The sequence below is a fragment of the Streptomyces sp. PR69 genome (genome assembly GCF_026420845.1).
Classification (GTDB): Bacteria; Actinomycetota; Actinomycetes; order Streptomycetales; family Streptomycetaceae; genus Streptomyces.
In genome coordinates this window covers 168,155-225,196 of sequence record NZ_JAOWCB010000009.1, presented here as the reverse complement: position 1 = coordinate 225,196, position 57,042 = coordinate 168,155, and the positions used below count along the sequence as shown (strand labels likewise).

The 57,042-nt window shown below is 73.5% G+C and carries 47 protein-coding genes, 1 pseudogene and 1 riboswitch (2 of these 49 only partly in view); of the genes and pseudogenes, 30 read left to right on the top strand and 18 right to left on the bottom strand.

Going from position 1 to position 57,042, the window contains the following annotated elements; all coding sequences use genetic code 11:
- On the top strand, positions 1-277 hold the 3' end of the coding sequence (locus OF819_RS12170; RefSeq protein WP_267243464.1) for an acyl-CoA synthetase. The gene continues 1,373 nt to the left of window position 1, outside the view; 277 of the gene's 1,650 nt are visible here — the last part of the coding sequence; its start codon lies beyond the left edge, outside the window; its stop codon occupies positions 275-277.
- A gap of 84 nt (positions 278-361) precedes the next feature.
- Positions 362-1,663, top strand: a complete 1,302-nt coding sequence (paaK, locus tag OF819_RS12165; protein WP_267243463.1) for a phenylacetate--CoA ligase PaaK — start codon at positions 362-364, stop codon at positions 1,661-1,663.
- Positions 1,664-1,941: 278 nt separating this feature from the next.
- Here the strand turns inward: paaK and OF819_RS12160 are convergent, their stop codons facing one another.
- A complete protein-coding gene (locus tag OF819_RS12160) occupies positions 1,942-3,498 on the bottom strand; it encodes an acyl-CoA synthetase (RefSeq protein ID WP_267243462.1) in 1,557 nt (518 codons plus the stop codon).
- Positions 3,499-3,500: 2 nt separating this feature from the next.
- Positions 3,501-4,604, bottom strand: coding sequence for an NAD(P)H-dependent flavin oxidoreductase (locus OF819_RS12155; RefSeq protein WP_267243461.1), 1,104 nt, complete (start codon positions 4,602-4,604; stop codon positions 3,501-3,503).
- Positions 4,605-4,792: 188 nt separating this feature from the next.
- Here OF819_RS12155 and OF819_RS12150 point away from each other — a divergent pair, with 188 nt between their 5' ends.
- Entirely contained in the window at positions 4,793-6,625 is a 1,833-nt protein-coding gene (locus tag OF819_RS12150; RefSeq protein WP_267243460.1) for a serine hydrolase domain-containing protein, read from the top strand.
- Between the two features lie 138 nt (positions 6,626-6,763).
- On the opposite strand, the gene OF819_RS12145 is transcribed toward OF819_RS12150, so the two are convergent.
- From OF819_RS12145 to OF819_RS12120, 6 genes are all read right to left on the bottom strand, one after another.
- Positions 6,764-8,332 (bottom strand): phytoene desaturase family protein, encoded by a 1,569-nt coding sequence (locus OF819_RS12145; protein ID WP_267243459.1) that lies wholly within the window; start codon positions 8,330-8,332, stop codon positions 6,764-6,766.
- 89 nt (positions 8,333-8,421) lie between these two features.
- A complete protein-coding gene (locus tag OF819_RS12140) occupies positions 8,422-10,680 on the bottom strand; it encodes a serine/threonine-protein kinase (RefSeq protein ID WP_267243458.1) in 2,259 nt (752 codons plus the stop codon).
- The gene (locus tag OF819_RS12135; protein ID WP_416370515.1) at positions 10,662-11,639 is read right to left on the bottom strand and encodes an oxygenase MpaB family protein; all 978 of its coding nucleotides are present in this window, start codon (positions 11,637-11,639) and stop codon (positions 10,662-10,664) included. Before OF819_RS12135 ends, OF819_RS12140 begins: the two co-directional genes overlap by 19 nt.
- Positions 11,640-11,675: 36 nt before the next feature.
- Positions 11,676-12,875 carry an acyl-CoA dehydrogenase family protein gene (locus tag OF819_RS12130; protein ID WP_267243457.1) on the bottom strand — a complete coding sequence of 400 codons (1,200 nt, stop codon included), beginning with the start codon at positions 12,873-12,875 and terminating at the stop codon, positions 11,676-11,678.
- Between the two features lie 87 nt (positions 12,876-12,962).
- Positions 12,963-15,146 (bottom strand): SpoIIE family protein phosphatase, encoded by a 2,184-nt coding sequence (locus OF819_RS12125; RefSeq protein WP_416370514.1) that lies wholly within the window; start codon positions 15,144-15,146, stop codon positions 12,963-12,965.
- A complete protein-coding gene (locus OF819_RS12120) occupies positions 15,047-16,987 on the bottom strand; it encodes a phosphodiester glycosidase family protein (RefSeq protein ID WP_416370519.1) in 1,941 nt (646 codons plus the stop codon). The genes OF819_RS12125 and OF819_RS12120 overlap by 100 nt, the downstream gene beginning before the upstream one ends.
- Positions 16,988-17,681: 694 nt before the next feature.
- Between OF819_RS12120 and OF819_RS12115 the strand changes: the two are divergent.
- The 11 genes and pseudogenes from OF819_RS12115 to OF819_RS12065 all read left to right on the top strand — a co-directional run.
- A pseudogene (locus OF819_RS12115) lies at positions 17,682-18,313 on the top strand (cation diffusion facilitator family transporter); the annotation flags it as partial.
- A 103-nt stretch (positions 18,314-18,416) separates the two neighbouring features.
- Positions 18,417-18,758 (top strand): plasmid stabilization protein, encoded by a 342-nt coding sequence (locus OF819_RS12110; RefSeq protein WP_267243456.1) that lies wholly within the window; start codon positions 18,417-18,419, stop codon positions 18,756-18,758.
- Between the two features lie 84 nt (positions 18,759-18,842).
- On the top strand, positions 18,843-19,835 hold the full coding sequence (gene dhaK / locus OF819_RS12105; protein ID WP_267243455.1) for a dihydroxyacetone kinase subunit DhaK: 993 nt from the start codon (positions 18,843-18,845) through the stop codon (positions 19,833-19,835).
- A gap of 62 nt (positions 19,836-19,897) precedes the next feature.
- Positions 19,898-20,524 carry a dihydroxyacetone kinase subunit DhaL gene (gene dhaL / locus OF819_RS12100; protein ID WP_267243454.1) on the top strand — a complete coding sequence of 209 codons (627 nt, stop codon included), beginning with the start codon at positions 19,898-19,900 and terminating at the stop codon, positions 20,522-20,524.
- Complete coding sequence (locus tag OF819_RS12095) at positions 20,521-20,928, top strand: PTS-dependent dihydroxyacetone kinase phosphotransferase subunit DhaM (RefSeq protein WP_267243453.1); 408 nt, start codon at positions 20,521-20,523, stop codon at positions 20,926-20,928. Before dhaL ends, OF819_RS12095 begins: the two co-directional genes overlap by 4 nt.
- Before the next feature lie 154 nt (positions 20,929-21,082).
- Positions 21,083-21,276: riboswitch (cobalamin riboswitch) on the top strand.
- Positions 21,277-21,306: 30 nt separating this feature from the next.
- The gene (locus OF819_RS12090; RefSeq protein ID WP_267243452.1) at positions 21,307-22,020 is read left to right on the top strand and encodes an energy-coupling factor ABC transporter permease; all 714 of its coding nucleotides are present in this window, start codon (positions 21,307-21,309) and stop codon (positions 22,018-22,020) included.
- Complete coding sequence (locus OF819_RS12085) at positions 22,017-22,394, top strand: energy-coupling factor ABC transporter substrate-binding protein (protein WP_267243451.1); 378 nt, start codon at positions 22,017-22,019, stop codon at positions 22,392-22,394. The genes OF819_RS12090 and OF819_RS12085 overlap by 4 nt, the downstream gene beginning before the upstream one ends.
- A 9-nt stretch (positions 22,395-22,403) precedes the next feature.
- Entirely contained in the window at positions 22,404-23,153 is a 750-nt protein-coding gene (gene cbiQ / locus OF819_RS12080; RefSeq protein ID WP_267243450.1) for a cobalt ECF transporter T component CbiQ, read from the top strand.
- The gene (locus OF819_RS12075) at positions 23,150-24,007 is read left to right on the top strand and encodes an energy-coupling factor ABC transporter ATP-binding protein (protein ID WP_267243449.1); all 858 of its coding nucleotides are present in this window, start codon (positions 23,150-23,152) and stop codon (positions 24,005-24,007) included. Before cbiQ ends, OF819_RS12075 begins: the two co-directional genes overlap by 4 nt.
- A 189-nt stretch (positions 24,008-24,196) precedes the next feature.
- Positions 24,197-24,979 carry a glucosamine-6-phosphate deaminase gene (gene nagB, locus OF819_RS12070; protein WP_267243448.1) on the top strand — a complete coding sequence of 261 codons (783 nt, stop codon included), beginning with the start codon at positions 24,197-24,199 and terminating at the stop codon, positions 24,977-24,979.
- A 216-nt stretch (positions 24,980-25,195) separates the two neighbouring features.
- Positions 25,196-26,068, top strand: coding sequence for a peptidoglycan-binding protein (locus tag OF819_RS12065; protein WP_267243447.1), 873 nt, complete (start codon positions 25,196-25,198; stop codon positions 26,066-26,068).
- Between the two features lie 24 nt (positions 26,069-26,092).
- On the opposite strand, the gene OF819_RS12060 is transcribed toward OF819_RS12065, so the two are convergent.
- The gene (locus OF819_RS12060; RefSeq protein ID WP_267243446.1) at positions 26,093-27,637 is read right to left on the bottom strand and encodes a hypothetical protein; all 1,545 of its coding nucleotides are present in this window, start codon (positions 27,635-27,637) and stop codon (positions 26,093-26,095) included.
- A gap of 3 nt (positions 27,638-27,640) precedes the next feature.
- On the bottom strand, positions 27,641-29,659 hold the full coding sequence (locus tag OF819_RS12055; protein ID WP_267243445.1) for a hypothetical protein: 2,019 nt from the start codon (positions 29,657-29,659) through the stop codon (positions 27,641-27,643).
- Between the two features lie 192 nt (positions 29,660-29,851).
- Between OF819_RS12055 and OF819_RS12050 the strand changes: the two genes are divergently transcribed.
- The gene (locus OF819_RS12050; protein WP_416370513.1) at positions 29,852-30,127 is read left to right on the top strand and encodes a hypothetical protein; all 276 of its coding nucleotides are present in this window, start codon (positions 29,852-29,854) and stop codon (positions 30,125-30,127) included.
- A gap of 53 nt (positions 30,128-30,180) precedes the next feature.
- On the opposite strand, the gene OF819_RS12045 is transcribed toward OF819_RS12050, so the two are convergent.
- Positions 30,181-31,065, bottom strand: a complete 885-nt coding sequence (locus OF819_RS12045) for an ABC transporter substrate-binding protein (protein WP_267243444.1) — start codon at positions 31,063-31,065, stop codon at positions 30,181-30,183.
- A gap of 287 nt (positions 31,066-31,352) precedes the next feature.
- On the opposite strand from OF819_RS12045, the gene OF819_RS12040 reads away from it, so the two are divergent.
- Positions 31,353-32,015, top strand: a complete 663-nt coding sequence (locus tag OF819_RS12040) for a DUF4142 domain-containing protein (protein ID WP_267243443.1) — start codon at positions 31,353-31,355, stop codon at positions 32,013-32,015.
- A 177-nt stretch (positions 32,016-32,192) separates the two neighbouring features.
- Here the strand turns inward: OF819_RS12040 and OF819_RS12035 are convergent, their stop codons facing one another.
- Positions 32,193-32,723, bottom strand: a complete 531-nt coding sequence (locus tag OF819_RS12035; protein ID WP_267243442.1) for a MarR family winged helix-turn-helix transcriptional regulator — start codon at positions 32,721-32,723, stop codon at positions 32,193-32,195.
- 197 nt (positions 32,724-32,920) lie between these two features.
- Between OF819_RS12035 and OF819_RS12030 the strand changes: the two genes are divergently transcribed.
- From OF819_RS12030 to OF819_RS12015, 4 genes are all read left to right on the top strand, one after another.
- Positions 32,921-33,922: a methyltransferase gene (locus OF819_RS12030; RefSeq protein ID WP_267243490.1), complete on the top strand. Its 1,002-nt coding sequence runs from the start codon at positions 32,921-32,923 to the stop codon at positions 33,920-33,922.
- A gap of 87 nt (positions 33,923-34,009) precedes the next feature.
- A complete protein-coding gene (locus OF819_RS12025) occupies positions 34,010-36,364 on the top strand; it encodes an FHA domain-containing protein (protein ID WP_267243441.1) in 2,355 nt (784 codons plus the stop codon).
- 70 nt (positions 36,365-36,434) lie between these two features.
- Positions 36,435-37,052, top strand: coding sequence for a hypothetical protein (locus OF819_RS12020; RefSeq protein WP_267243440.1), 618 nt, complete (start codon positions 36,435-36,437; stop codon positions 37,050-37,052).
- 5 nt (positions 37,053-37,057) lie between these two features.
- Positions 37,058-38,065, top strand: a complete 1,008-nt coding sequence (locus OF819_RS12015) for a serine/threonine-protein kinase (protein WP_267243489.1) — start codon at positions 37,058-37,060, stop codon at positions 38,063-38,065.
- Between the two features lie 154 nt (positions 38,066-38,219).
- Here the strand turns inward: OF819_RS12015 and OF819_RS12010 are convergent, their stop codons facing one another.
- A complete protein-coding gene (locus OF819_RS12010) occupies positions 38,220-39,500 on the bottom strand; it encodes a streptophobe family protein (protein ID WP_267243439.1) in 1,281 nt (426 codons plus the stop codon).
- 178 nt (positions 39,501-39,678) lie between these two features.
- On the opposite strand from OF819_RS12010, the gene OF819_RS12005 reads away from it, so the two are divergent.
- On the top strand, positions 39,679-40,989 hold the full coding sequence (locus OF819_RS12005) for a DUF6777 domain-containing protein (protein ID WP_416370512.1): 1,311 nt from the start codon (positions 39,679-39,681) through the stop codon (positions 40,987-40,989).
- Positions 40,990-41,362: 373 nt separating this feature from the next.
- Here OF819_RS12005 and OF819_RS12000 read toward each other — a convergent pair whose 3' ends face one another.
- From OF819_RS12000 to OF819_RS11990, 3 genes are all read right to left on the bottom strand, one after another.
- Positions 41,363-42,931, bottom strand: a complete 1,569-nt coding sequence (locus OF819_RS12000) for an FAD-dependent oxidoreductase (protein WP_267243437.1) — start codon at positions 42,929-42,931, stop codon at positions 41,363-41,365.
- A gap of 68 nt (positions 42,932-42,999) precedes the next feature.
- Positions 43,000-43,884 carry a universal stress protein gene (locus OF819_RS11995; protein WP_267243436.1) on the bottom strand — a complete coding sequence of 295 codons (885 nt, stop codon included), beginning with the start codon at positions 43,882-43,884 and terminating at the stop codon, positions 43,000-43,002.
- A gap of 75 nt (positions 43,885-43,959) precedes the next feature.
- Positions 43,960-45,321, bottom strand: coding sequence for a BTAD domain-containing putative transcriptional regulator (locus OF819_RS11990; RefSeq protein WP_267243435.1), 1,362 nt, complete (start codon positions 45,319-45,321; stop codon positions 43,960-43,962).
- Between the two features lie 151 nt (positions 45,322-45,472).
- Here OF819_RS11990 and OF819_RS11985 point away from each other — a divergent pair, with 151 nt between their 5' ends.
- The 3 genes from OF819_RS11985 to OF819_RS11975 all read left to right on the top strand — a co-directional run bounded on the left by OF819_RS11985 (position 45,473) and on the right by OF819_RS11975 (position 48,236).
- Positions 45,473-46,015 (top strand): hypothetical protein, encoded by a 543-nt coding sequence (locus OF819_RS11985; protein ID WP_267243434.1) that lies wholly within the window; start codon positions 45,473-45,475, stop codon positions 46,013-46,015.
- A gap of 398 nt (positions 46,016-46,413) precedes the next feature.
- Positions 46,414-47,538 carry a sensor histidine kinase gene (locus tag OF819_RS11980; protein ID WP_267243433.1) on the top strand — a complete coding sequence of 375 codons (1,125 nt, stop codon included), beginning with the start codon at positions 46,414-46,416 and terminating at the stop codon, positions 47,536-47,538.
- Positions 47,535-48,236 (top strand): LuxR C-terminal-related transcriptional regulator, encoded by a 702-nt coding sequence (locus OF819_RS11975; protein WP_267243432.1) that lies wholly within the window; start codon positions 47,535-47,537, stop codon positions 48,234-48,236. Before OF819_RS11980 ends, OF819_RS11975 begins: the two co-directional genes overlap by 4 nt.
- Before the next feature lie 70 nt (positions 48,237-48,306).
- Here OF819_RS11975 and OF819_RS11970 read toward each other — a convergent pair whose 3' ends face one another.
- Positions 48,307-48,768, bottom strand: a complete 462-nt coding sequence (locus tag OF819_RS11970; RefSeq protein WP_267243431.1) for a cyclic nucleotide-binding domain-containing protein — start codon at positions 48,766-48,768, stop codon at positions 48,307-48,309.
- A gap of 434 nt (positions 48,769-49,202) precedes the next feature.
- On the opposite strand from OF819_RS11970, the gene melC1 reads away from it, so the two are divergent.
- Positions 49,203-49,622 (top strand): apotyrosinase chaperone MelC1, encoded by a 420-nt coding sequence (gene melC1, locus OF819_RS11965; protein ID WP_267243488.1) that lies wholly within the window; start codon positions 49,203-49,205, stop codon positions 49,620-49,622.
- A 109-nt stretch (positions 49,623-49,731) separates the two neighbouring features.
- A complete protein-coding gene (gene melC2 / locus OF819_RS11960; protein ID WP_267243430.1) occupies positions 49,732-50,562 on the top strand; it encodes a tyrosinase MelC2 in 831 nt (276 codons plus the stop codon).
- Between the two features lie 80 nt (positions 50,563-50,642).
- Here the strand turns inward: melC2 and OF819_RS11955 are convergent, their stop codons facing one another.
- A complete protein-coding gene (locus OF819_RS11955; RefSeq protein WP_267243429.1) occupies positions 50,643-51,503 on the bottom strand; it encodes a caspase family protein in 861 nt (286 codons plus the stop codon).
- A gap of 175 nt (positions 51,504-51,678) precedes the next feature.
- On the opposite strand from OF819_RS11955, the gene OF819_RS11950 reads away from it, so the two are divergent.
- The 4 genes from OF819_RS11950 to OF819_RS11935 form a co-directional block, all read left to right on the top strand.
- Complete coding sequence (locus OF819_RS11950) at positions 51,679-52,575, top strand: DNA/RNA non-specific endonuclease (RefSeq protein WP_267243428.1); 897 nt, start codon at positions 51,679-51,681, stop codon at positions 52,573-52,575.
- A gap of 59 nt (positions 52,576-52,634) precedes the next feature.
- Positions 52,635-53,600, top strand: a complete 966-nt coding sequence (locus tag OF819_RS11945) for a hypothetical protein (protein ID WP_267243427.1) — start codon at positions 52,635-52,637, stop codon at positions 53,598-53,600.
- A gap of 126 nt (positions 53,601-53,726) precedes the next feature.
- Positions 53,727-54,863, top strand: coding sequence for a hypothetical protein (locus tag OF819_RS11940; RefSeq protein WP_267243426.1), 1,137 nt, complete (start codon positions 53,727-53,729; stop codon positions 54,861-54,863).
- Positions 54,844-57,042, top strand: the 5' portion of a protein-coding gene (locus tag OF819_RS11935; protein WP_267243425.1) for an ATP-binding protein. It continues 711 nt past the right edge of the window; the window shows 2,199 of its 2,910 coding nt (coding positions 1-2,199); it begins with the start codon at positions 54,844-54,846; the stop codon falls past the right edge of the window. The genes OF819_RS11940 and OF819_RS11935 overlap by 20 nt, the downstream gene beginning before the upstream one ends.

The window sequence follows — 57,042 nt, the reverse complement described above, 5'->3', positions numbered from 1 at the left end:
CGTGTACGACGCACTGGTGGCGGGCGTCCCGGACGCACGGTGGGGCAGTCAGGTGGCGGCGGTGGTGCAGCCGCGCGCCGGAGCGGCCGAGCCGAGTCTCACGGCGCTCCAGGCGCACTGCCGGGCCCGGCTGGCGGGGTACAAGATCCCCCGCCGGCTGGTGATCGCCCCGGAGATCCAGCGCTCGCCGAGCGGCAAGGCGGACTACCGCTGGGCACGCGCGGTGGTGACGGCGGCGGCGGAGGAATCGGCAAAGGCCCCGCCGTCCGCGCCTTGACGCACCGGGCTCTGGGCTGCGTTACTGACCCCGCCGGCTCAACCGAATGATCGGTCGTCAGGCGTGCGGCGGGAGGAGCCACGGATGACGGACCTGCTGGACGCGGCGGAACGGCTCGGCCGCGAAGAGCTTCAAGAGCTGCAGCTGACCCGGCTGCGGTCCGCCCTGCGCCATGCGTACGACCGCGTGCCCTTCTACCGGACAGCCTTCGACCGGGCGGGCGTACGCCCCGAGGACTGCCGCACCCTCGCCGATCTCGCGCGCTTCCCCTTCACCGCCAAGACGGACCTGCGGGACAACTACCCCTTCGGAATGTTCGCGGTGGACCGGTCCGAGGTGCGCCGCATCCATGCCTCCAGCGGGACGACCGGCCGGCCCACCGTGGTCGGCTACACCGAGCGTGATCTGGACGTCTGGGCGGATGTGGTGGCCCGCTCGATCCGCGCGGCGGGCGGCAGGCCGGGCGACACGGTCCATGTGGCCTACGGCTATGGGCTGTTCACCGGCGGTCTGGGCGCCCACTACGGGGCCGAGCGGCTCGGCTGCACCGTCGTGCCCGCGTCCGGCGGCATGACGGCCCGGCAGGTGCGGCTGATCCAGGACTTCCGCCCCGGGATCATCATGGTGACGCCTTCGTACATGCTCACCCTCCTCGACGAGTTCGAGCGCCAGGGCGTCGATCCGCGCTCCACCTCCCTGAGGGTGGGTCTCTTCGGCGCGGAGCCGTGGACCGAGCAGATGCGGGCCGAGATCGAGGAGCGGTTCGCGATCGACGCCGTCGACATCTACGGACTGTCGGAGGTGATCGGTCCGGGTGTGGCGCAGGAGTGCGTGGAGACGAAAGACGGACTCCACATCTGGGAGGACCACTTCTATCCGGAGATCGTGGATCCGGCGACCGGCGAGGTGCTGCCGGACGGCGAGCCGGGCGAGCTGGTGTTCACCTCGCTCACCAAGGAGGCCATGCCGGTGATCCGCTACCGGACACGTGATCTGACCCGGCTGCTGCCGGGCACGGCCCGGGCCTTCCGGCGGATGGAGAAGGTCACCGGGCGCAGCGACGACATGGTGATCCTGCGCGGGGTGAACCTCTTCCCCACCCAGATCGAGGAGATCGTGCTCCGCACCCCGTATGCGGCCCCGCACTTCCAGCTCCGCCTCACCCGCGAAGGCCGCCTCGACGCACTGACAGTCCGCGCGGAGGCGCGGGCCGGGGCCGGCCCCGAGCAGCGGGCGGCCGCCGAGAGGGCCATCGCCCGGGCCGTGAAGGACGGGATCGGGGTGGCGGTGGGGGTCGAGGTGGTGGACCCGGAGACGCTGGAGCGGTCGGCAGGAAAGATCAAGCGGATTGTGGATCTGCGGGAGGCGGGGCGTTCCGCGTCTTGACGCCCTGGGGCTGGTGCGCCGGCGGTTGGCGGATCGCCCGGGTGCGGGGGCGTCAGCGGTCCGGGGTTGCGCCTGCGGCGGGCGTTCTCCCCTCCCCCGCCCCTTCCCGAAACCGGGGCTGAAGCCCCAGACCCCGGTACGGCCTTCGGCCGTGTCCTCAAGCGCCGAACAGGCTTGATTTGGCTGCGCCAAATCCCAGCCACGCCGGCGATTGAGGCGCGGGGGTCTGGGGGCGGAGCCCCCGGGAAACGGGGTCTGGGGCGCAGCCCCGGTTGCGGTCAGGTGTCGTGGGGTTCCCAGTACGGGTCCCTCAGGCGGCGCTTGTAGAGCTTGCCGTTGGGGTCGCGCGGCATGGTGGGGATGAAGTCAAGGCTCCTGGGGCGCTTGTAGCGGGCGAGCCTGGCCGCGCAGTGGGCGAGGATGTCGTCGGCGAGCGCGGCGTCCGGCGTGTGGCCGTCGGCGGCTTCGACGACCGCCTTGACCTCTTCTCCCCAGTCGGCGTGCGGGATGCCGAAGGCCGCCGCGTCGGCGACCGCGGGATGGGTGAGCAGGGCGGACTCGATCTCGGCGGGGTAGATGTTCACTCCGCCGGAGATAATCATGTCGATCTTGCGGTCGCGGAGGAAGAGATAGCCGTCCTCGTCCAGGAAGCCGAGGTCTCCCACGGTGAAGTAGTCGCCGATGCGGCTGTCGCGGGTCTTCGCCGTGTCCTTGTGGTAGCTGAAGCCTCCGGTGGTCATCTTCATATAGACGGTGCCGAGTTCGCCGGGCGGCAGCCGGTTGCCTTCGTCGTCGAAGACCGCGATGTCGCTGATCGGCCAGGCCCTACCGACGGTGCCCGGCTTCTTCAGCCAGTCCTCGGCGGTGGCGAACGCGCCGCCGCCCTCGCTGGCGGCGTAGTACTCCTCGACGCACCTCCCCCACCACTCGATCATCGCCCGTTTGACGTGGTCGGGGCAGGGCGCGGCGCCGTGGACGGCGTGGCGCATGGAGGTGACGTCATAGCGGCTCTTGATCTCGTCCGGCAGGGCGAGCAGCCGGTGGAACTGGGTGGGCACCATATGGGTGTGGGTGCAGCCGTGGGCGTCGATCAGCCGCAGCATCTCCTCCGGCGTCCATTTGTCCATCATCACGAGCGGATGGCCGATGTGCAGGGACGCGCTGGCGAACTGGAGCACGGCGGTGTGGTACATCGGCGAGCAGACGAGATGGACATTGCCGTCGAACGGCCGGATGCCGAAGATGCCCAGGAAGCCGCCGAGATGGCTCTCCTCGGGGAGTCTGCCGGTCAGCGGCCGGCGGATGCCCCGCGGCCGGCCGGTGGTGCCGGAGGTGTAGTTCATCACCCAGCCGAGCGAGCGGTCGTCCGGGGGCGTGGCCGGCTGCCCGTCGAGGAGGGCGGTGTACGGGCGGAAGCCGGACGCCTCGCCGACGGCGTAGCGGGCGGTCCGCGGCAGCTCCGCCTCGTCGGCGGCGGCCCGCGCGGCGTCGGCGAACCGCTCATGGGCGATCAGCGCCCTGGCCCCGGAGTCGGCGGCGATCCAGGCGATCTCGGGGCCGGTCAGATGGTGGTTGACGGGGACCAGATAGAGCCCCGCCTGGGTGGCGGCGAGTGCGGCGGTGAGGAACTCGACGCCGTTGGGCAGGACGACCGCGAAGGCATCGCCCTGGCGGAGCCCTGCCGCGCGCAGTCCGTGCACCAGCCGGTTGGCGGCGGCGTGCAGCCGTCCTGCGGTCCACCGCGCGCCGTCCGGGGCGATCAGCATCGTGCGGTCGGGGTCGGCCGTCGCCTGCGCCCAGAAGCCGCTGGGCGTATCGCCTGTCGGGGGTGTCATGGTCAGCTCCTTCCGGCGATGCGGTTGATGCGGTCCACGGCCCGTTCGAAGCCCCGGGTGAGGTCGTCGAAGACCTCCTGGACGCTGCGTTCGGACGTCATCCGGCCCACGATCTGCCCGACGGGCGTGCCCAGCAGCGGACCGGTCTCGTACTTCTGGATGCGGGAGAGCGCCTCGGCGACCAGCAGGCCCTGCAGCGGCATCGGAAGGGCGCCGGGGCCGCCGGGGTCGTCCCAGGCGTCGGTCCACGCGGTGCGGAGCTGGCGTGCGGGCTTGCCCGTCAGGGCACGGGAGCGGACGGTGTCGCCGGAGCCCGCCGCGAGCAGTTTGCGGGTGAGGGCGCGGGAGTGCAGTTCCGCCTCGGTCGTGGTGAGCCAGATCGAGCCGAGCCAGACGCCCTGCGCGCCGAGCGCGAGCCCGGCGGCGATCTGCGCGCCGCTGCCGATGCCGCCCGCGGCGAGCACGGGCAGCGGGTGGACGGCGTCGACGACGTCGGGGGTCAGCACCATGGTCGCGATCTCGCCGGTGTGGCCGCCGGCTTCATAGCCCTGGGCCACCACGATGTCGATGCCCGCCTCTGCGTGGCGGCGGGCGTGCTTGGCGCTGCCCGCGAGGGCCGCGGTGAGCACCCCGCGGCCGCGGGCGCGTTCGATCACATCCGGGGGCGGGGAGCCGAGGGCGTTGGCGAGCAGCCTGATCGGATAGTCGAAGGCGACGTCGAGCTGGCTGCGGGCGACCTGCTCCATCCAGCCGGTGATGCGCCAGCCGGGGGCCTCGCCCTCGGGGAGTTCGGGCACGCCGTGCTTCGCCAGGGTCTCGCGGACGAACTGCCGGTGCCCCTGGGGGATCATCGCCTCGGCGTCGGCCTCCGTGACGCCTTCGACTTTCTTGGCGGGCATGACGACATCGAGGCCGTAGGGCTTGCCGCCGGTGTGCTTCTGCATCCATTCGAGGTCGTGTTCCAGTGCGTCGGGGGCGGTGTAGCGGACGGCCCCGAGCACCCCGAGGCCGCCGGCCCGGGAGATGGCGGCGGCGACCGCGGGGAACGGCGTGAAGCCGAAGACAGCGTGCTCGATGCCCAGTTGCTTGCTCAGCTCCGTCTCCATGGGCGCAGGATGCCGCAGCCGGACGGACGACGGAAGAGATTTTCTGATGCAGCGTCAGATTGCCTGGGGCGGACCCCGCCCTGCCCCGCGCCGTGATGGTTGACACCGCTCAGGTCCGGCAAGAAAGTTTCACAGGCGGTCCAGATCCCGAAAAATACTTTCAGGGCTCTCCCGGAGAGGTGGTGCGGATGACTCACGACACGGCAGGCTCGGGGATCAGCAGACGCAGACTGGGCGGCGGCGTGCTGGCGCTGGGCGGAGCGCTGGCGCTCGCGCCGATCGCCACGCCGGCGCGGGCCGGGGAGCCGGGCGGAGGCGGCTCCCCGGCCCGCCGGCCGACGCTGCGGCACGGCTCGCCCGAGCGCGCCGGGCTGCTGCGGGGACCGCTGGAGCGGCTCGTCACGGACGCCGAGACCTTCCTCGGCCCCTCTCCCCTGCATCCCTGGTACGCCGGGGCCGTCCTGCTCGCCGGGCGCGGCGGCACGGTGGCGCTGCACCGGCCGATCGGCTGGGCCGTGCGCTACGCGGCGTACGACGAGAAGACCGACACCGGGGTGGAGCTCCCGGCCGCCCGGCGGATTCCCATGGCCCACGACACCGTCTTCGATCTGGCCTCGCTCACCAAGCTGTTCACCTCCATCCTGGCGGTGCAACTGCTGGAGCGCGGCGCACTGGAGCTGGAGGCGGCCGTCGCCTCCTATCTGCCGGAGTTCGGCGGCGCGGGCAAACAGGACATCACCGTGCGTCAGCTTCTCACCCACACCTCCGGGTTGCGGGCCTGGCTGCCGCTCTACCAGGAGCCGACGCACGAGGGAAAGCTGGAGCTGCTGTGGAACGAGGCCCCCGTCGCCGCGCCGGGCGCCGCCTACCTCTACTCCGACCTCAATCTGATCAGCCTTCAGCTGCTGTTGGAGCGGGTCACCGGCCGCAGGCTGGACGTGCTGCTCCATGACGAGATCACCGCGCCCCTGAGGATGCGCCGCACCCGGTTCAACCCTCCCTCCTCCTGGAAGCCGAGGATCGCCGCGACCGAGGACGCCAGAGCGCCGTGGTCGGGGCTGGAGCGCGGCATGGTGTGGGGCGAGGTGCACGACGAGAACGCGTACGGCTTCAAAGGCGTGGCCGGGCACGCGGGCGTCTTCTCCTGCGCCTGGGATCTGGCGGTGCTGGCCCGCGCGCTGCTCAACGGCGGGGTGTACGGACGGCGGCGCATCCTGCGGCCCGCGTCGGCGCAGCTGATGTTCACCGACTTCAACACGGACTTCCCGGGCGATGCGCACGGGCTGGGCTTCGAGCTCTACCAGCACTGGTACATGGGGGCGATGGCGACGCCCCGCAGCGCCGGGCACACCGGCTTCACCGGCACCAGCCTGGTGCTGGACCCGACGACCGACTCGTTTCTCATCCTGCTCGGCAACTCCTGCCATCCGGTGCGGAGCTGGCGCTCGGGCAGCGCGCCGAGGGTCGCCGCGGCGGATCACCTGGCGCGGGCGGTCCCCGTGCGGCCGGTCCACGGCCGCACGGCCTGGTTCACCGGCATGGCGAGCCCGGCCGACACGACGCTCACCCTGCCGCCGCTGGCCCTCTCCGCGGACGGGCGTGCGCGGCTGCGGTGCGCGCTGTGGTGGGACACCGAGCCCGGCTCGGACGCGGTCTTCCTGGAGGCGTCGGGGGACGGCGGGGCGGCGGGCGCCTGGACGCCCGTGCCGTTCACCTCCGTACGGGCGGGCGGCGAGCCGCGGTCCCACCCGGCGGGTTCGGCCGGCGGCTGGTCCGGGCGGGTCTGGCACCGGGTCGTCGCGGACCTGTCCCGGTGGGCCGGGGCCGGATCCGGGGCCGGATCCGGGGGCGGCGGCGTCCGGCTGCGGTGGCGGTCCCGGACGGACGAGCGGTATGTGGGGCGCGGTGTGTACGTGGACGGGCTCCGCGTGGAGGACGGGGGGCGGTGCGTGTTCGACGAGTCGCGGGCGGGGGATGCGGGGCGGATCGAGGCGAGGGGGTGGGAGGCGGTGCGGGGCTGACGGGCCAGACCCCGGTACGGCCTTCGGCCGTGTCCTCAGTCTCCCCCGGGCTCCTCCTCCAGCTACCGCTGGGGGAGTTTGAGGCGCGGGGGTCCGGGGGCGGAGCCCCCGGAAACGGGGGCTGGGGCGGAGCCCCAGTCACCGGTCCAGCGTTGCCATCGCTGCGTTGTGGCCCGGGATGCCGCTCACGCCGCCGCCCCGTGTCGCCCCCGCGCCGCAGAGGAGGATGTTGGGGTGGGCGGTCTCCACGCCCCAGCGGCCGGTGGCCTCGGTGGCGTAGGGGAAGGCGAGGTCGCGGTGGAAGATATGGCCGCCGGGCAGGCGGAGTTCGTGTTCGAGGTCGAGCGGGGTCTTGGCCTCGATGCAGGGTTCGCCGCGCTCGTCGAGGGCCAGGCAGTCGGCGAGCGGCTCGTCCAGGCAGGTGTCGAGCTGGGCGAGGGTCGCCTTCAGCAGGGCCGCGCGGGCGGCGTCGTTGTCGGCCGTGAAGAGCCTGGCGGGGGTGTGCAGTCCGAAGAGGGTGAGGGTGTGGCAGCCCCGGGCGGTGAGCCGGGGGCCGAGGATCGACGGGTCGGTCAGCGAGTGGCAGTAGATCTCCGACGGCGGAACGCTCGGCAGGCGGCCCTGCGCGGCCTGGGCGTACGCGGTCGCCAACTGCTCATAGCCCTCGGCGACATGGAAGGTGCCGGCGAACGCGTCGCGCGGGTCGACGGACCGGTCCCGCAGCCGGGGCAGCCGCTCCAGCAGCATATTGACCTTGAACTGCGCGCCCTCGGCCGGCGCCGGGGGCCGCTCGCCGAGCAGTGCGGCCAGCTCCCGGGGAGAGGCGTTCACCAGGACGTGCCGGGCCTCGACGACGCCCTCCCCGTCCGCCGTGCGGTAGGCGACCTCGGCCTGCTGTCCGTCTGTGGCGACGCGGATCGCCTCATGCCCTGTCAGAATCTCCGCGCCCGCGGAGCGCGCCGTGCCGGCCAGGGCGTCCGTCAGCGCGCCCATGCCGCCGACCGGGACGTCCCAGTCGCCTGTACCGCCTCCGATGACGTGGTAGAGGAAGCAGCGGTTCTGCACCAGGGACGGGTCGTGGGCGTCCGCGAAGGTGCCGATCAGGGCGTCGGTGAGCACCACGCCCCGGACCAGGTCATGCGCGAACCGCTCCTCGATCGCGACGCCGATGGGCTCCTCGAACAGCATCCGCCATGCGCGCTCGTCGCCGATGCGCTCGCGCAGCTCCTCGCGGGTGGGAAGCGGCTCGGTCAGCGTCGGAAAGACGCGGCGGGCCACGTCGCCGGTGGTCCCGTAGAACTCCCGCCACGCCGTGTACTCCGTGTCCCCGCCGGTCAGCCGGGCGAACGACTCCCTTGTGCCCGGCCCGCCGACCAGCAGCCCGCCGTCGCCCGCGGGGGTGTACGAGGAGACGGTCCGCTTGCGGACCGCGAAGTCCAGGCCCAGCTCCCGCACGATTTTCGGGGGCAGCAGGGAGACGAGGTACGAGTAGCGCGAGAGGCGGGCGTCGACCCCGGCGAAGGGACGGGTGGAGACGGCCGCTCCGCCGGTGCGGGGAAGGCGTTCCAGCAGCAGCACGGAGCGTCCGGCGCGGGCGAGATAGGCGGCGGCGACCAGGCCGTTGTGACCGCCTCCGACGATGACCGCGTCGTACGAGCCGCGTGCGGGGTGCGGAGAGTCCGGGCCGGGCGAGGAGAGTGCGGACATGCGGCCGACCCTACCCGCGCGCCGTCATGTCCCGCCGCCATGTCCGGTCCTGATGTCCGGTCCTGATGTCGCGTCACGATCTCCGGTCGTCATGCCCCGCTGTCCTGCTGAAGCGCCGCGACCCGCCGGTACCGCTCCACCGCCTCGGCGTGCCGGCCGAGGCGTTCCAGGCAGTGCGCCTCGTCGTTGCGGCTGGCGAGCGCGTCGGGGTGCTCGGGGCCCAGCACCCGGTCACGGGCGTCCGCGACCTGCCCGTACACCGCCAGGGCGTCCGACCAGCGGCCCAGCCAGCCCAGACCGACGGCGATCTCACGGCGGCTGACCAGGGTGTCGGGGTGCTCGGGGCCCAGCACCCGGGCGCGCAGAGCGCTGACGTCGCGGGCCTCGGTCAGCGCCTCCTCCCAGCGGCCCAGCCGGCCGAGGCTGACGCCCAGGCCGTGCCGGGCGCGCAGCGTTCGGGGGTCGGACGGCCCGGCGAGGCGGGTGTGGTCGGCGACGAGTCCGCGGTACGCCTCCAGGGCATCAGCGTGGCGGCCGACCCGGCCCAGACCGATGCCGACCTCGTGCCGGGCGGCGAGCGTGTCGGGGTGGTCCGCGCCCAGGGTGCGGCCGCGCGCGGAGGCCACGTCCTGGTAGATGCGCAGGGCGTCGGCCCAGCGGCCCAGCCCGGCGAGCGCGCGGGCGGCCTCGTAGCGGGTGGCGAGGGTGTCGGGGTGGTCGGGGCCGAGCACCCGGGCGCGGGCTTCGGCGACCTGGTCCGCCATGCGGCAGGAGGCGTCGAGCCGCCCCAGCCTGCCGAGGGTGAACGCCAGATTGTGCCGGCAGAGCAGGGTGTCGGGGTGCTCGGGCCCCATGGTGCGCTCCCGGGCCTCAAGCACCGCCGTGTACAGCTCGTGCGCCTCGGCGTGCCGTCCGAGCTGGCCCTGCGCGAACGCCGCTTCCTGGCGGGCGGCGAGGGTTTCGGGATGGTCCGCGCCCAGGACGCGGGTGCGGGCGTCCGCGACCTCGCCGAACGCGCGCAGCGCCTCGGCGGCACGGCCTGTCCTGCTGAGGCTGAAACCGATCTCGTAGCGGCTGGCCAGGGTGTCCGGGTGGTCGGCGCCGAGCACCCGTTCCCGCTCCGCCGCGACCGCACGGTGCACCTGTCCGGCCTCCGCCCAGCGGCCCAGCCGGCCGAGGCTGAGGGCCGCGCTGTGGCGGCTGGCGAGCACGGCGAGCACCTCGGGCGGCGGCGTGGGCCGGTCGCCGGGGCGTCCGGTTCGGGGTTCGGGGCCGGTGGCCATGCCGGGGCCGCCGTCGGCGGCGGGCGGCGGCGTCACGCCTTCGGGGAGGCCCTTGGGGAGGGTCCACGCGCCCGTCAGCCCCGCTGTGTGGTCCGGCAGCACGGGCCCCGGGAGCGCGCCCGCGGTCGCCTTGACGCCGGTGGTCATGGAACGGGCCCAGGCCGGCAGCTCCGGGTCCGCCGGGCGCGGCGGCGTGGCGACGGGTGTGCCGGCGGGCGGGGAGGTCCGGCCCAGCAGCCTGCGCAGCTCCGCTGCGCAGGCCGGGCGGGCCTCGGGGGTCTTGGCGAGCAGCCGCAGTATGGCGTGGTCCAGGAAGGCGGGCACCGCGGGGCGGCAGGCGCGCAGCGGCTGCGGCTCGGTGTCCCGGTGGCCCACGAGCACCGACCAGGAGTCCTCAAGGTCGAAGGGGGGAGCGCCGGTGGCCAGCTCGTACAGCACGCAGCCCAGCGAGTACAGATCGCTGCGGTAGTCGACCTCGCCGCCGCCGATCTGCTCGGGCGACATGTAGTGCGGGGTGCCCATGGCGATGCCGGTGCCGGTGAGGCGGGAGGTGATGCCCATGGACTCGCCGAGCCGGGCGATGCCGAAGTCGCAGATCTTCACCGTGCCGTCGGCGAGCCGCATGATGTTGGCGGGCTTGAGGTCACGGTGGACGATGCCCTGTTCATGGGTGTAGGCGAGGGCGTCGGCGATTTGGTCGGCGATGTCGACGACGTCGTCGACCGGCAGGGGACGCTGGTCGTTGTCGTCCATCAGCTGGCTGAGGTTGCGGCCTTCGAGCAGCTCCATGACGAGATACAGCACGCCTTCGTCGTCGCCGAAGTCATGGACGACGGTCACCCCGCGGTGCTGGAGGGAGGCGGCGACCCGCGCCTCGCGGCGGAAACGCTCGCGCAGCACGCGGGTGAAGGCGGGGTCGTGCTGGGGTCCGAGGGGTTTGAGGCGTTTGACGGCGACGCGCCGTCCCAGGGCTTCGTCACGGGCCTGCCAGACCTGGCCCATGCCTCCGCGTCCGATGAGTTCGAGCAGCCGGTAGCGGCCGTGGATCAGCCTCGTCTCCGCCATCGTCCGCCGTCGCCCCCGTTGTTTCGCTGCGCCCTCCCCGGCGCGTCCAGTATGACCGTCTGACCGCGGAGTTTGTACGGGGAGGGCCTGCTGCCGGGCCCGAGGCGGGCCATCGCCCTGAGGATGTGGCCGGGCGGCAGCCGCCAGCGCAGCCGGGCGGGAATGCAGCGCAGCAGGGCGCCCACGGCGACGAGACGACGCCGGGTGGGTACGGGGCCGGCGGCGGGTCTGCCGTAGAGCCGGTGGGCGTACGGGGGCAGTGCGTCGTACGCGAGCGAGGCCACGCGCCTCCAGAGCAGGGCGCGCGCCGGGAGCAGCGGCGGCGGGACCGGCGGGCGGCGCAGAAAGGCGTCGACCTCCTGCGCCTCGGGCCCTGCGGCGAGGTGCGGCAGCACGGCGCGGAAGTAGTCGGCGAGCTGGGCGGCGGTGGCGGGCACGGCGGCCGGGTCGAGGCCTATCAGGCGGGCGGCTGTGCGCTGTTCTGCGATATAGCGGTCGGCCTGGGCGTCGGTGAGGGGGAATCCGGAGCGGCGCAGCACCGTCAGATAGGAGTCGACTTCGGCGCAGTGCACCCACAGCAGCAGTTCCGGTTCGTCGATCCGGTAGCGCTCCCCGGTCGCCGGGTCGACGGCGGTCAGGGCCGCGTGCAGGCGGCGGACGCGGGCGCCCGCGCGTTCGGCCGCCCCTGCGGGGCCGTAGGTGATGGTCCCCACGAAGTCGGCGGTGCGCAGCAGCCTCCCCCATGCGTCCCGGCGGAAGTCGGAGTTCTGCAGGACCGCGCGGACCGCGCGCGGGTGCAGGGCCTGGAGGTAGAGCGCGCGGACGCCCGCGATCCACATCATCGGGTCGCCGTGCATCTGCCAGGTGACGGAGGCCGGCCCGAAGAGCCCGGGCCCCGTGTCCGGGCCGGGGCCGGTGTCCGGGCCGGCGCCCGTGTCCCGGCTGAGGTTGCCGGCCATGCTCCGACGGTACGCCTTGGCCATGGCCCGCGCCGTTCAGCGCCGTACGCGGGGCATGCCGAGGCCGAGCCAGGAGATGATCTCGCGCTGGATCTCGTTGTTGCCGCCGCCGAAGGTGAAGATGACGGCGGAGCGGTAGCCGCGTTCCAGCTCGCCGTGGAGGACGGCGCCCGCCGAGCCGTCCTTGAGCGGGCCCGCGGCGCCGGCGACCTCCATCAGCCAGGCGTAGGCGTCGCGGCGGGCCTCGGAGCCGTACACCTTGACGGCCGAGGCGTCCTGCGGGGTGAGGGTGGATTCCTGGACGGCGTTCACCATCCGCCAGTTGAGCAGTTTCATGGCGTCGAGCCTGGCGTGGGTGCGGGCGAGGCGGCCGCGGACCCAGCCGAGGTCGATGACGCGCCGTCCGTCGGCGAGTTTGGTGTCGGCGGCCCAGCGCTGGACGTCGGCGAGGGCGCGGATGGCGGTCGTGCCGTGGGCGGCGAGGGTGACGCGCTCATGGTTGAGCTGGTTGGTGATCAGCCGCCAGCCGTCGTTCTCCCGGCCGACGCGGCGGGAGGCGGGGACGCGGATGTTCTCGTAGTGACTGGCGGTGGTGTCGTGTCCGGCGAGTGTGGTGATGAGGGTGCAGGAGTAGCCGGGGTCGTCGGTCGGCACCAGCAGCATGGTGATGCCCTTGTGCGGCGGTGTGCCGTCGTCCGGGGCCGCGGTGCGCACGGCGAGCCAGACCCAGTCGGCGGTGTCGCCGTTGGTGGTCCAGATCTTCTGCCCGTTGACGAGATAGCTGCCGGTCTCCTCGTCTCCCTCGCGTACGGCGCGGGTCTTCAGGGCGGCGAGGTCGGTGCCCGCGTCGGGTTCGCTGTAGCCGATGGCGAAGTCGATCTCGCCGGAGAGAATCCGGGGGAGGAAGTAGGCCTTCTGCTCCTCGCTGCCGTACTGCATGAGGGTGGGGCCGACGGTGTTCAGGGCCATCAGCGGCAGCGGCACCCCGGCCTGGGCGGCCTCGTCGAAGAAGATGAACTGCTCCATGGGGGTCAGCCCGCGGCCGCCGTACTCCTCGGGCCAGCCGACGCCCAGCCAGCCGTCCGCGCCCAGACGGCGGATGGTGCGGCGGTAGTACGCCTTCTGCTCGGCCGGGTCGGCGTACCGCGCGGAGGCGTGATCCGGCGTCAGCCGGGCGAAGTAGGCACGCAGCTCGGTGCGCAACCGCTGCTGCTCGGGCGTGTATTCGAGGTGCACGGGACCCTCCCGGGTGCTCGCTGATGCTCGCGGTACGTCCCTCTGGCGTGCGCAGACTAGAACGCGTTCCATAAATCCGGAAGGGCTTCAGCGGTGCGGGCGGAGCAGCAGCAGCGCGATGTCGTCGCCGCGATCGGGCGACCCGGCCGCCGTCTCCTCGATCAGGCGGTCGGCCAGCTCTTCCAGCGGCCGGTCCCCGCTGCTCTCCAGCCGGTCAGCCACCTGTGCCAGCGCCCGGTCCAGGTCGACGCCGGGGGCCTCGATCAGGCCGTCCGTGTACAGGACGAGCACGGAGCCGGGGCTCAGCGGGACGGCGGAGGTCGGGTAGACGGCCGCCGGGTCGACGCCGAGGAGCGGCCCGCCGGGGATGTCGAGGACATGGACCGTGCCGCCGGGGACGCGCAGCAGGGGCTGCGGATGGCCGGCGCGGGCGACCAGGGCGCGGTGCCGCGGCAGGTCCAGATGGAGATAGGCGCAGCTGGCGAGCAGGTCGACGTCGAGGCCGATGAGCAACAGGTTGGTGGACGCCATGACCGTGCCGGGCTGCCGGCCGACGGCCGTGTAGGCGCGTACGGCGGTGCGGATCTGGCCCATCAGCCCGGCGGCGGTGACGTTGTGTCCCTGGACGTCGCCGATGACGGCGGCGGCCTGGACGCCCGCGGGGGCGGCGGCTGCGGCCTGGTCCTCGTCGGTGTCCTGGCCGGTGCGGATCAGATCGTAGAAGTCGCCTCCGATGTCCATGCCCTGGGTGCCCGGCAGATAGCGGGCGGCCACCTCCAGGCCGGGCAGCCGGGGCAGGGAGTGCGGCAGCAGCGCGGACTGCAGCCCATGGGCGAGGCGGTGCTTGGCGTCGTACAGCCGGGCGCGCTCCAGCGCCTGGGCGACGAGCCCGCCGAGGCTGGTGAGCACGGCCCGCTCATCGGCGGGGAACCGGTGCGGCTCCGTATAGCCGAGGACGCAGGTGCCGACGGGGCGGCCGGAGGCGATCAGCGGCAGAAACGCCCAGGCGGACATCCCGTCCGGAGTGGCGACGCGCGCGGGGTAGATCGTCTCCAGCTCCTCGCGTGTCTCGAAGAACGACGGCACGCCCGTCGCCAGCGCCTGGGCGCTCGGCCGGGGGGCGGACAGCGGTATGCCGTCGTAGTGTTCTGCAGCCGAGGGGTCCGGGTATCCGCGGTGCCCGAGGAGGCGCAGCCGTCCGGCCTCAGGGACGAGGACGGCCAGGGTGCGGCTGCCCACCGCGGGCATGATCTCGTCGGCGACGAGGTCGATGACGTCCGTGACCGAGACGGCCTCGGTGAGCGCGCTGGCCAGATTCAGCAGATGGGAGATGGCCACCAGCCCCGCCGGGTGCCGGCCCGGCTCCGCCGCCGGCTTGTCCCGCCCCGCGCCCCGGGCCGGGCTGATCACCACGCTCAGACCGCTTCTGCTGGGATACAGCCGGAACGTCAGCCAGTCCTGCGGGGGGCGCAGCGCCACGAACGACGCGGGGTGCTGGCTGATCAGCGCGGCTCGGTAGCGGTCCTCGTAGACCGGGTCGTTCAGCCAGGGGAGGGTGTTCCACGGCTTGCCGCCGAGCAGTTCGCGTGCGGGCCGCCCCAGCAGTTCGGCCGCGGCGGGGTTGGCATAGGTGACGCGGCCGTTCACGTCCAGGGCGCACAGGCCGTCCGGAATCCGGGCGGCCAGCTGCGCCGCCTCGGCCGCGCCGGTCGTGCCCGCCATGGCGGAGGGCCCGAGGAAGTCGGCCTCCGGCAGCACCGGGCGGCCCGCCTCCGCGGCCCGCTCCAGCCGCAGCGCGAGCCGGTCGCAGGCCGCGACGAGGGCGGCGTGCTCCGCGTCGGACAGCTCGGGCGGATGGGAGCCGGGCCAGGTGGCGAACACGGCCCCGTACACGGTGTCAGCCCTGATGACGGGCAGCGCGGCGATGGTGAAGGGATACGGGAGGACCACGGCGATACGGGGATACCGGCGGGCCATGTCCTCCTCGCCCGCGACCCAGACGAGCCGGCGCTCGCGGACGGCGTCCGCGACGGGTACGGGCGCGGCGAGGGCGACGCGCTCCCAGGGCGCGGCGAAGGCGCGGGGCAGCCCGGCCATGACGGCCATCTCCAGCACGGCGTCCTCCGGTGACAGCAGGTACACCGCGCCCGCGTGCGCCCCGACGTCGTCCATCATCCCGGCGAGGGCGAGCGACAGCAGGGGGTGCGCCCCCTCGCTCCCGGCTTCGGGGGGCCCTGAGGGGGAGGCGGTTCGGTCGGACACGGGCACCACCTCGTTCCGCAGCCGTCATGACCAAGGCTGCCCGGGATTGCGGGGTGGCGCACGGTGGGCCCGAAACCGGGCGCGGCGGGGGCGGCGGTCACCGTGAGGGTGGCAGTCAGGCCGCCCGCGGCAGCCGTGATCAGGCCCGTGCCGCCTCCGGCGCGGGCGGTGACGGTGAAGGAGCCGCGGCCGTCGTCGTGTACCTCGAAGCGGGTGCGGTCGTAGGCGAGGGTGACGTCGGCCGGTTCGACGGGCGCGCCGGCGCCGTCGGCGTCATGTCCGAAGAGGCCGAAGGTTTTGGCGGCCGTGCTGTCGGGGAGGGCGATATGCCGGACGGTCGGCTCCAGGCGGGCGAGTTCGCCGAGGACGGTCAGTTCGATGCCGCCGTGTGCGGGGCCCCGGTGCGCCCGTACGGCGGTGGCGCCTGGGCGCCGTGCGTGGAAGACCCCGTGCCGGTCGATCCGGCCGACTCGGGGCCGTACGACGTGCCAGTGCGGCTCTCCGGGGGCCGGGCCATAGGCCTCATCGTGGCCCGCGGCGGTGAGTCGGCGCGTCAGGCCGGGGAACACCCTGTCCGCCGCGGCGGCGGCCGTCTGGACCCAGAAGCCCTTCAGCCGGCCGCTGCCGTCGGGCGCGGTGAGCGCCAGGCCGTTGGGCACGGGGCGCTCGCGGCCCCCGGAGGGGCTGTTCCGCAGGGTCACGGCATCGCTGCCGACGTCGCGTGCGACGAGGGTGGAGGAGCCGCCGCCGTCAAGGTTGAGCGCGTGGTGCGCGCCCGCCCGGCGCATCATCGCGGCGAGTTCGGTGAGGGTGACGCCCGCGCTGGCGGCCTGCCGCCCGTCGACGGTGAGCAGATGCATGACGCGCCCGTCGCGGGAGAAGCCGACGGCGGTGCGCGGGGCGGCGGCGTTGTTGGGGCGGCCCTCGTGGCTGAGCGGCACGCCGTCGACGACGAGGAGTTCCCGCCCGCCGACGGCGGTGCGCGGCACGGGTCCGCCGTCCGCGCGGGGCCGGAACCCCCAGGACACCCGGTCGCCGGGCCGGAGCGCGGCGAGCGCCGCGGCCCCGGAGCCGCGCCCGACGAGGGCGGCCGCACCGGCGGGGACCGGCCCGCTGCCGGGCCGGCCGGCGACGGAGACGACCGTGCCGTCACGGACGAGGGCCTCCGCGGTGCGGTCCGCGGTGTCGACGGTGAGGGCGCGGTCGGCGGCGCCCCAGGCCGGGGTGTAGAGGCCGACGCCGTCCGCGGGGACGTTCGCCGCGTTGTAGGCGGCGAGGGGGCGCGTGCCCGAGGGGAGCGTGAGCGTGCCGTCGAAGTACAGCTTCAGGATGCGGCCGGCTCCGCCGGGGCCGATGCCTGCGGCGCGGTGCGCGCCGGGGGCGGGCGAGTGGGTCAGCCGGCCGTCGCCGATGCCGGGGCCCTGCGGGGCGCCGGTCTGGCCGAGGTCGAAGAAGTCCGCGTTGACGGCGGCGACCGTGCGGCGGCCCGCGCCCGGCCGGTGGTGCGCGGCGAGTTCGGTCAGGGCGCGGCGGCCGGTGACCGTGCCGGTGGACAGATAGTCGACGCGGACGCCGGTGCGGGCGTCGAGGTCGACGGTGAGGGCGTGGGCGCGCAGCCGGGCTCCGGCGTCCTGGCGGACGTAGGAGGCGAGGCGGACGCCGGGGGCGACGGGACGGGCGGTGCGGACGGTGCAGGTGGTGCAGGTGGTGTCAGCACCGTCGCGTACGCCGGGGACGCCGGGGACACCTGCGGCACCTGGGACGCCGGTGCCGGTGCCGTGTACGGCGTCCGCCGGGGCGGTCTGGTGCGGCGGACGGTCCACGACGGCGGGCGGGGCGGGCACGGCCATGGCAGGGGGCACTGCGCCGAGCGTCAGCGCGGCCGCCGTCAGCAGGGGCGCGAGGAGGCGTCGTGTTCGCCGTGGGGCTCTCCTCGGTGCTCTGCCCGGTACTCGCCTCGGGGCCACAGGTTCTCCTGGAGTGCGGCTGGTTGAGCATGCGTCAGCGGTCCGCGGAACTCGACGTGCGGCGTCTCGGCCCCCGGCTGCGCGCGCCGGGGGCTCACGGGAACCGTAGGGAGTACGGCGGACGCCGCGGGAACGGCGCGCCGTTCGGTCCGCGCGTCTCGTCCCGCGAGAACCGCTCGCCGCCGGCCGGCGCCGCGGCTGCCAGCGCCGCCGTGCGCCGCCACGGGGCCTTACGCATGCCGGGGTGAGGCGCGGACAGTCCGACGGCAGGACCCGGGTGACGGTCCTGGTGGCGCTTGCCGCGAATCTGGTGATCGCGGCCGCGAAGGCTGTCGGCGGGCTGGGGAGTGTCGTCAAAGTGGCGTCGTCCGCCCGGAGGGCGGGCCGGGCGCGTCTGGTGCTGGGGGCGCCCCCGCGCCCGAAGGGCCGCGGGGGAGATCGCAAGGCGCAGGGTGGGGGCGCCTCCCGGGCCGCCAGGCCCAGGGGGAGAGAGCACAGCGGGCTGCGCTGACGACCGACAACGCCGCGAGGGTGCGCGCCAGACGCCGCCCGGCAGACGGGACTTCGACGACACGACCTAGCGGCCGGCTCCCCCGCGCTGCTGTCCGAGGCCGCGCACTCCGTCGCCGACACGGCGAACGAGGTCTTCCTGCTGATCGCGCTGCGCCGCAGCCGCCGCCCGGCGGACGCGCATCACCCCTTCGGCTATGGCAAGGAACGCTATTTTTTCGGCGTGACGAGGGCCGCGATCCGGCGCTGCGCACGGTGATCGCGGAGGACGGCGCTGCCGTCGTGGGGGTGCTGCTCGCCATGGCCGGCATGGCGCTGCACCTGGTCACCGGGCAGGTGATGTGGGAGGCGGCGGCGTCGCTGGCGATCGGGCTGCTGCTGGTCTTCATCGCCTGCCGGCTGGGCCGCGAGGCGCGTGACCGGCTGATCGGCGAGTCCGTCGACCCCTGGCTGAGCGCGCGGATGCGGGAGCTGCTGTCCGCCCAGCCGGAGATCGACAATGTGGCGGATCTGCTGACGATGCGCCTGGGGCCCGACTCCACGCTGGTGGCCGCGCGGGTGGATCTGGCGCCCGGCCTGGACAGCGAGGAGATCGAGCTGATCTGCATGCGCATCAAGCGGAGCATCCGCAGCGTCTGGCCGGAGGTCGACCATGTGTTCCTGGACATCACGGAGGCGCCGGGGCCGGACACCGTGTGAAAGGCGGCGCGGGTGATTCGGCGGGGCCGCCCGGGGTACTCGCGACCTGCGTTGTCGCGCCCCCGACGCCGTCTGGGGGCCTCGCAGGGAAGGAAGGCTGACCATGCCTCGCGGATCCGGCCCGAAACGGGAGCGGCAGTACGAGCACATCAAGGAGAGCGCCCTGGAGCGCGGCGAGAGCGAGGCCCGGGCCAAGGAGATCGCCTCCCGCACCGTCAACAAGGAGCGGGCGCGGAAGGGCGAGTCCGAGAGGGCGAGCCGTGTCTCGACCGAGGACATGTCCTCCGGCCGCCGCGGCGGGCAGCGCTCCCACAAGGGCGCGCAGGGGCCGACGTACGACCAGCTGTACGAGGAGGCCAGGCGGCGCGATGTGGAGGGCCGCTCCAAGATGAGCAAGGCCGAGCTGGCGCAGGCGCTGGGCGGCAAGAAGAGCGGGCCGCGGTGAAGTGACCTGTGCGGGGGCCGGGCTCGATACTGGCCCGGACGCACTGCCCGGCCGGACGTCTGCCCGCCCCCAAGGAGGCATCACATGCGCATGCTCATCAATGTGCCCGAGACCGTCGTACCGGACGCGCTGCGCGGTTTCGCCGCGGCGCACCCCGAACTGACCGTGGATGTCGAGAACCGGGTGATCGTGCGGCGGGACGCGCCGGTCGCCGGGCAGGTCGCGCTGGTCTCCGGCGGCGGGTCGGGGCACGAGCCGCTGCACGGGGGCTTCGTGGGCCCGGGGATGCTGGCCGCCGCCTGTCCCGGCGAGGTGTTCACCTCGCCGGTGCCCGACCAGATGGTGCGGGCCGCCGCGGCCGTCGACAGCGGGGAGGGCGTCCTCTTCGTCGTCAAGAACTACACGGGAGACGTGCTGAATTTTGACATGGCCGCCGAACTCGCCGAGGACGAGGGCGTGCGGCTGGCCAAGGTCCTGATCGACGACGACATCGCGGTGACCGACAGCCTCTACACCGCGGGCCGCCGCGGCACGGGCGCGACCCTGTTCGCAGAGAAGATCGCGGGTGCGGCGGCCGAGGAGGGCGCCCCGCTGGAGCGGGTGGAGTCGATCGCCCGCCGGGTCAACGACAACGCGCGGAGTTTCGGCGTGGCCCTGAGTGCCTGCACAACGCCCGCGAAGGGCAGTCCGACGTTCGATCTGCCGCCGGGCGAGCTGGAGTTGGGGATCGGCATCCACGGCGAGCCGGGGCGGGAGCGGCGCGCCATGATGACCTCGCGGGAGATCGCGGACTTCACCGTGCATGCGCTGCTGGACGACCTTCCCACGTCCGGTCCGGTGATCGTGCTGGTCAACGGCATGGGGGCGACGCCGCTGCTGGAGCTGTACGGCTTCAACGCCGAGGTGCAGCGGGTGCTGGCGGAACGGCGGGTGGCAGTGGCGCGTACGCTCGTGGGGAACTATGTGACCTCGCTCGACATGGCGGGCTGCTCGGTGACGATCTGCCAGATCGACGAGGAACTGCTGCGGCTGTGGGATGCGCCGGTGCAGACGCCGGCGCTGCGGTGGGGTCGCTGACGAACCCCTCGCCGGGGCGCAGCCGTCGCCGCGGCGATGACGACGACAGCGGGAGTGACCGAGTGACCGAGGCAGCGCCTGCGCTCGACGCGGGCTTCTTCCACCGCTGGCTGACCGCCGCGGCGGCGGCCGTGGACCGTGCGGCGGACCGGCTGACCGAACTGGACGCGGCGATCGGCGACGCCGACCACGGCAGCAATCTCCAGCGGGGGTTCGCCGCGGTGACGGCCGTACTGGAGAAGGACGCTCCGGACACGCCGGGTGCCGTGCTGACGCTGGCCGGACGGCAGCTGATCTCCACGGTGGGCGGTGCGTCGGGGCCCCTGTACGGGACGCTGCTGCGCCGCACCGGCAAGGCCCTGGGCGATGCGGCGGAGGTGACGCCCGCGCAGCTTGCGGAGGCGCTCGGCGCGGGCGTGGCCGCGGTGGCGCAGCTGGGCGGGGCGAAGGCCGGGGACAAGACGATGCTGGACGCGCTGCTGCCGGCCGCACAGGCGCTGCGCGAGTCGTTCGAGGCGGCCCGTGCGGCGGCGGAGCGCGGAGCCCTGGACACGGTGCCGCTGCTCGCCCGCAAGGGCCGGGCGAGCTATCTCGGCGAGCGCAGCATCGGCCATCAGGACCCGGGCGCGACGTCGTCCGCGCTGTTGGTGGCCACGCTGGCGGACGTCGCCGCCGGGGAGGGGTCATGAGCGGTGGGCCGGTGGGCGTCGTGCTCGTCTCGCACAGCGCGGCCGTGGCGCAGTCGGCGGCGGATCTGGCCAGGGGCCTCGCGGGCGGCGGGGAGACCGTCTCGGTCGCGGCGGCCGGAGGCGGTCCCGACGGCGGTCTGGGCACCAGCGCGGAGCTGATCGTCGAGGCCGCGCGGGCGGTCGACCGGGGCGCGGGCGTCGCGCTGCTGGCCGACCTGGGCAGCGCCGTGCTGACGGTCAAGGCGCTGCTTGAGGAGGGCGGCGAACTCCCGGAGGGCGCACGGCTGGTGGACGCTCCGTTCGTGGAGGGAGCGATCGCCGCGGTGGTCACGGCCTCGTCCGGCGGCGACCTGGACGCGGTGGAGGCGGCGGCCTCGGAGGCGTACGCGTACCGCAAGGTCTGACCGGACGCGGGGGCGTACGCGTACCGCACCGGTACGCGCAGTGTGACCGGCCGCGGCGGGCCGCGGAGCCCCGGACAGGGGGCGCGGAGGGCGCGAGCGGCGGGCGCGAGGGGGGTGCGTCCGCGCGCGGGTTGTGATGTCGCTGGTGGGAGCACTAGTGTCACACCGCCTTGGTGACGGGAAACCGGTGCGGTACCGGTGCGGCCCTCGCCACTGTGATCGGGAAGTCCGGCTCCATCCCTTCGGGGAGCCACTGGGACGCCGCGGGAGACCGCGGCCCCCGGGAAGGCGGAGTCCGGGCGGCGTGACCCGTCAGCCAGGAGACCGGCCAAGGCGCGTTGTCCATCCACGAGGTGCTGGAGAGGGTCTCCCAATACCATGCATATAGCCGAGGGGTATCTGCCCCCGTTGCACGCGGTCGCCTGGGGCGCCGCGGCCGCCCCCTTCGTCGTCCACGGAGTGCGGGCGCTGACCCGCGAGGTCAAGGCCAATCCCGATTCGACGCTGCTGCTCGGCGCGTCCGGTGCGTTCACGTTCGTCCTGTCCGCGTTGAAGATCCCGTCTGTGACGGGCAGTTGCTCCCATCCCACCGGCACCGGCCTCGGGGCGATTCTGTTCAGACCTCCGATCATGGCGGTGCTGGGCACCATCACCCTGCTGTTCCAGGCGCTGCTGCTGGCGCATGGCGGGCTGACGACACTCGGGGCGAACGCCTTCTCGATGGCGATTGTCGGGCCATGGGCCGGATACGGCGTCTACCGTCTGCTGAGACGGTCCGGTCTGCCGCTGATGGCCAGCGTGTTCTTCGGCGCGTTCGCCGCCGATCTGTCGACGTACTGCGTCACCAGCGTGCAGCTCGCGCTGGCCTTTCCCGACCCCGCCTCCGGCGTCCTCGGCGCGCTGGCGAAGTTCGGCGGCATCTTCGCCGTCACCCAGCTTCCGCTGGCCGTCAGCGAAGGCCTGCTCACCGTGCTGGTGATGCGGCTGCTGGTCCAGTCGAGCAAGGGTGAGCTGACCCGGCTCGGTGTGCTGCTCAGCGGCGGCAGGGGCGGAAAGAACAGTGCGAACACGACGGAGGCCACGGTCCGATGAGCCGCAACGCGAAGATCAATGCTCTGCTGCTGGCGATCGTGGCCGCGCTCGCGGTGCTGCCGCTGGCGCTCGGGCTCGGGGACCACAAGGAGGAGCCGTTCGCGGGCGCGGACGGCGAGGCCGAGGCGGCGATCACCGAGATCGAGCCGGACTACGAGCCGTGGTTCTCTCCGCTGTACGAGCCGCCGTCCGGTGAGGTCGAGTCCGCGCTGTTCGCGGTGCAGGCGGCGCTCGGCGCGGGGGTGCTGGCGTACTACTTCGGGCTCCGCAGGGGCCGCCGCCAGGGCGCGGAGCGGGCGGCCGGGCAGCCGGCCGGGACCGGCGGGGAGGTGGAGGCCCCAGCGGGCGGGGCGGCCGGCGCGAGCGCCTCGTAAGCCCGGGACATGCTGCCCATCGACGCGGCGGCGCACAGCAGCCGCTGGCGCCGCCGTCACCCGTGTGAGAAGGCCTTCCTCGCCCTCGGGCTGACCGCGACGGCCGTCGGCCTCCCGCCCTGGCCCGGAGCGCCGCTGGTCGCCGCCGCCACGCTCGCCGTGCTCCTCGGCCCGGCCGGGGTGGCGCCCCGTCAGCTGTGGCGGGCCTTCCGCATCCCCCTGGGATTCTGTGTCACCGGCGCCGTGCCGCTGCTGTTCGCGGTCGGCGGCGACGGCGCGTTCATCTCCCTCGCCCCCGGCGGGCCCGCGGACGCCGGGCGGCTGCTGCTGCGCACCTCGGCGGCCTCGCTCGGCGTGCTGCTGTTCGCGTTCACCACACCGGTCTCCGATGTGCTGCCCCGGCTGGCACGCGCGGGTGTGCCGCCCGCGGTGGTGGATGTGGCGCTGGTGATGTACCGGATCACGTTTCTGCTGCTCGACTCGGTCAGCCAGGTGCGGCAGGCGCAGGCGGCACGGCTCGGCCATACGACCAGGGCCGCGGCCTGGCGCTCGCTGGCCGGCCTCGGCGCGACCGCGTTCGTCCGGGCCTTCGACCGGGCGGGCCGGATGCAGACGGGGCTCGCCGGGCGCGGCTACGACGGCACGCTGCGCGTTCTGGTGCCCGCGGCGACGGTCTCGCGGGCGTTCCTCGCCGGGGCCGCCGCGCTGCTCGCCGGGCTCGTCTGCCTCACTCTCGTCCTCGAAAGGCACCTCCGATGAACCAGCGCCAGCCTGCGGCGGCCACGCCCGTCGTCGAGCTCGTCGACGCCTGCTTCGCGTACGAGGACGGGCCGCCGGTGCTCAGCGGCGTCGGCTTCGCCCTGCCCGAGGGCCGTGCCACGGCGCTGCTCGGCCGCAACGGCAGCGGGAAGACGACGCTGCTGCGGCTGCTCAGCGGCGGACTGCGGTGCTCGTCGGGCCGGCTGCGGCTGGGCGGGGAGACCGTCGCCCACGACCGGGCGGGGCTGACCCGGCTGCGCACTGCCGTGCAGCTGGTGGTGCAGGACCCGGACGACCAGCTGTTCGCCGCGTCGGTCGCGCAGGACGTGTCCTTCGGCCCCATGAACCTGGGGCTTTCGGAGGCGGAGGTGCGGGAGAGGGTGGAGGAGGCCCTCACGGCGCTGGACATCGCCGCGCTGCGCGACCGTCCGACGCATCTGCTGTCGTACGGGCAGCGCAAGCGCGCGGCGATCGCCGGGGCGGTGGCGATGCGTCCTCGGGTGCTGATCCTGGACGAGCCGACGGCAGGGCTCGACCCGCACGGCCAGGAGCGGCTGCTCAAGGTCCTGGCGCGGCTGCGGGAGGCGGGCGCCACGGTGGTGATGGCGACGCACGATGTGGACCTCGCGCTGCGCTGGGCGGACGACGCCGCGGTGCTCACCCCGCAGGGGCTGCGCACCGGACCCGCGGCCGAACTCCTCGCGGACCGGGAGCTGCTGGCCGCGGCCCGGCTGCGCAGACCGTGGGGCGCGGCCGCGGCGGAGGTGCTGCGCGCGCACGGCCTCCTTCCCGACGGCGCGCCGGGCCCGCGCACCCCGGAGGAGCTGGAGGCGCTGGCCTCGCCGGCGGTGTAGCCGCCGGTGCGGACGGCCTTACGGGTGCGTGCCGGGCCCCGCGGCGCGTGGCTGTCGCGCGTCGCGGGCGGCCCGCGTCAGCCCCTCCCGGGGCCGCCGCCAGCGGCAGCTGGGACCCACCCGCGACAGCGGCCCCGCCCACCAGGTAGATTGGTCTACACCACTCGGCCTTCAAGGACAGGGATCTTCGTGGAAGTCATCATCGTTCCGGACCCCGCGGCCGGCGGCGAGCTGATCGCCGACGCCATGGCCGATCTGCTGCGGCGCAAGCCCGACGCACTGCTGGGCGTGGCCACGGGATCGACTCCGCTGCCGGTCTACGAGGCCCTCGCCGCCAAGGTGCGGGCCCGTGACGTGGACGCCTCGCAGGCCCGGATATGCCAGCTCGACGAGTATGTGGGGCTGCCGTACGGGCACCCCGAGTCCTACCGCTCCGTGGTGCTGCGCGAGGTCGTCGAACCCCTCGGGCTCAGCGAGGGGGCGTTCATGGGCCCGGACGGCGCCGCGGAGGACGTGGCGGCGGCCTGCCTCGCGTACGACCGTGCGCTCGCCGAGGCGGGCGGAGTCGATCTCCAGCTCCTGGGCATCGGCACGGACGGGCACATCGGCTTCAACGAGCCGTGCTCGTCGCTGGCCTCCCGCACACGCATCAAGACCCTGACCGAGCAGACGCGGCGGGACAACGCCCGCTTCTTCGACGGGCTCGACGAGGTGCCGCACCATGTGATCACCCAGGGCATCGGCACCATCCTCGACGCCCGCCATCTGGTCCTGCTGGCGACTGGCGAGGCAAAGGCGGACGCCGTGGCGCAGGCGGTGGAGGGCCCGCTCTCCGCCCTGGTGCCCGCGTCGGCGCTGCAGCTCCATCCGCACGCCACGGTGGTGGTCGACGAGGCGGCCGCATCCCGTCTCAAGCTGGCCGACTACTTCCGGGCCACCTATGCCGCCAAGCCCGCCTGGCAGGGGCTGTAGGGGCATACGGCCACGGTCCACGGCCCCGGGCGGCGCCCCTTGGCCCCGGCTGGGCGGCGTCGCCCTTCTCGGCTCCACCCGCGCCGAAGAGGCGAACGAATGACCGAATCCCTCCCTTGACCACCCTCAGGGAGGGGCCGGACACTCCCCGCGAACGGCGGAGAACGCCGCTCCCATGAATGACATGGACACGTCATTCAGAAAGGAGCGCCCCCCATGGCCACCCCTCTGTCCGCCTCCCGTTTCCTCAGCGCCCTCCGCGGCGAAGGGCTGATCGTCGCCGAGCACCGGAGCTGGCGTACGCACAACCGCAACCACAAGGGGCCGTGGGGCCCCACCCACGGTGTGATGATCCATCACACCGTCACGTCGGGCACCCGGCACTCCGTGGACCTCTGCTACGACGGCTACGCCGGGCTGCCGGGGCCGCTCGGCCACGGCGTGATCGCCAAGGACGGCACAGTCCATCTGATCGGCAACGGCCGCGCCAACCACGCCGGGCTCGGCGACGACGACGTGCTGCGCGCGGTGATCGCCGAACGCGAGCTGCCGCCGGACAACGAGGCCAACACCGACGGCAACCGCCACTTCTACGGCTTCGAGTGCATCAACCTCGGCGACGGCAAGGACCCCTGGCCCGCCGAGCAGCTGACGGCCGTCGAGCGGGCCGCGGCGGCCGTCTGCCGGGCGCACGGATGGAACCAGCGCTCGGTGATCGGTCACCTCGAGTGGCAGCCGGGCAAGGTCGACCCCCGCGGGTTCACCATGGACGCGATGCGCGAGCGGATCAGACGCCGCCTCGGCCGCCCCCCGGACGGACCGCCCCCGCCGCGCTACGAGCCGTACCCCGGGGCGTCGTTCTTCCGGGCGGGGCGGAACAGTCCGGTCATCACGGCGATGGGCAGACGGCTGGTCGCGGAGGGGTGCAGCCGGTACGAGATCGGGCCCGGCCCCCGCTGGACGGAGGCCGACCGCAGGTCGTACGCGGCCTGGCAGCGCAAGCTGGGCTACTCGGGGTCCGACGCCGACGGCATCCCGGGCCGAACCAGCTGGGACAGGCTCAGGGTGCCCAGGGTGACAAGCCGGTGAGAGCCACGGGGAGCTGACGTCATGTCAGCGTCCCCGTGACGCCGTGCAGTCGGCAGGGGTCGGCTCGCCGTTCGGCCAGGCGAGCCCGACGAAGCGGATGCGAGCCGGGTCGTCGGGGGCGAGCTCCACGACCGCGACAGGCTTGTTGTAGGCGTTGCCGTAGTTGTCGAGGCAGATCCAGCCGCTCGCGCCCTCGACCTTGCCCATGCCGTGCAGCCGGAGCCAGGAGTCCTTGATGGAGGACAGCTCGGGGATGACGGGGTCGTCGTCGCCGCGCATCCGGATCGCGGTGACGGCGGTGAGCCCCGCGTCGTAGAAGACGATGGTGCGGGAGTCGGTCAGGGTGACCGGCCCGATGTCGCCCGCCTCCCCGCTCGCGGCGAGCTGTTCGAGAGTGCGCACGGCGTCCGCGGAGCCGCCGGTGGCGGGTGCGTCGGCACGGGTCCAGGCGTGGGGGTGCGCCATCGAGGCGTACTGCAGGGTGACGCCTTTGCGGAAGACGTCCCGGTTCAGCTTCGCGTCGGACGGGAGGGTGGAGGCGGCGTCACCCGTGATGACCGTGTACTTCTTGTCGGTGCACCCGCGGTCGCCCAGTTCGTTGAGGAACTGCCGCAGCTGCACGGGGCGTCCGGCGAAGTAGATCACCTTGGCCGGCGAGGTGCAGATGGTGTCGACCATCCGGTCGAAGGCGCTGGCGGTGGTTCCCTCCTTGTGGAAGTCGTCGGGCGCCCGGTACTGCTCGGGGGCGCGCGGGGCGCCCCTGGTGAGGTCGGCGAAGGCGCTCTTGAGGGAGTCGACGTAGTTGTCGCCTTCGCGCACATCCTCCACGACCAGCGTCTGGGCGGGGTCGATGTCCTTGTTGAAGTAGGAGAGGGCCTCGGCCTGGTCGGTGTTGTCCGGCACGATGCGGGCGAAGCCCGGATAGGCGTCCGGGCGGGCCTCGCTGTTGCCGAAGTCGTCCGCGGTCAGCGGCCCGCTGACCACCGGGATGCCGTGGTCGGCGGTGAGACGGTGGATGGCCGCCTGGGTGGCGGCCGTCGAGACGTCAAAGCCGAGCACCGCGCGCAGATTGTGCCGGGGGTCGGACGCCATCTCCGCGAGCTGACCGGCCACCGGCTCCCAGTGGGCGTGAGTGCGGCCGGGGTTGGCGAGCAGCAGCTTGATCAGCGGCTTCTTGCCGTTGGAGTGATGGTTGGCGCGGTACTGGGCGAGATACGCGCCCTGTACCTCGCTGAGGGTCTTCTGCTGTTCGAAGGGCTGGGCGGGGGCCATGGGCAGCAGCACGGCGACGGAGACATGCGGCTGGTCGCCGACGCGGTCGTTCTCCTCCTCGATGCGGGCGCTGACCTCCTTGAGATTGGCGGCGAAGACATGACTGCCGTCCGTGACGCCGGTGCACTCCTTCGCGCCGTCCTGGCCGCGCCACTCGACTCCGGGCCCACAGCTCGGATCGGGGCCGAACCAGCGCACGCCCGTCCAGACGGCGGCGGTGAGGAAGACGAGAGCCACGCAGGCGACGGCCGCCTTGGTGACCGGGCCGCCGGGGAGGCGCCCGAGGAAAGTCGTCATGATTCAGTACCCCTCCGGGATGGGCAGATCCGGGGCCTGCGCACCGGCCCGCAGCCGGGCGGGCCAGTCGGCGGACGCCGCCCGGTAGGCGGCGCGATCGGCCCCGTTGCCGTACAGCGACTCCAGCGCGATGCGGACACTGTTCAGATCGTCCTCCCGCGGGGCGAGGGTGAGCGGGTCGGAGAGCTGCCACAGCAGCCGCGTCAGGGTGCCGATGGCCTCGTGTACGCGGTCGGGGCCCGCGCTCCCGCACACCGTGCACAGCGGCGTCACTCCGGCGTCGGGCGGCTGCTCGCCCTCCGGCGGGTGCGGGGCCGCGCAGATCCCGTTGAGGGAGGTGAGCCAGCTCTCGGGGGCCGCCCCGGTGAAGCGGTGGTGCAGCGCGCAGACGACCTCGCCGACCCGGCCGAGGGCGAGGGTGTGCCACAGATAGTCGTCCTCCTGCGGATGGCACAGGGAGCGCAGCCGCAGATGGATGCCGCGCCAGCGCTCGGGGGCGGTCTTTGCCGCCAGCCGGTGCGTCAGCAGCAGATCGAGCGCGCGGTCGCCGTCCAGACAGGAGGCGCTGCGGTAGCCCTCCGCCTCGGCGATGCGGGCGGCGATGAGCTCCTCCGTATGGTCCTCGGGATAGGCGAAGGTCCACAGCGCCCGCCGCGCCGCGGGGCGCCGGGCAGGCGACAGCAGGGTCAGGCGGTCCCGCATGACCTCATCGGGCAGGAGCTTGGCCAGCAGGTCGGGGACGGCCGCGTCCAGCAGGTCGCGGGGGCGGATGACGCCGGTGTCCTGGAGGAGACGGAGCGCGGCGTCGACGAGGGTGCGAGCGCTCGCGGCGCGGCCGCCGCTGTAGCGGGCGAGCAGCCGGGGCAGATGCTCGGGGTAGTCGACGGCGCCGAGCATCTCGCCGATGTGGGTGTGGTCGACGGCGGGTATGCGCAGCAGGAGCGGGCGGGCCGCGGGGACGGCGGTCGCGCCGATGTCGTCGAGCGGCGGCAGGTGCGCGCCCCTGCCGAGGGAGGCGGCCAGGACGACGGGGCGGGTGGGGCGGTGGCCGTTCGCCGCGGGCGGGGAGTCGAGGACGCCGAGCAGGCCGAGGACGGTGCGGCCGACGTCGGTGTGGACGTTGTCCAGGAGGATCAGCGGCCGGGGCGTCCGGTTGAGCCGTCTGAGCCGTCCGTATCCCGCGTCGATGTCGGCGAGCAGCGCGGCGACGAGGTGCTCCTCCGCGGTGCGCCGCCGGCCGTCGAGCCGCCGGAAGCCGCGGACGAACTGGAACAGCCGCTGCAGCGAGTCTCCCTGGTACCCCTGGGCGGGGGGCAGCCGGTCGCCCCACCAGGCGAGGGCGCCCCGGTCGGGCTCGCCCTTGAGGAGCTGATGGCGGGCGGTGTCCAGGACGATGCCCGCGATGGCGTCGAGGCCGGGCACGGAGGCCAGCACCTGCGGGAGGTTGGCCGAGACGGCGTCGAACCAGCGGCCGAGGCTCTCGCGGCGGTGTCGGACGTTGGAGTCCTCGTCGGTGATGAATTTTCTGAGATCAGCCTCGGCGCGGCGCAGGTCGGCGGGCCGGACATCGCCGTCGTCGCCGCCGAGCGGACGCCAGGCGGTGACCACCAGCAGCCCGAGGGAGAGTCTGGGGAAGGCGAGCGGACGGCCGAACCGGCGTACGTCCAGCCCGAGCCGGTAGGCCAGCAGATAGAGCAGATGCGTGATGTGCGAGGCGTTCGGGCTGTCGTCGTCGAGGAGGTCGACGACTCCCGCCTCGCCGAAGCCGGGAGCGGCGAGATCGGCGCGGGCGAGCGGCACCCGGCCGTTGTAGGCGTCGTACACCCGGTCCAGGAGAGCCGTCTTGCCGCTCCCCCGGCCGCCGACGACATGGACGAGGGGCGCACCCCCGGGGTAGGCGAACGGGACCCGGTACCGGCCGTCGCAGTGCAGGCCGACGAGGCGCGGCACGAAGTCCTCCTGCAGGGCCCGCTGCCCGTACAGCGTGTGCTGTCTTCCTCTTCCGCCCCCGCTTCCGCTCATTGCGCTCCCCCCGACGTCCTGAGCCATAACCCCGGCTCATATGACAATTACCGTTGCGCAGAGGGAATGTAACGCGACGCAGCGCTACGGATGCGGCCGTTGCGGCACTCTGTGATCCGCCCGTGACGGTCGGATTGTCAGTGGGGGGCGGGATGCTTGACGGTCCGACACCGTTCCGAGGAGCACCGCGAGATGACCGGCCCCGATCCCGCACCCGTACCCCCTCCCGTGCCCGTACCTCCTCCCGTGCCCGACGCCGAGCTGGCGGCCGTGCAGGCGTATGTGCGGCTGCTGCGCACGGCCCGTGCCGTTCTGGCGGACCCCCAAAGGCCGCCGTCGGCCGTGCCGCTGCTGTCCGTCCCGATGGCCGAGGCGGACGAGGCGCTGCGGGCCGCGGGTCTCGCCGGCAATGAGGCGGAGTTCCTCAGACTGGTCGCCGCGCGCTCGGGGCCATCCCGGGCGGAGTAGTCCGGGCGGAGTGGTTCCGGCGCGCGGCGGCGGCAGATCGCCGGGGTCCGGGGTCAGCCGGCCGCGGCTTCGACGGCGTCGGCGACGCGGGTGAGGAACCGGGCGTGGGCGCGGGCGCTGACGGGGGCCTCCGGGTTCCAGGGCAGCACGACGGCGTCCCTGCGCAGTCTGTGCCAGCCGTCGGCGGCGGCCGCGTCCAGCTCGCCCGGCGGTGTGGCATTGCACCGTACGTCGGCGAGGACGACCGCGGGCCGCAGTTCGGCCGCCTCGGCCCAGGTCACCGTGGACCAGTTCGCTCCCGCGGACCCGGCCGGCTCGGCCAGCCGCACGCCGCCCGCGGTCAGTGCGCGCAGATCGGGCCAGGCGGCCGGACGGGCGATGTGCGCCCTGTCTGGCCCGGCGGCCGACAGCGCCGTCACACGGGGCGGCGAGGGGACGTCCGCCGCCGTGCGCAGCCGGTCGAGGGCCGCCTGCGCCCGGCGCTCGGCTGCCGGGTCGTCGGGTGCGCCCAGCGACCGCGCCAGCTCGGCGAACCGCGCCCGCAGGGCGGCGAGATCATGGGGCCGGGAGACGTCCAGCACGGTCAGCGGCACCTGCTCTTCCAGGTGCTTGGCGGTTTCCGGGTCGAGGCCGTAGACCTGGCCGGAGCCATAGCTGACGGCGACGACGAGATCGGGCCCACAGCCCAGGAGCGCGTCCAGGTCCGCCGTGCCGCCCGCGCCCAGGTACTCGACGGAGTCGAGGGGCAGTTCACCCGCCTTCGCCGGGTCGGGCGCGGGTCCGTCGTGGTATGAGCCGAACACGCCGTGGACGTGTATGCCGTGGTCCCACAGGGTCGCACCGGCCTGGATGTACGCGATCACCTTGGAGGGCCTGGCGGAACGCGCCGCCAACTGCCCCCGGTCGTCCGAAAACTGCCATGCCGTCTGCTGCGCCACGTCGCACGCCCCTCGCTGCCTCGTTCGGGTGCTCCCCCCTCGGAGCCGTACAGATGTACCTGCCCAGCCCTTCGCCGGGCCATCCCGCCGGGCCATCCCGCCGGGCCTGGGCGCAGGCCGTTGAACACCACGCGCGCCCCATCCGTACCTGAGGCTGCGCGCCGTGCCAGCCGCGACAACAACCAGCTCCCGACAACACGTTGGAACCGCTCACCGCCGAACCGGGAGGCACCATGCATGCAAACCGACGTTCCGTACGAAACGGCATCTCCAGAAAGCTGATTGCGATGATCTCCGCCGCGGTCGCGGCGATCGCCGTGGTCCTGGTCGCCATCCAGAGCAGCAGTGGCGAGGCGACCGCGGGCTCGGCGTCCGCCGACACGGCCGGGGCCCCGCACAGCGGGGGCCACTCCCTGGAGGGGGCCGCCGCCGGGCCCGCGGGGTCCTCGGGGAAGACCGGGGCGGGCCCGCAGATCGTCACCGATGTGGACCGAACCTTCCTGGTAGCGGTGCGTCAGGCCGGTCTGTGGGAGATTCCGGCCGGGCGGCTGGCCCAGACCCATGCCCAGAGCGAGGCCGTCAAGCGCGCCGGGCTCCATCTGATCGACGGGCACAGCAAGCTCGACCAGCTGGTCCGTGAGGACGCGAAGATCCTCGGCGTCGAGATCCCCAATGAGGCGACGCCCGAGCAGCAGGGCTGGGTGAAGCAGATGGAGAACGCCCGCGGCGCGGAGTTCGACCGGCTGTTCGCGAATCTGCTGCGCGCCTCGCACGGCAAGATCTTCGCCACGATCGGCGAGGTGCGGGGCGCCACGCAGAACGATCTGATCCGCCGGCACGCTCGGCAGGCCAACCAGACGGTCCTGGACCACCTTGAGGTGCTTGAGGACACGGGTCTGGTCGAGCAGGCCACCTTTGAGGAAGTCGAAGCGGCGGTCAAGCCCAAGTGACCGGCGGGCGGCTCCGCCGTATGCCTTCAGCTCGCCTTTGCACTGTGCAATGATGCGTTCGGCGGAAGGCCCGGCAGGAGCGCCGGCCCCTGCCCGGGAGCGGCACTGGCACGGTGACGCAGCTCAGCAGCGGGGGCCCGGCGCCCGTCCGGGCCCTCCGCCGCGTCCTGCCGGGGCTCAGGGCGAGTGCCGCAGCGGCGTTTCCGCCCAGCCGAGGGGGCACAGCGCGGCGGCCTGGTCAGCCGGCGACGGCTCGCCGCCGGCCTCCGTGAACGCGGTCAGCGCGGCGACCATCGCGGACCGCTGCTCCGGGGCGAGCCGCTCCACGATCGCCGCGATCTCCTCATGCCTGCGCGCGGTCACATCCTCGACGATGCGCCGCCCCTCGGGCGTCAGCCGCAGCACCGTCTCCCGCCGGTTGTCCCGGTTGATCTGCCGGTCGGCGAGACCCGCCGCGATCAGCCGGTCCATCATCCGCATCGCCGTCGACGGATTGACGCCGAGCCGCTCGGCGAGCACCACCAGTTTGGCGGAACCCTCGATGGAGAGCACCACCAGCAGCCGGAACTGGGGCAATGTCACCCGGTCCTCCACCGCGGCGAGCGAGCGGGCGGAGACGGCGACCAGCAGCCGGGAGGCGGTCAGCACCGCCCGGGTCACGGCGTCCACGTCATCCGCACCGGCGGCGCCCTGCGCGTGTTCGGTCATTCCCTCTTTCTACCGCGCACAGGTGACAGAGCGCGCACCCCTGTCCATCTGCTGGGCGGCCGGGCCATGGCACACCCGAGGCGGTTAGGCTTGCCTAAGTACGTCTCTCATCGACAACACGCGGAAGGGGCAGGGCTTTGACGGACAATCAGGAAGCGGCGGCACAGACGGCGGGAGAGAGCGACCAGGCCGGGCTGATGCGGCTGCTGTTCGGGGGGCTGGCGGGCTACACCGTGCGTGCCGCGGTCCGGCTCGGGGTCGTCGAGGCGATCGGGGACGCGGAGCTGCCCGCGGCCGAGGTCGCGGACGCGTGCGGAGCACAGCCGCAGGCCATGGCCCGGCTGCTGCGGGCGCTGACCGCACTGGGACTGCTCAAGGAGTCGCCGGCCGAGCGGGACGTCTTCTCCGTCACCCCGACGGGGGCGCTGCTGCATCCGGGGCGGGACGGCTCAATGGCCGCGCTGGCGCAGATCTTCACCGATCCGGTGCTGCTGCGCGGCTGGGAGCTGCTGGACGACAGCGTCCGCAGCGGCAGGCCCTCCTTCGACACCGTCTTCGGCACGGACTTCTTCGGCTTCCTCAAGGACCGTCCCGAGCTGTCCGCCCAGTTCAACGCGGCCATGAGCCAGGGCACATCCGAGACGGCCGCGCTGCTCCCGCACGCGTACGGCTTCGGCGGCCGCGGCACGGTGATGGACATCGGCGGCGGCGACGGCACGCTGCTCGCGGCCGTCCTGGCAGCTCACCCGGACCTCAAGGGAATCCTGTACGACACCAAGGAGGGGCTGGCGCAGTCCCCCGCGACGCTGGAGCGCGCGGGGGTGGCCGACCGCTGTACGGCGGCCGTCGGGGACTTCTTCCGCTCCGTTCCCCCGGGAGCGGACCTGCAGCTGCTCAAGAGCGTGCTGCACGACTGGACCGACGCACAGTGCGAGTCGATCCTCGGCCACTGCCGCGCCGCCCTGGCCCCCGGCGGCCGGGTGCTCATCATCGAGCCCGTCATGCCGGAGGCCGTCGATCCGCAGGCCGCGGGGCTGACCTACCTCAGCGATCTCAACATGCTGGTGAACGTGGGAGGACGGGAGCGCACCCGCCGGGACTTCGAGGAGCTGTGCGGGCGCGCCGGGCTGACGGTCACCTCGGTGACGCCGCTGCCGGCGCCCAGTCGCTTCTCGCTGATCGAGGCCCGTCCCGAGTAGCGGCCCCCGGGCGCGACAGCCCCGATCCCCCGCCCCGCCAGGCGGAGCAATCAGGCATCAGTGTGGATCAATAGCTAGAATTCGGACATGGGAGAGCGGTCTGTCGCGCCCAGCGCGCCCGAGCTGATGCTCGAAACGGACACCGGAGTCACGGTCATCAGCCCCGACCGGGACTACCACGTCGGGCGCGACCCACTGAGCGACATCGTCCTCGACGATGCCCGGGTCTCATGGCACCACGCGGTGCTCCGGCCCGAGGCCGACCACTGGACCCTCCAGGACGAGAACAGCACCAACGGCACATACGCCGAGGGCCGGCGCATCCACGAATGGGGCGTCGGCCCCGGCAGCGTCATCCGGTTCGGGAACCCCCTGGACGGGCCGCGGGCCGTGCTCACGGCCCGCGAACCGCCCCCGCCGGCAGCGCCCGAGCGGCCCTCCGCCGTGTCGACGCCCTCCGCTACCGGCACCTTCCGGCAGCCCACGACGGTGCGGCCGCTGCCCGTGCGCACCGTGCGCATCGGCCGCTCAGCGGACAACGACCTCGTCATCGACGATCTCGTCGTCTCCCGCCGCCATGCCGAGCTGCGGGCCCACCCGGACGGCAGCTACGAGATCGTCGACCTCGGCAGCCACAACGGCACCTATCTCAACGGGCAGCCCGTTGAGCGCGCCCAGGTCTCCCCCGGCGACATCGTCGGCATCGGCCACAGCGCGTTCAGCCTCGTCGGCGACCAGCTCCAGGAGTACGTGGACACCGGCGAGATCTCCCTGGAGGTCCAGGAGCTCGCGGTCGCCGTCGACCACGGCCGCAAGGTGCTCCTCGACCATGTGTCCTTCCCGGTGGCCGAGCGGTGTCTGCTCGCCGTGGTCGGCCCGAGCGGCTCGGGCAAGTCCACGCTGCTCAACGCGCTGACCGGGCAGCGGCCCGCGGACCACGGCACCGTCCTGTACGACGGCCGCGACCTCTACCGCGACTACGCTGAGCTGCGCCAGCGCATCGGGCTGGTGCCGCAGGACGACATCCTGCACGCACAGCTGACCGTGCGCCGCGCCCTGGAGTACGCGGCCGAGCTGCGCTTCCCCCAGGACACGGCGCGCGCCGAGCGCCGCGACCGGGTTGCCGAGGTGATGCGGGAGCTGGGACTAGAGCAGCGCGCGGACCTGCCGATCCACCGGCTGTCCGGCGGACAGCGCAAGCGCGTGAGCGTGGCGCTCGAACTGCTGACCAAGCCGTCGCTGCTCTTCCTCGACGAGCCCACGTCCGGGCTCGACCCCGGCATGGACCGGTCCGTGATGCATACGCTCCGCACCCTGGCCGACGACGGGCGCACCGTCATCGTCGTCACCCACAGCGTGCTGAGCCTCGATGTGTGCGACCGGCTGCTGGTCCTCGCCCCCGGGGGCCGCATCGCCTATTACGGCCCGCCGGACGACACCCTGCCGTTCTTCGGGTTCGGGCAGTGGCCCGAGGCGTTCGAGGCGTTCGAGACCGACCAGGCGCGCGACTGGGCGGGCGAGTACCGGACCTCCCCGCACCATCTGCGGTACGTGGCCAGCTCCACGGCCCAGCCGAGGCCGTTTGGGGCGGCGGCCCCGCCCACGGCCCCCGCGCCGCCGCCCCGGCCCCGCAGCAGGCGCGCACAGCTCGGCACGCTGGTACGCCGGTACGCGGCCGCCCTGAGCGCCGACCGCACCTTCCTGGCCATCATGATCGCGCTGCCGTTTGTGATGGGCGCGATGGCGCGGGCGCTGGCCGGCAGCGAGCTGACCCAGGAGACCGCGATGAACGCCCTGCTCATCCTGTGTGTGGGCGGGGTGCTGACGGGCGCGGCCAACGCCGTGCGGGAACTGGTCAAGGAGCGGGCGATCTACCGGCGGGAGCGGGCCGTCGGGCTGTCCAGAGCCGCGTATCTGCTGTCGAAGGTCGTGGTGCTCGGCACGGTGACCGTGCTGCAGGCGGTCGTGCTGACGCTGGTGGCGCTGGCCGGGGTGGATCTGAACGCGCCGGGCGGCGAGGGCGTGCTGATGCCGCCGCTGCTGGAGATCACACTGGCGGTGGCGCTGCTGTCGTTCACCGCGATGACGCTCGGGCTGCTGATCTCCGCGCTGGTGCGCAAGGAGGAGGTCACCATGCCGCTGCTGGTGCTCCTCGCGATCGTGCAGGTGGTGTTCTGCGGGGCGCTGCTGAGCGTGGACGGGGTGCCGGTGCTGCAGCAGCTGTCCTGGCTGGTTCCGGCGCGGTGGGCGCTGGCGGCGATGGCCGGCACCGTCGACCTGGCGCGCATCGTCCCCGGCGAGCGGACCGCGGATCCGCTGTTCGAGCACTCGGCGGGCGCCTGGCTGCTCGACATGGGGGCGCTGGCGGGACTCGCCGTCGTGTTCTGCTTCGCCGTGTCGAGGCTGCTGCGGCGGCAGGAACCGGCGATCATGCGCAAGTAGCGGAAGCACGGCGGACGCGCGGGCGTGCGGGATGGAGCGCGGGCGTGCGGCGGACGGAGGGAGCGTGGCGATGACGGTGCAGGACTTCCGCCCGACGCATGTGATCCCGCAGGGCGGGCTGCCTTCTTTCGAATTGCCGGACGTCTCCCGCCCGTCCGCCCCGCTCGACCCGCTCCTGCCGGTGCAGCTTCTGGGCCGGCGCGGCGACTGGGGGCAGGTGCTCTGCGCCAACGGCTGGTCGACCTGGGTCGACGGCAGGCTGCTGGTTTCGGTGCCGCGGGACCCGCCGCCCCCCGGCGGGCCGCTCGCCCGCACGGCGGATCCGCGGCCCCTGCTGGCACGGGTCGACGAGACGCTGCGGCAGTACCGCGGCGCGGTGCAGGACCTGGCGGAGGGGCGCACGGACGGGGAAGGGTTCCGGGACCGTACACGGGGGCTGCGGGTGGGGGTGGTCGTGGACGGCGAGTCGGTCTGGCTGTACGACGCCGAGCATGAGCGCTGGGTCTACGGCGACGGCGCGTCCCTCACCGCCTTCGCCGCCTCCGAGCCGCCGGCCGCCGCAGCGGGGCCGGATCACCCCGGCCCCGAGGCTCCAGGGCCCGAGGGGCACGAGGGGCACGAGCCCACACGGGTGGTCTCCCATGACGGGCGGGCCGACGGAGGCGGCCAAGGCGGCGGAACGGGGTGAACGACATGGCGCACGCGGCGGCCGGGCGGCCCTCGGACCTGATCGGAAAGCAGATCGCGGGCTACCTCGTGGAACGCGAGATCGGCCGCGGCGGCATGGCCGTGGTCTACCGGGCCCGCGATCTGCGCCTCGAACGCACCGTCGCGCTCAAGCTGCTGGCGCCCGAGCTGGCCCGCAACGACACCTTCCGCAAGCGGTTCACCCATGAGTCGCGGGTGGCCGCGGCGATCGACCATCCGCATATCGTGCCGGTCTTCGAGGCCGGGGAGACGGACGGCATCCTCTATATCGCGATGCGGTATGTGCCGGGTCAGGATCTGCGCGCCCTGCTCGACCGGCAGGGGCGGCTGCCCGCCGCCACCGCGGTCAGGATCGCCGCACAGGTCGCCTCGGCACTGGACGCCGCGCACGCCCACGACCTGGTGCACCGGGATGTGAAGCCGGGCAACATCCTGGTCGCGGCGGGCACGGACCCGGACCATCCGGAGCATGTCTATCTGACCGACTTCGGGCTGACGAAGAAGTCCCTGTCGCTCACCGGGCTCACCACCGTGGGCCAGTTCGTCGGGACGCTGGACTATGTGGCGCCCGAGCAGATCTCGGGGCGGCCGGTGGACGGCCGCTGCGATGTCTACAGTCTGGGCTGCGTCGTGTACGAGACCCTGGCCGGGGTCCCGCCGTTCCAGCGCGACGACGATCTGGCGCTGCTGTGGGCCCATCAGTACGATCCGCCGCCGCCGTTGACCGGGCAGCGGACCGATCTGCCGCAGGAGGTCGACGCGGTGCTGGAGCGGGCGCTCGCCAAGACTCCCGACGAGCGGTACGGGTCATGTCTGGAGTTCGCCGGCGAACTGCGCGCGGCGGTGGTCCGCGCGGGGGCGGCGGGGAGCCCGGAGAGGCATGCGCCGACCAGGGTGGACGTCCGCGGCGGCGGAGTGGAGACGGGGGGCGTGAGCCCGCCGCCGGGGCCGCCGCGGTGGGCGCGGCCGGTGTTCGGGCCGAACGCGACCTGACCCGCGTCTTCCGGGGGCTCCGCCCCCGGACCCCCAGACTCCGTTGTGTCCTCAAGCGCCGGACGGGCTGGAAAATCCAGCCCGTCTGGGGGCACCTCCCGGACGAAGTCTGGGGGAGATTGAGGGCCGGGGGTCTGGGGGCGGGGCCCCGATGTCAGCGGCGCGCGGGGGCCTCGCCTCGGCGGTGGACTGGGCGGGCGAGCAGGCCGCCGAGGAATCCGGCCACCAGGCCCCACGCCGCCGCCAGGCCGAGCGCGGTCCACAGCCGGGGCCGCAGGATCACCTCGCCGCCGAGTGCGCCTCCGAGGTCCCCGATGCCCAGCAGCGACAGGCCGTACTGCGCGGAGATACGGGCGATCAGACAGATCGTCAGCACGGTGAGGACGAGCGCCACGGCCAGATGCACGGCGTGCTGCCACAGCCGCATCCGCGCGGGTGAGCGGACCGCCATCACGACGGCCGCGGCCAGCAGCAGCACCGCCGCCGCGGGGATCAGCCACCAGACCCGGCCGTCGTGTTCGGCGAGCGTGCCGACATTCAGCTCGGACAGCTCGGGGGTCTCGGTGCGCAGCACCCGGTCCAGCACCTGCGGCATCGGCAGTCCGAACGGGCCCTCCACCCGGCCCTCCCAGGTCGCGCCGAGCCCCAGCGTAAAGCTCAGCCACATCAGGTTGGGCAGTCCCAGCAGCATCACGGCGAAGGTCTCGGCCGTATGGCCGCGCGTCGCGGCCACGACGAAGCCGGCGACCAGCCCGACGGCCACACAGGCGAGAAGCAGTGCCACCATGGCGAAGGCCGCCGGGCGCACGGTCTCCTGAAAGCGCACCAGGCGGGCCGGGAGCGGGGCTCCGCGGGAGACGAGCAAGGCGAGGGCCAGCACGCCCGCAAGCCAGAGCAGCCCGTAGACGAGGGTGAGGGCGTACTCGGCGCGGAAGCCGACCGTGGGGGTGGCGTCGAAGAGGTCCGTGATCCCGGTCGGGTCGTCGACGGGGATCACGAAGGAGTAGCGGGCGGCGGCGCACAGCCCGATGAGGGCGAGGACCCACAGCGCCCCGAGCCGTGCCGCCCAGTCGGCCAGTTCTCTCGCGCCCGCGACCGCCCGGTGCCGCAGCGGCCGGAGAAAGCCGGCCGCGACGGTCAGGGCGCCGACGAGGGTGACGGTGAGCGGAAGGGCGGTGAGGTCCGCCCGGGTCTCGGCGATGGCGCCGGCCTCCCCCGCGAAGGCGACGTCGCCGCCGACGGCCATCACCAGGACGGCGGCGACGACCCGCCAGAAGGCGTTGCCCGGAAGGTCCGTGGCGCCCGCCGCCCACAGCCCGAGAGCCGCGGTGACGGCCATCGCGGCCAGCCCGGCGAGCACCGCGGCGAGGGCCTGCGGCCAGCCGTGGGCGGCACGGCCGGCGCCGCTGCGGTCCCGGGTCTGCTGCGCGCTCACGCTGCCACGCTAAGCAGCGGCCGGCGGCTTCGCTTGCCGGGCTGGGCCGACCGCGTCAGCTTGCGGGGTCCATGACGGACAGGCACACAATGGGCACACAGTGAAAAAACTGACATTGCGCCTGTTTCTTGCTTTGTCCGCCCTGTTCCGCTCTGCCACACGTCGGGAGTAGAGGCCCGTGACTTCCCAGCCCCCATCGTCCGACCGCCCCTCCGGTCCCCCTTCCGGCCCTCTCTCGGGCCCCTCCCGGGAAGGGCCCACACAGCAGAGCCCCACGCCGCCGCCGGCTTCGACGCCGCCCGAGCGGCCGGGAGGGCCGGGCGGCACGGGCGGAGGAGGCGGGGGCGGAGGAGGCGGGGGCGGAGAAGGCGGAGGTCCGGCCGGCGGCCCCGGGCAGGGGCCCGGACGGCCCTGGTGGCGGTCCGTTCCCATCGTGGCGGGCATCGCGGCCGCCGTGGTGGTGGCGGCGGTGCTGGCCGTCGCCCTCACCCGCGGCGGCGGCGACGGCGGGCAGGACGAGGTGTTCCTGCAGGCGGCCGGCTCGGCCGGCCCCGACCCTTTCACCGAATCCTCGGCGGATGAGGACGCTCCGTCGCCGTCCCCGCCGCCCCCGCCCGCTTCCCCTGAGGAGGACGACGGCCGTGTGACGCGTACGGTGGACGGCTCGGAGCCCGGTGTGTACGGCGGGACGCGCAATGTCTCCAGCTGCGATGTGGAGCAGCAGATCCGGTTTCTGACGGACCAGCCGGACAAGAACCGGGCGTTCGCGTCGGTGCTGGACATCCAGCCGGACGCCGTCCCCGACTATCTGCGCTCTCTCACCCCCGTGCAGCTGCGGGCGGACACCCGCGTGACCAACCACGGCTACCGGGACGGCAGGGCCACCAGCTACCAGTCGGTGCTTCAGACGGGCACCGCCGTCCTGGTCGACGACCGGGGCGTGCCGCGGGTGCGGTGCGCCTGCGGCAATCCGCTGACCCCGCCGCAGGCGCTGAAGAGCTCCGCGCAGCGCAGAGGCGAGGCGTGGCCCGCGTACAGCCCGTCGAAGACCGTGGCGGTCACCCCGTCGACGACGGTGGTGAACGTCTTCATCCTCATCGACTTCGAGAACGACGAGTGGTTCGCCCGCGAAAAGGGCGACACCGGTGACAAGGACAAGCCGACCACGCCGCCGTCGCCGTCGCCCTCGCCTGATGCCTCGCCCACCGGTTCGCCCTCGGCGTGCCCCTCGCCGTACGAGTCGGTGACGCCGTCGCCGGGTGAGGTCTGCCCCTCGCCGACGGAATCCCCGGCCTCCCCGTCGCCGACGGAATCGCCGACCGAGTCGCCGGGCACCGAGTCGCCGGGCACCGAGTCGCCCGGCGGGCCCACGGAGGACGGTGGTCCGGTGGACGGGACGGACACGTACGGGCCTGCCGGGACGTCGCCGGGCGGGACGGTGGACACCGCTTCGGCCTCGTACGTCCTGTCGGCGTCGCCGAGCGCCTAGGGCCGTGTCCGGCGGGGGTTTTCCCCCTCCCCTCCCCCTACGCCCTGGGGCGTGGGGGGGGGACCCCCACTTCCCGCAACTGGGGGCTCCGCCCCCAGACCCCGCTTTACGGGGGCTCCGCCCCCGGACCCGCGCGCCTCAAACTCCCCCAGCTACCTCCCCCAGCTACCGCTGGGAGGTGCCCCCAGGGGTGCCCCCAGGCGAGGCTGAGAGCGCAGCCCCCGCGCCCCCATCGCCGGCGGGGCCGGGATGTGGCGCAGCCACTTCCCAGCCCGTTGGGGACACCTCCGTGGGGGTACCCCCGGACGGAGTCTGGGAGAGTCTGAGGACCGGGGGTCTGGGGGCGGAGCGCCCGGTTACGGGACGGGCGCGGTCACTCGGGCGGGGCCCCCGGCTCGCCCTCGGCCGTGCGGGGCTCCAGCGCTCTGGTCGCCGGTCCCTGGAGCACCGAGCCGTCGACGGCGAAGCGGGAGCCGTGGCAGGGGCACTCCCAGGTCCGTTCGAGGTCGTTGAACTGCACGAGGCAGCCCTCGTGGGTGCAGCGCGCGGCGACGGCCGAGGCGCGGCCCGTCTCGTCGCGGTAGACGGCGCAGCGCTTGCGGCCGGGGCCGAGGCGGACGATCTCGCCGGTGCCGGGCGGCACGGCGTCGGCCGAGTCGATGTGCCCGGTGTGCAGCCGGTCACCCGCGTAGTGGCGTGCGACGGCCGTCTGGAAGCGGGCGATCTGCGCCGTTTCACGTATGTGCGGCAGCCGTCGCGGGTCGAACAGCTCGGTCCAGGGGGGCCTGGGGCGGCCCGCGACATGGGCGGCGATCAGTTTTCCGGCCGCCACGCCGTTGCTGATGCCCCAGCCGCCGAAGCCCGTGGCCACATAGACGTGCTGGGTGCCGGGGTGGATGTGGCCGACGTACGGCAGATGGTCGCTGGAGTCGTTGTCCTGCGCCGCCCAGCGGTAGACGCGCTCCGCCGCGGCGAAGCCCGGCAGGCGTTCACTCGCCCAGGCGTCGAGGCGGGCGAGCCGGGCCTGTACGCCGCCCGCGCCGGGCTCGAAGGACTCGCCGGTGACGATCAGCAGCCGTCGCCGCTCGTCGTAAGGGGCGCCGCGCAGTGAGCGGACCCGGTCCTCGGGGCTGAAGTACATGCCGGTGGGGGCCTCGGAGACGGGCACGGGCGCGGCGATGACCAGTTCTCTGCGGGGCTTGAGGCGAGTGCTGAGCAGGGAGCGGTCGAAGGCCGGATAGCCGACGGCGACGACCGCGTCACGGGCTTCGACATGCGCTCCGTCGCCCGTGGCTAGGCGGCATCGCCGTCCGTCGTGCAGGGCGGTGACGCGGGTCCGTTCGCAGATGCGTGCGCCTGCCTCCGCGGTCCGCTCCGCCAGCGCGAGCAGAAAGGCGCGCGGGTGGAACTGGAGCTGGCCTTCCGCGCGCACGGCCGCGGCGACGGGGAACGGCAGTTCGGTCTCGGCGGTGAGGGTGACGTCGAGCCCGGCCTTCGCGGCGGCCTCGGCTTCCGCGGCGATCTCGCGCTCACGGTCCCGGTCCATGACATAGGTGTGGGCCGGGACGCGTTCGAGCTGGGCGTCGATGTGCAGCCGCCGGCACAGCGCGGCGGTGTGGTCGAGCGCGTCCTCCTGCGCCAGGGCGTACAGCTCGCCGGCGCCGGGGCCGTGCTCGGCTTCGATGCGGGAGTAGGCGAGGCCGTGCAGGGAGGTCAGCTTGGCCGTGGTGTGCCCGCTGACGCCGGAGGCGATGCGGTCCGCCTCCAGGACGATGACGTCCAGCCCCGCGCTGGTCAGCTCCCAGGCGGTGCACAGCCCGGCGATGCCCGCGCCGATCACGGCGACGTCCGCGGTGGTGTCCGCGGAGAGCGGCGGGTACTCCGTCGTGGGGGTGTCGGTCATCCAGTACGACGTGTCGAGTACGTGCCGTTCTTCCGCCATATCATCGAGTTTTCCCGTTCTCCGCGGCGGCTAACGGCGGACGAAGGGGGCGCCTCGGCGGCGGCCCGTCAGTCGTGCGGGACGACGGCGACGGGGCAGGGGGCCAGATGCAGGGCGGCGTGGGCCACCGAGCCGATGCGGCCGCCGACCGGTGAGCGGCGGACCCGTCGGCCCACCACGGCGAGCCGGGCTCCGGCGCAGGCCATGAGCAGCACCTCGGCCGCGCTGCCCATCTCGACATGCTCGACCGCCGGCACCTCGGGGAAGCGCTTGCGCCAGGGGCCCAGTGCCTCGGCCAGTCTGCGCTGCTCCAGCTCCACCAGGCCGCCGGCCTCGTCGGCGGCGCGCAGCGCGTCCGCGCCGAGGGCGTGGACCGGCGGCAGCGCCCAGGCCCGTACGGCCCGTACGGTCGCGCCGCGGGCGGCGGCGGTCTCGAAGGCGAAGCGCAGCACGGCGGCGCTGTCCTCCGGCGTTCCCTGCTGTCCGACGGTGACCACCCCGCCCGCGGGCGGGCCCGGCTCGTCCGGGGGGCCGCTCTGGCCCGCGCGGACGGCGACGACGGGCCGTTTCGCCGAGGCGATCACCTGTTGTCCGTACGAGCCGACGAGGAAACCGACGAGCGCGCCGCGGCCGCGGGAGCCGAGCACCAGCATCTCGGACTCCTCGGCCGCGGCGAGCAGCGCCGCGACGGCCGTGTCGGAGACGACTTTGGCGGAGACGGACAGTCCGGGCCGCCGGGCCCACACGCGGGTCTCCGCGTCATCGACGACACTCTGGGCCCACCGGGCCTGGGCTTCCCGGTCCTGGGCGATCGGCAGGTCGAGCGGCTGCCAGAGCCAGGCGTGCAGCAGTCGCAGCGGGAGCCCGCGGCGCGCGGCCTCGTCGGCGGCCCAGTCGGCCGCGTCCAGGCTCTCGTCGGATCCGTCGACCCCCGCGGTGATCGGGCGCGCCATCTGTGCCTCCGTCGCATGACTCGGCCGGCTGTTCCGGGTTGTCCGCCGTTCCGGGTTGTCCGCCGTTCCAGGATTTCAGCTCGGGGCGGCGTCCGCGCGTCCGCCGCAGGCCTCCGCCGTGCCGCAGGTGGCCAGGGAGCACCAGCGGCGGCGGCCCCCGGCGCCGGGGAACAGCCAACCGCAGTGGTCGCCGGGGCAGACGCGGACGGTGAAGCGCTGCGGGCCGGCGAGGAGTTCCGCGGCGCTGAGGGCCGCCGCGTACAGAGGCAGGCGCAGCCCGGCGGACGGGGAGATCCGCCAGACGCCCAGGCCGTCGCCGCCGCGGGTGAAGGAGGCGTGCCGTGCGGCGGCCTCCGCGGTTCTGGCGACGGCCGTGAACGCGCCGACGTCGTCGGGCGCGGTCAGGCAGGCGTACAGCCGGGCACGGAACTCCCGCGCCTCGTCCAGGGCGGCGGCCGCCTCCCCGGGGTGCTGCCGGGCGCGGTCCAGCAGCCCGTCCACGGTGCTCCGGCCGGCCAGGTCCAGATGCCCGGCCCACACGGCGAGCGTGCTGTACCGCCGCAGCCACTCGGAGCCGGGCAGGCTGCTCGCCGCGCCCCAGCCGGCGTAGGTGTTGCACAGTTCGAGCGCCGGATGGCCGCTGGTGGTCCACGGCAGCCACTCGTCGCCGACCCGTACGGCGTACACGGGGGCGGGCGGGCGGTCGAGGCGGTGGTCGCCGCGGAGCATGCGCGTGTGGAGGGTGCGCAGTTCGGGGCCCGGGTCGACGCCGAGGGCGCCGGCCAGCCGCTGCCGGGTGGCGTCGTACAGCTCCAGGGCGTCCGCCTGCCGTCCGGCGCGGTAGAGGGCGGTCATCCGGGCGGCGACGAGCCGCTCCCGCTGGGGGTGGGCCGTGCACGCGGCGGCGAGTTCGGCGGCGACGCGGTCGTGCAGCCCCAGGGTGAGCTGGATGCCGGCGCGCTCTTCCAGCGCGGTCAGCCGCAGTTCGTCCAGCGGGCCGCCGAGCCGGTCGCGCAGCCGGTCGTCCGCCAGATCGGCGAGGAGGGGTCCGCGCCACAGGCCAAGGGCCCGGTCGTACAGCCGCAGCCGCTCCGCCGGGCCCTGCTCCGTCGAGGCCTGTCTCACCAGCCGGGTGAAGCGCGGCACGTCGAGGTCGTAGGGCCCCTCGACGGCGTATCCGTTCTGCCGGGTGGCCACGCTCAGGCCGCAGGGCGCGAGAGCGGTGCGCAGCCTGCCGATGTACGTGTGGAGGGCGCCGCGCGCGGAGGCCGGTGCGGCGTCGCCCCACAGCAGGTCGATCAGGCGCTGAGCGGTCACGGCGCGGCCTTCGTGCAGCAGCAGGACGGCGAGCAGACAGCGTTCCTGACGGCGGCTGCCGAGCCGGACCCGCTGTCCTTCCCGGTGTGCTTCGAAGGGGCCGAGCAGCTTGAACTCCATGGCGGCGTCAGCGTAGCGCGGTGAGAAAGCGGTGAGCGGGCGGGGTGAGGCTGTGAGGGTCCATGCGGCGCACGGCATGGACTGATGTGATCCTGCGACCTGTTGAGGAGCGTGTATGCGCACCGTACGCCGAACCGGCCATGTTCCAGGCGTGTCCGGAGTTGTCTGTGTCGTCGTCAGCGCGCTGGCGGCCCTGGCCCTCGGCGGCGCGCCCGCGGCCGCTTCGCCGGCCGGCGGCCCGGCGTCCGCCGTGGCGGCGGCCGCGGGCGGGTGGGAGCCCGCGCCGTCCGCGCCGTGGGGCGTCCCCGCCGGGGCGCGCTGCGACTTCCCGGTCCACGGCGAGGCGGTCGTCGACGAGGTCGAGCGGCTGGTGCTGGCCAGGTATCCGGACGGGTCGCCGAAGCAGGTCGCGTACCGGGGCGATCTCGTCGTCCGGGTGGTGAACACCGATACGGGAGTGGCGTACGACGCGGACGCGGGCGGCACGGCCGTGGTCGAACACCGCGCCGACGGCTCGCAGTTGTGGACGGTTTTCGGCCCGGTGCTCGTCGGCGTCGGCGAAGGGGGCGGCAATCTCGCCCGCGGGCTCTACATCGTCGACGGGGTCTACACGCTGGAGATCAGCCGGACCGGATACAAGACGGTGACCATGGCGTACGGCGGTCAGGACGACCTCTGCGCCCGGATCGGCTGACCGGGACGGCCCGACCGCGACGGCTGCCCCGCAACGGCTGTTTCCGGCCTCTCACAGCGTGCGCGGGGGCGGGCGCACGGCAGACTTCCCCTGCTGCCGGCGCGCCCGTCCCCGCTTCCCGCGTCCCCCGTTCCCCGTCGCGGTCTTCGAAGCCCCCGCCGAAGCCCCCGTCCGTCTCAGCACCCGCGAACGCCGCGCCGGAGCGCAGCAATCAAGCCACTTTGCCTCGCCGTTGCCCGAACGGCGGGCGCTGCGCCCTGGTCCGGTGTACTGATGTCGATGACGCTAGCGGGCGCGGCCGGATGGCTGTACCGCCAGTTCAGGGGGGTTGCATCGAGGGGGTGCAGCAGGCAGTTCGCTTCAGGGGAGTGGGGCATGCGTCGCCGAGGAGGCGTGCGGTGAGGCTGGGCTCGGGGCTCCAGCGGGCTCAGGCGTTTCTGATCGTGGCCACGGCTCTGTACCGGGCCAGCCATCTGATGGTGGGGCTGGTCGCCGTCGTGCAGCACCACCGGCACAGCCCGGTGTCCTGGGCGGTGCTCGCCGCGGCCGTCGCGTGCAGTGTCCTCGTCTATGGCACGGCTCGCTCCCGCGGCTGGTTCAACGGCAGGACGGTCTGGGCCGACGTCCTGGTGACCGGCTGCGCCCTGCCGTTCGCGGCCTATCTGTGGGGCGGGGCGCACGAGGCCCCCGCGATCGCGTGGGTGATGGTGCTCGGCGGTTCGTCGTCCGCGCCCGCCGCGGTGGTGCTGGACCGGGGACAGGCCGTGCTGGCGGTGGCGCTGATCGCGGCGACGCACGCGCTGGGGTACGGACTGGTGGGCGCGGCCATGGCGGTGACCGCCGGGCATCTCAACTCGGTCGTCTCATCGGCCGTGCTGGGATGGGTCTTCTGGTGGTATCTGCGGCGGCAGGGCGCGCTGCTGGACGCCGCGAACGAGAAGGCCAGGAAGGCGGAGGCGCAGCGCGCCCGGTACGCGGAGCGCATCGCCCACCACCGGGCGCTGCACGACACGGTGCTGGCCACGCTGACCGCGATCGCGGGCGGCCGAGTGGACGCCAGCGCCGAGCGGGTGCGGTCCCGCTGCGCGCGCGAGGCGGCGTATCTGCGCCGGCTGATCCAGCAGTCGGCGGACGCGGACGTCTACCCGGAGGCGGGGGCGGCGCTGGAGGAGGCGGTGCGGGCGGCGGAGTGCCTGGGGCTTTCGGTGAGCGCGCAGTACGGGGAGATGCCGTCGGTTCCCCCGGACGTGGCCGCCGAGGTGGCGGCCGCGGTCACCGAGGCGCTGAACAACGTGCTGCGCCACGCGGGCACCGGCCGGGCGTATCTGACCGCCGCCGGGCGGGACGGTCAGCTGGTGGTGACCGTGGTGGACCGCGGGAAGGGCTTCGACCCGGAGCTCGTCACGGGCGGTCTGGGGCTGCGGAGCTCGGTGCGCGAGCGGATGCGGGGCATCGGCGGCGCGGCCGAGGTGGAGAGCGTTCCCGGTGAGGGGACCCGGGTGGAACTGAGCTGGCCGGCATGATCACGGTGGCGGTGGTCGACGACGACCGGATGCTGCTGGACGGGCTGCGGTCCTGGCTGCGGGATGTGCCGGGGGTGCGGCTGGCGGCCGCGGCGGCCACAGTGGACGAACTGCTCGCGCAGGTCCCGGCGGGCGCGGGCGGCGCGGCTGCGGACGGGGGCGGGGACGACGGGGACACGGACGGGGGCGGGGGCGGGGGCGGCGTTTTCGACGTCGTACTGCTGGACCTGGTCCTGCGGGACGGCTCGCAGCCGCCTGAGAACATCCGCCGGCTGCGGGCGGCGGGCAGCCGCGTGCTGATCATCAGCACGGTGGCCGACCGGGGCCGGATCGTCGCGGCGATCGCGGCCGGGGCCGACGGCTATCTCACCAAGGACCACGATCTGGACACACTGGTGACCGCCCTTCAGGACGTCGCCGCGGGCCGCTCGGCGCACTCCCCCGAGCTGGCCTTCGCCCTGGCCCACGATCAGCGCCCCGACCGTCCGCGGCTGTCGCCGAAGGAGCTTCAGGTGCTGCTCGACTACGCGTCCGGTCTGACGCTCAAGTCGACGGCCCGACGCGCGGGGATCACCCCGAACACGGCCAAGTACTACCTGGACCGGGTGAAGGACAAGTACCAGCAGGCGGGCCGCCCGGCCTATACGAAGATCGACCTGGCGCTGCGAGTCCGGGAGGACGGCCTGGACACACCCTGACAATCCGCGTCCGGCGGGCGGGGCGCGCCCCGCCCGCTTCCCGGCAGCCGGGGCTCCGTTCCGGTTCGGCCTAGATGCGGCGCTCGCCCGCCCCGGACGGCCCGTACAGGTCGAGCAGCCGGGTGCGGGCCGAAGTGAGCCGGTGGGCGATGACCTGGGCGACGGCGCGAGTGAAGGCGAGGCCGAACACCGGGTCGTCATCGCAGAGGTCCCGTACCGCGACCGCGTCGAACTCAAGGGCCGTCACGGGGCTGACGGCTTCCGCCCCGAGATGCCACACATGCGGCGGGAACAGCCAGGACCAGCCGAGCAGCTCGCCGGGGCCGAGCTGCTCCACCACCACGGCCCGCCGCCCCGGCACATGGAGGTCGAGGTCGACCGCGCCGGTGCGGATGATCCAGAAGCAGTCGGCGCGCCGCCCCTCCTCGAAGATGCGCCTGCCCGGCTGGAAGGAGGTCTCCCCGGCGAGTTGCAGCAGTCGGTGTCTGCCCTCCGCGGGCAGGTCCTTCAGCAGGGGAGGTCCGGTCGTCATGCTCGCTCGCTCCGTCGGCCGCCGCTCGACTGGTCGCCGCTCATCCGCTCGTCCGCTCGTGGTGCGTCCGCCCCGGCGGAGGCATCCGCATGCCCAGTGTCCGGCCGATGCGCCGCCCCGGCATGTCGAAGCTATTCGGTCAGATTTGCGACATGATCCCCGTCACACTCGCTCGACGCACGCAAAATAATCTTCACAGATTCGCCATATCCGCGAAATATCTTTCTCCGCCCACCCTAAAGGGCCCCCTCCACAGCAAGATCACCTTTGTTCAATTCTGCACTGTGTATCTCGACATGTCCGCATAGCAGCCAACCGCCCGCAGATGATTTCCGCGGCCGGGTCGCAGCCAGGTAGGGATCGGTCTCGCATGCCCGACGGCGTGCCGGAAACACCGAACTCCCGTTGTCTGCCTGGAGGTTGAGTTGTCAACTATTTCTTCCATGTCCCGCAGGAGCGCCCTGGGCGCCACCGTCGGCGTCTTCGGGGGGCTGGCCCTCGCCGGGGCCGCGCACGCCTCCGCCGACCGCGCCCGGGACGGCCGCCAGGACCACCTGGCCCACGCGGGCCACGACGCCATGCCGGAGTCCTTCGACGAGGTCTACCAGGGCCGCCGCATCCAGGGCCGCCCGGCGCAGAGCGGCGGCCACGGCGGCGGCTCCGCGCACGGCGGCCATCACCCGGCCGGCTACCAGGTGCACGTCGACGGCCGCGAGCTGCATGTGATGCGCAACGCCGACGGCACCTGGATCAGCGTGGTCAACCACTACGAGACCTTCGCGAACCCGCGGGCCGTGGCCCGTGCCGCCGTCGTCGAGCTGCAGGGCTCGGCGCTCGCGCCCTTCCCGGCCTGACCGCGTCAGCGCCGGCGCCCGCCCACACGCACACACGCGCGTGCCCGGAGCGCCCATCGCGCCCGCACACCGCACCCACCGCACAACCCGATCGGGGAGCAGCACGTCCATGACCGTACGCAAGAACCAGGCCGCCCTGACCGCCGAGGAGAAGCGCCGCTTCGTCGCCGCGCTCATCGAGCTGAAGCGCAGCGGCCGCTATGACACCTTCGTCACCACGCACAACGAGTTCATCATGAGCGACACCGACTTCGGCGACCGCGTCGGCCATCGCTCGCCGTCATTCCTGCCATGGCACCGCCGATTCCTCCTTGAGTTCGAACAGGCGCTGCAGTCGGTCGACTCCTCTGTCACCCTGCCGTACTGGGACTGGACCGCGGACCGCACCGCCCGCTCCTCGCTGTGGGCTGCGGACTTCCTGGGCGGCACCGGCCGCAGCCGCGACAACCGGGTGATGGACGGCCCGTTCGCCGCCGGCTCCGGCAACTGGCCGATACGGGTGCGGGTCGACGGACGCGGCTATCTGCGGCGCTCGCTGGGTGCGAACGGCGGACTGACCCTGCCCACCCGCGCCGAGGTGGACTCCGTGCTGGCGATGCCCACGTATGACACCGCTCCCTGGAACAGCTCCTCCGACGGCTTCCGCAACCATCTGGAGGGCTGGCGCGGGGTCAATCTGCACAACAGAGTGCACGTCTGGGTCGGCGGCCAGATGGCCACCGGCACCTCCCCCAACGACCCCGTCTTCTGGCTGCACCACGCGTTCGTGGACAAGCTGTGGGCCGAATGGCAGGCGCTCCACCCCGACTCGCCCTATCTGCCCCAGGGCGGCACGCGGAACGTGGTGGACCTCCATGACACGATGCGGCCCTGGAACGATGTGACGCCGGCCGACATGCTGGACCACACGGCGTTCTACACCTTCGACACCGCCGCCTGACCGACGCCGGGCCGCCGGCCGGTCGGCCTGCCGGGCGCGGCTCATACGGCAGCTCTCACGACGGCCCTTCACGGCGGCTCTCACACCGTGAAGGGCCTTTCGTTCACGAACGCGCCGCCCGGCCGGCCGGCGAGATACAGGTTCGGGCTCTGCGTGGCCGGCATACGCCGCACGATGGCCCGGTGGAAGGCCCGGTGCCCGCCCCGGAAGCCGCCCTCGTCCCAGACGTCCAGCAGCGTTCCGGTAAACCGGCCGTTGACCGGGCCGTCGGCGGCGAGCTGGTTGTCCTGGCAGGCGGAGATGAGCACCGCGTCCGCCTCCTTCACGCCCTGCGCACCGCGGCGCTCGGCGGCGAACGACCGCTGGAGCTCCTGGTAGAAGTCCTTGTCCCGGGCGTAGCTCTGCTGCTGGCGGAAGACCGGCATCAGCCGGGAGCGGTCCTCGACCCGGGCGGGGTCACGGGTCTGGAACTGGTCCTCCATGGCCTCGGGGCTGAGCACGTCCGCGACCTCGATGCCGCTGCCGCTGTGGCAGCAGTCCAGCAGCACCAGGACGCGCACGCCGTCGGCGAACCGCGCCAGCTCGCGGTTCACCTCGTCGTCGAGGAACTGACGGTCGTACAGGACGAGGGTCTCGTCGAGCGCGTCGGGCTCGGCGTCGCCGCCGACCTCGTTGGGGATCTGCCCGCCGTGGCCGGAGTAGCTCAGCAGCATGATGTCACCGCTCTTGAGCTGGCCGGCGGCCTTGCGCAGCTCCGCGACGACGTTGTCGGCGGCGCCGTCCGCCCCGAAGAGGACCGTGTCGGAGAATCCGGCCTCACGGGCCAGCGCCGCCATGTCGCGGGCGTCGTTCTCACAGGCGACCAGCGCGCCGTCCCAGCCGCCGTATTTCGCGGGGTCGACCGTGTTGAGTCCGATGTGGAGGGAGAGGCCGACAGCCATGGGTCCTGCCTTTCTCCGGCTTTCACCGGGCGACGTGCGTCGCACGGATGCCTTCCGCGGGCCGCCCGCCGCCGAACCCGCCGCCCCCCGCATCACGCGCACGGCGCGCGGCTGTTCGAGTGGCTTCCCCGCGCCCGCCGACAGCGGGCCGATATCGCGCGGTACCGGTCATACCATGAGCCCATCCGACTCCTCGGGGGTCCCGGAAGGCGTCGGTGCGGCGGCAGGGGCCTCCCTGGCCGACCGCACGGGGTACGACGAGCGCTTCCTCGGCGCCGTCGTGCCGCTGCCGCTGCCCGTCGGCCCCGGCATCGAGCCGGTGGTCCTGCCCTATACGCATTTCACCGTGGTGCTGCGCCCGGACCGCAGGCTCGCGGCGTCCACCGCCTGCTGCATCGACGGGGCGCGGCTCGCCGAGGACGCTCCGGAGCGGCACGACGGCTGGCGGTTCGACCCGCGCGTGCCGCGGGAGTGGCAGGCAGGTGAGGCGCTGTACAAGAACAACTCCCTGGACAAGGGGCATCTGGTCCGCCGGCTCGACCCGGTGTGGGGCGCGCACGCGGTCGCGGTGCGCGCCGACGACGACACGTTCTACTACACGAACGCCGCCCCGCAGGCCGATGTGTTCAACCAGGGCAAGAAGGTGTGGCAGGGCCTGGAGAACCACCTCCTGGAACACGCGGCCCGGTTCGACCGCAAGCTGACCGTGCTGACCGGCCCGGTGCTGCATGACTCCGACCCGCCCTACCGGGGCGTCCAGGTGCCGCTGCGCTTCTGGAAGGTGGCCGTCTTCCTGCAGGAGGGGCGGCTTGCCTCCACCGCGTATGTGCTGGACCAGAGTCCGGATCTGACCCGGGACGCGGAGCGGGCGCTGGCGGGTGCGCAGCGGGGTGCGCCGCCGCCGCTGGGCGGCTTCCGCACCTTCCAGGTGCCGGTGTCGGATGTGGCGGAGCTGACCGGCCTTGATCTGGGCCCGCTGCCCGCGACGGATCTGATGCCGCTGACTCGCGCCCCCGAGACGCGCTGGAAGCGCCTCCGTTCTTATGCCGAGATCGTGATGGACGGCCCGTAACCGGGCACAACACCTGTGCCACCACCGATGATGACCGCTCCTTGGCAGTGGGAGGCGTAATGCGGCCCCGGATCGTCTATGTCCACGGCAACGGCAACAAGGTCCGGCGCGAACTGCTCAAGTCCCAGTGGGACCGGGCGCTGTTCGGCCGTGACATGGGTGAGGGGTCGGCGATGGCGTACTGGGCGCCGGTCCAGTACGACTCCCCGCTGCCCGACTTCCGGGCGGATCCGCTGGACGGCGAGCCCGAGTGGATCGAGGAGATTCCCGGGCTCACGGCCGTGGAGTCCGCCGAGGAGTTCATCGAGGAGTGCCTGGCCGAGGCGCGCGAGGAGGCGCGCGGGGCCGGCGGCGTCCCCCGCGAGGGCGTCGCGGGCACAAAGCCGGCGGCCGCCCTGAGCGGCTGGCTGCGCGATATGACGTTTCTGGCGGAGACGCTGGCGCCGGCCGAGGAGGAGGACCGGCTGCCCGAGGCCGGGACGGACGCGCTGCCGGAGGTGCTGCCGCTGCCCCGCCCGGCGCGCAAGGCGGTGCTGCGGCTGCTGATCAAACGCACGTTCAAGGATGTGTACGGGTATTTCTTCGGCGGCGTCGGCGCCGCCATGCGCACGGTGGTGCGGGAGACGGTGGCGGACATGGGCCCGGGCCCCCTGGTGGTGGTGGGCCACAGCCTCGGCAGCATCATCGCGTACGAGGTGCTCCGCGAGCAGCGCCGGGGCGTGCAGCTGTTTCTGACGGTCGGCTCGCCGCTGGGCATCACGGAGATCAAGGACTGTCTGGAGCGGCGGCCCGCCGTGCCCGACTGCGCCGCCGCCTGGTGCAACGCCTCCGATCTGCGCGACCTGGTGGCCATGGACCACACGCTGCGCGGCGAGTACGCACCGGATCACAAGGTCACCGATCTGCTGGTGTCCAACGACAGCGGGAACCACCACGGCATCTCGGAGTACCTGGGCCATCCCCGGGTCCAGCAGCCGGTCCGGCGGGTGTTCGGCTCCACCGCAGGGGGGTCCCGTATCGCCTAGCGGTTCGGGCGCCGCCTGCACACGCGGTCCGCACGGCCGAATTGCATCGCACCGTACCCGGTGGAAACATGACAAACAGGAGTCGGCGCGTCTCCTGCTTTCCCTGGGCGACCGGGTAGGTGCGCTATGCCGCTGGCGGACACCGAATGGGACCTTGTCACCATGTGGGCACAGCAGTACCTGCTGGACACCCCGGCCCCGCACACCGCGCTCGCCGAGCACGGCTTCTCCCGGGAGTTCATCGGCGCCCTCCCGCTCACCGCGGTCAGCGCGGACAACGCCCGGGCGCTGGTGTGGCAGGCACGCAAGGACATCGAGGGCCAGCTGCGGCTGCTTGAGGCGCTCGCGGCGCACGACCGGCTGTCCGTGCTGCCCGAGGGGGTGAAGGCCGCCGCGTTCCGGGACCGGCTCGCGGAGGATCTGCGGGAGCACCACTCAAAAGACCAAGACGCCTTCCTCACCTGTGTGCTCAGCAGCGGCGCGCAGGTCTTCATCGACCGTCAGGACCTGCGTGAGACGCTGCGTTCGTTCGTCTCGGACCCGCACCGATCGGTGCTGCTGGTCGACGGTGCCCCGGACAGCGGCCGCTCGTACACATACACCCTGATCCGGCACATCGGCCAGCACCACGGCTTCCGGCCCGCGCGGGTGACGCTGTCGCCGGCGAGCACGGCCGGCCAGGTGATCCGCCGGCTCGCCGGCTTCGTCTCCGACCCGCGGGCCGGGCTCACTCCGCCGCACCCCGGCGAGCTCAACGATCTGCTGCCGTCGCTGGACGACGCGGTGCACTGGATCGTCGGCCGGGCGACGGCCGCGGACGAGCGCTACTGGCTGATCCTCGACGAGTGCGACAAGCTCGACGCCAGCTCCGACGTCTGGGATCTGATCAGCCAGCTCGCCCTGGCCGTCTACGAACACGCGGCGGTGCGGGGCGACGCGGCCCCGCGTCTGGTGCTGCTCGGCTACGGGCCCACGATGCGTCAGCTCCCGTACGACGTGCGGGGCAGCGTCTGCTGGGACACGGCGCGGATCGTCCAGCCCGACGATCTGCGCCGCTTCTTCGACCAGTACTTCCACGAGTCCCCGCCCTCCTTCGTCGCCTCGGGAGCTCTGCAGGACGTCTCCATCGCGGAACTCGTCGACGAGGCCGTCGGAGAAGTGCTGCGGGCCGCCGAGAGCGGGGAGTGCGACGGCGGCGCGAGCTATATGCGCAGGATCTGCACCGCGGCGGAGGGGGCGATCCGTGTCTACCGGTCCCTCTGAGACGAGCGGAAGCGCGCGTTCGGCGTTTGGCGCACGGCTGCGCGAGGAGCTGCGCACCGCCGCCGCCCGCGGCCCGGCCGTCTCCGGGGCCCGCCGCGGCTACCGGGCCGCCGCCTGTCTGCTGTCGTGCTTTGACCCGCAGCGGCTCGCCCTGCCCGGCCAGGAGCACCCCGACGGGCGCGCGGTGATGGAGCTGGTCGACGACTGCACCGTGACCGGTGCGCAGGACCGCGCGGAGTGGACGCTGCTCCCCCGCATACGGGATACGGCGCTGCGCTCACTCAGCGGCCCCGAGGAAGCGCTGCGGGCGCTGGAGAGCAATCTCGCCCAACTGCCCGTCGAACCGGGACCCGAGCATCTGTGCCTGGCGGCGCTGCGCGGCGAACAGCTCACCCCCGCAGACGACGCCGACCGGCTGGCCGATCTGCTCCAGGCGGTGCTGTGGCTGCGGCTCATCCCGGGCATGAGCGGCCTCCCGGAGGCGGGCGGGGTACAGGCGCGGCTGGAGCGGGCCCGGCTGCTGCAACCCCTGGAACGGCTGCTGCGCGACCCGTTCGTGGGCCGCGAGGCCGAGCTGGGCGAACTGCGCGGCTTTGTGGACGGGCGGGCCGCCGGGCGGGCCCCGTCACCGCCGCTGGTGATCCACGGTCCGGGCGGGGTCGGCAAGTCCACGCTGCTGGCCGCCTTCCTCCTCGACAGCCTCCGCAGCACCCCCGGCTTCCCGTTCGCCTACATCGACTTCGAACGGCCCACGCTCTCGGTGCATGAGCCGGTCACCATCATCGCCGAGTCGGCACGTCAGCTCGGCATCCAGTATCCGGCGTTCCGGGACGCGTTCGACGCGCTGGAGGAGGAGTGCCGGCGCACGGCCCGCAGCCAGCGGGCACGCCAGGAGCGGGTCGTCCAGCTGCGGCGGCTGGCCACCACACGTCCCGGCCCCGGACGCCGCTCCTCCGAGCAGTTCCAGCTCGCGGCCATCGAGGAGGAAAGCGAACTCGTCACCCGGACCGCCGAACTGCTGCGGCGCGCCGTCGCCCCCGCTGACCCGCCGTTCCTCCTGGTCATGGACTCCTTCGAGGAGGCCCAGTACCGCGCCTCCCCCGCGCTCGGCCGGATGTGGGCGGTCTTCGGGGCGCTGAGGCAGGCCTATCCGCGGCTGCGGGTCATCGCCTCCGGCCGCGCGCCCGTCGGGCATCCCGCGCAGTCCGCGACGCCGCTGGAGATCGCCCTGGGCGAGCTGGACCCGGACTCCGCGGCAGCGCTGCTGATGGCCTGCGGGGTACGGGACGCGGAGGCGGCCCGGCTGCTGGCGGAACGGGTCGGCGGCCATCCGCTCAGCCTGAAGCTGGCGGCCCGCGCCGCCCTGCCCGCACAGGACCGCGGGGAGCGGCTGGACACGCTCATCGGCGGCCTGCCCGCCCGGCGGCGGCGCTTCTTCCGCCGCGTCGACCAGATGCTCGTCCAGGGCCTGCTGTACGAGCGGATCCTGCACCACATCCGGGACGAGGACGTCCGCAGGCTCGCCCATCCGGGCCTGGTGCTGCGGGTGATCACCCCCGAGATCATCCAGGAAGTGCTGGCCGGGCCGTGCGGGCTGCGGGTGGAGGGCCCCGAGGAGGCCCGGCGGCTGTTCGACGCGCTCGCCCGGGTCGATCTGGTGGAGCCCGCGGGCCCCGACGCCGTACGCCACCGCGCCGATGTGCGCGCCATCATGCTGCGGCTGTCCGGCAGCGACCGCGCCGCGGTGATGCGGGAGATCGAGCAGCGGGCCGTGGCCTACTACGCCGCCCGCGGCGGGGTGCAGGCGCGCGCCGAGGAGATCTACCACCGGCTGCGGCTGAACGAGAGTCCGCGGTCGGTCGAGGAGCGCTGGCTGCCGGGTGTGGAGCGGCTCCTCGCCGGGGCGCAGGCGGAGATGAACCCCCGCGCGGCGGCGCTGATCACGGCGCATCTCGGCGGCGGGGCCCCGAGGAAGGTGCTGGCCGAGGCGGACCAGAAGGACTGGGAGCGGATCACGGCCCGCGAGGTGGAGGATCTGCTCGCCCAGGGCTTCGCCGAGGAGGCCCTGGAACGGCTGGGCGAGCGCCGTCCATGGACGCCGTGCAGCCCGCTGCACGCGCTCTGGGCGGAGACCCTGGAGCGGCTGGGGCGGCGGGACGAGGCGCGCGCCGCCGCCTCG

Excerpts from the sequence above, each read along its gene's own strand:
- paaK (WP_267243463.1), top strand. The coding sequence starts at position 362 with ATGACGGACCTGCTGGACGCGGCGGAACGGCTCGGCCGCGAAGAGCTT.
- OF819_RS12160 (WP_267243462.1), bottom strand. The coding sequence starts at position 3,498 with ATGACACCCCCGACAGGCGATACGCCCAGCGGCTTCTGGGCGCAGGCG.
- OF819_RS12155 (WP_267243461.1), bottom strand. The coding sequence starts at position 4,604 with ATGGAGACGGAGCTGAGCAAGCAACTGGGCATCGAGCACGCTGTCTTC.
- OF819_RS12150 (WP_267243460.1), top strand. The coding sequence starts at position 4,793 with ATGACTCACGACACGGCAGGCTCGGGGATCAGCAGACGCAGACTGGGC.
- OF819_RS12145 (WP_267243459.1), bottom strand. The coding sequence starts at position 8,332 with ATGTCCGCACTCTCCTCGCCCGGCCCGGACTCTCCGCACCCCGCACGC.
- OF819_RS12140 (WP_267243458.1), bottom strand. The coding sequence starts at position 10,680 with ATGGCGGAGACGAGGCTGATCCACGGCCGCTACCGGCTGCTCGAACTC.
- OF819_RS12135 (WP_416370515.1), bottom strand. The coding sequence starts at position 11,639 with ATGGCCGGCAACCTCAGCCGGGACACGGGCGCCGGCCCGGACACCGGC.
- OF819_RS12120 (WP_416370519.1), bottom strand. The coding sequence starts at position 16,987 with ATGGCCGTGCCCGCCCCGCCCGCCGTCGTGGACCGTCCGCCGCACCAG.
- OF819_RS12110 (WP_267243456.1), top strand. The coding sequence starts at position 18,417 with ATGCCTCGCGGATCCGGCCCGAAACGGGAGCGGCAGTACGAGCACATC.
- dhaK (WP_267243455.1), top strand. The coding sequence starts at position 18,843 with ATGCGCATGCTCATCAATGTGCCCGAGACCGTCGTACCGGACGCGCTG.
- OF819_RS12095 (WP_267243453.1), top strand. The coding sequence starts at position 20,521 with ATGAGCGGTGGGCCGGTGGGCGTCGTGCTCGTCTCGCACAGCGCGGCC.
- OF819_RS12090 (WP_267243452.1), top strand. The coding sequence starts at position 21,307 with ATGCATATAGCCGAGGGGTATCTGCCCCCGTTGCACGCGGTCGCCTGG.
- OF819_RS12085 (WP_267243451.1), top strand. The coding sequence starts at position 22,017 with ATGAGCCGCAACGCGAAGATCAATGCTCTGCTGCTGGCGATCGTGGCC.
- cbiQ (WP_267243450.1), top strand. The coding sequence starts at position 22,404 with ATGCTGCCCATCGACGCGGCGGCGCACAGCAGCCGCTGGCGCCGCCGT.
- OF819_RS12075 (WP_267243449.1), top strand. The coding sequence starts at position 23,150 with ATGAACCAGCGCCAGCCTGCGGCGGCCACGCCCGTCGTCGAGCTCGTC.
- OF819_RS12065 (WP_267243447.1), top strand. The coding sequence starts at position 25,196 with ATGGCCACCCCTCTGTCCGCCTCCCGTTTCCTCAGCGCCCTCCGCGGC.
- OF819_RS12060 (WP_267243446.1), bottom strand. The coding sequence starts at position 27,637 with ATGACGACTTTCCTCGGGCGCCTCCCCGGCGGCCCGGTCACCAAGGCG.
- OF819_RS12055 (WP_267243445.1), bottom strand. The coding sequence starts at position 29,659 with ATGAGCGGAAGCGGGGGCGGAAGAGGAAGACAGCACACGCTGTACGGG.
- OF819_RS12050 (WP_416370513.1), top strand. The coding sequence starts at position 29,852 with ATGACCGGCCCCGATCCCGCACCCGTACCCCCTCCCGTGCCCGTACCT.
- OF819_RS12040 (WP_267243443.1), top strand. The coding sequence starts at position 31,353 with ATGATCTCCGCCGCGGTCGCGGCGATCGCCGTGGTCCTGGTCGCCATC.
- OF819_RS12035 (WP_267243442.1), bottom strand. The coding sequence starts at position 32,723 with ATGACCGAACACGCGCAGGGCGCCGCCGGTGCGGATGACGTGGACGCC.
- OF819_RS12030 (WP_267243490.1), top strand. The coding sequence starts at position 32,921 with ATGCGGCTGCTGTTCGGGGGGCTGGCGGGCTACACCGTGCGTGCCGCG.
- OF819_RS12025 (WP_267243441.1), top strand. The coding sequence starts at position 34,010 with ATGGGAGAGCGGTCTGTCGCGCCCAGCGCGCCCGAGCTGATGCTCGAA.
- OF819_RS12020 (WP_267243440.1), top strand. The coding sequence starts at position 36,435 with ATGACGGTGCAGGACTTCCGCCCGACGCATGTGATCCCGCAGGGCGGG.
- OF819_RS12015 (WP_267243489.1), top strand. The coding sequence starts at position 37,058 with ATGGCGCACGCGGCGGCCGGGCGGCCCTCGGACCTGATCGGAAAGCAG.
- OF819_RS12000 (WP_267243437.1), bottom strand. The coding sequence starts at position 42,931 with ATGGCGGAAGAACGGCACGTACTCGACACGTCGTACTGGATGACCGAC.
- OF819_RS11995 (WP_267243436.1), bottom strand. The coding sequence starts at position 43,884 with ATGGCGCGCCCGATCACCGCGGGGGTCGACGGATCCGACGAGAGCCTG.
- OF819_RS11990 (WP_267243435.1), bottom strand. The coding sequence starts at position 45,321 with ATGGAGTTCAAGCTGCTCGGCCCCTTCGAAGCACACCGGGAAGGACAG.
- OF819_RS11975 (WP_267243432.1), top strand. The coding sequence starts at position 47,535 with ATGATCACGGTGGCGGTGGTCGACGACGACCGGATGCTGCTGGACGGG.
- OF819_RS11970 (WP_267243431.1), bottom strand. The coding sequence starts at position 48,768 with ATGACGACCGGACCTCCCCTGCTGAAGGACCTGCCCGCGGAGGGCAGA.
- melC2 (WP_267243430.1), top strand. The coding sequence starts at position 49,732 with ATGACCGTACGCAAGAACCAGGCCGCCCTGACCGCCGAGGAGAAGCGC.
- OF819_RS11955 (WP_267243429.1), bottom strand. The coding sequence starts at position 51,503 with ATGGCTGTCGGCCTCTCCCTCCACATCGGACTCAACACGGTCGACCCC.
- OF819_RS11950 (WP_267243428.1), top strand. The coding sequence starts at position 51,679 with ATGAGCCCATCCGACTCCTCGGGGGTCCCGGAAGGCGTCGGTGCGGCG.
- OF819_RS11945 (WP_267243427.1), top strand. The coding sequence starts at position 52,635 with ATGCGGCCCCGGATCGTCTATGTCCACGGCAACGGCAACAAGGTCCGG.
- OF819_RS11940 (WP_267243426.1), top strand. The coding sequence starts at position 53,727 with ATGCCGCTGGCGGACACCGAATGGGACCTTGTCACCATGTGGGCACAG.